Raw genomic sequence first — 57,671 nt, forward strand, 5'->3', positions numbered from 1 at the left:
ATTTAGAGGGTGACAACTATCCTGACATAGAGAGCAGAGAAACCGACTTAACATAGATCGCCCTCGTCTTCTGCTTCAAAGCGCAGGGTCGTCATGGCATAAGAAACCACGCTGATCTGATCACCTTACATCCGCTTGGTACGCTCGAAAGCAATCTGATCTACCAGTGGCTGATACTAATTTGCCAAGCGTTCAAGGAAATGATAAATCGCACTGATCTCAAGCTTAACACCTCGGTATTTCAATAAGTAATCAACGGTTTTAAATTTACTCAATGGGTAAACTAAGCGCGCAATCACCAAGTGCCGAAACAGCTCGTCCTGCACGAGATTAAACTCAATCGCATCGTAAATACGATCAAAGATAAGTTCCGGCCCAATCAGCTGTACTTAATTGTTCTGAAACGAAGAGACGATCACTAAGGATTTACTGTCTTCTTCATGAACCTCAAACTCAAAGCTCAGTTGGAGTTTCTAGCTGTCCATGAGTTGCCTTGCTTTGGCTTTTAAGTGCTCAATCTCTGGACGCTCGGTGGCGCAACCAATCGTTTTAATCAGTCGGTTTCAGCTATTTTCCTTGCTAAGTATTTGAATACTAACGGATCCTGGTTTGTTTTTTCTCTCAAAGGAACATACTAACACCTGCGGGTCACCCAAAAATGACCTTATTTTTACTAAGCTATTGATTTATAAGTAATGATTGGGTTACCCACGAAAATAAGTGACGAAGACAGGTGATTCTTCACTCCTTAAGGAAAATTAGCTTACTCTTAATCTTGAACTTTTCCTGGATTCAAGATGTTTTTCGGGTCCAAAGCTTGCTTCATTAATTTCAGGGCTTGTATCTCAGCTGAACTCCGACTATAAGATAACCATGGTTTTTTATGTAAACCAATACCGTGCTCAGCTGACACAGAACCATTATTCTCACGTACAACCTCATAGAAAGCCGCCTCAATCTCTAAAGCCACTGTATCATCTGGCACAGGTCCTACTACCACATGGATATTTCCATCGCCCACGTGACCAAAAAACATCGCACGGATACCCACAAAACGAGTATTCATTATTTCTTTCAATATTTCTGCACAATGCCCAATACTAGAGATTGGGAAAGAAATATCAAAATTAATCGTGGGAGCGTACCTTTGCAACAATTCTGCAATTGAATCTCTTAATTTCCAAAAAGATTCTGCATCAGAATGAGTCTGCGCTATTGCCGCATCAATAACCCATCCTTTTTCTAATGCATACTCTAACACAGCTTCAAACTGTCCGGATTGCATAGATGGATTGGCACTTTGTTGTTCCATCAATACATAAACTGGATAATCAGAAGACAACGGGGCACGTATACCCTCCTCGGTCACAGCCTCTTTATAAAAACTTTGCCACATAACTTCAAAAGCACTGATTTGACCTGAAAGCTGCTGTTGCGCATAAACCAACAACTGTTCCACACCAGTAAAATTATCTAACGCCACAAAGGCAGTATTGGCGCCGTTAACTTTTGGATGCAACTTAACTACGGCTTTAGTGATAATACCTAATGTTCCTTCGGAACCGATAAATAGTTGCTTTAAATCTGGACCGGCATTATTTTTAACCATTTTATTTAACATGGGTAGTATCGTCCCATCAGCTAAAACCACCTCCAACCCCAACACTAAATCACGGGTCATACCATAACGAATCACACGATTACCACCCGCATTAGTAGCAATATTACCCCCAATTTGACATGAACCCCGCGCTCCAAGATCTAGTGCAAAAAAGAAGCCAGCTTCCTCCGCTACCTCTTGCACTACTTGTAATGGTGTCCCTGCCCATACTGTCATCGTGCCAGAAACACCGTCAATTTCTATAATGCCTTTCATCCGCTCCATGGATATAACAACACAACCCTCGACCGGTGTTGCGCCCCCTGCAAGACCCGTCAAGCCACCTTGAGGAACGACTGGACATCCTAGCTCATTACAAGTTTTCAAAACTTTCGATATGGTTTCAGTATTACGTGGCATCACAACCGCACTGATCTCACCACCCTTTTCTCCACTCCAATCCTGATGATATTTTTCACTGATGTCGTCACCAACCAACAAATCTTCTGTAGGAAGAATGCTGCATAACACTTCAATAATCAATGTTTTATCGTTCACCTTTACGTCCTCTCTAATTTCTCATTTATTGAGAATAAAAATCAATAGTTGAAAATTATTGAAAAATTTTACCACTGACAATATAATTTCGTCATCAATAACAATTAAGCAACAATAATGACATGCAAATGACTTTGCAGTCATATATTGAACTTCTAACCCTTGCGACATCAGCAACACTCGGAGACTTTAAACATGAAAAACTTATTTCGTAAACACAAACTAGTTGTAAGCTTAGGCCTATGCGCATCACTTTTTGCTAGTTTAGCTCATGCTAATACTGTCCTTAAAGCAGGTCACGCTTCATCTAACACCAGTACTGGACATGCTGCTTTCGAATTTTTAGGCAAAGAATTAGCTGAAAAAACCAAAGGTCGCATCACTGTAGAAATCTTCCCAAATTCACAATTGGGCAGTGAGCGTGAACTAGTAGAAAGTATCCAGTTAGGAAACGTAGATTTGGCTTTTGCCTCTTCCGCCGTGCTAGGTAATTTCAACAAAGAATTCTTTGCGTTAGACATTCCATTCTTATTTAAAGACCGTGAAAGCGTTTATCGCATCCTGGATGGAGAAATAGGTCAACATCTGCTTAAAAGCCTAGAGTCAGTCGGAATTAAGGCTGTAGCCTTTTGGGAGAACGGCTTCCGACAATTAACAAACAATAAAAAAATCATTCATACACCAGATGACTTAAAAGGCATGAAAATGCGTACCATGGAAAATGAAGTACACATTGCAGCATGGAAAGAAGTTGGCGCCAATCCCTCGCCTCTAGCTTTTGGTGAGTTATTTACTGCCTTACAGCAAGGTACTTTTGATGCACAAGAAGGTCCTATCAATTTGTTCTACGATATGAAATTCTACGAAGTACAGAATCACATCACTAAAACTAATCATGTATATTCCCCCTGGCCTGTCATGATCAACCCTGATGTTTACAATCGTTTCAGCGACGAAGACCGTGCTATTTTTGATGAGGCTATTAAGAAAACTACAGAATTCCAACGCGCTCAGGCACAAGAAGCTGATGCTAAAGCCATCGCTAATATGCCTAATATGACAATCACTGAGTTAACACCTGAGCAACTTGCTGTCTTTGCCGAACGCATGGGCCCAGTACACGAATTAGTAAAGAAAAAAATCGGTGATGACATCGTTGATCGCATCGTTAAAGAAGCCAATCGTTAGCATTAAAGTTTCAGCCTAACAAACTAAATAAATTGTTTTCTCTAATGGGCAAGAAATACTTGCCCACCTGGCTGCAACCTTCCATAACAGCATATAGGGTTTCTTCATGTTTAAATTTCTAAACAAGCACTTAGAAGAAAGTATCTTGGTATTGTTACTTTCAATCATGACCATATTAATTGGCGCGCAAGTTTTTATGCGTTATGTACTCAATGACTCGCTCACTTGGTCTGAGGAACTTGCTCGTTACTGTTTTATCTGGGCTACTTACTTGGGTGTGTCCTATGGCGTACGTGAAAACGCACACATTTATGTTGAAATCGTAACTAACCGTCTACCGATATCTTATCAACGATACGCCGCCATTCTTTCACACTTTGTGTTTATCTTTTTTGCAATTATAGTAATGAAAGAAGGTTATTTGCTAAGTATGAAAGTTTTCAAGTTTGGGCAAACTTCATCGTCACTTAATATTCCTATGGGATATATCTACTTAGCTCCCACTGTAGGCTTTGGTTTGGTTATTTTGAGGCTACTGCAAAAAATAACACAAGAAATCCGAACAATACGTTTTGCGAGGCAATCATGATTTCATTTTTGCTATTTGGTTGCTTCATCCTGCTTTTAATACTTCGAGTACCTGTTGCAATTTCACTTGGTCTCTCTTCCGCTTTAGCTCTACTTTACAGTGGAAAAGTAAATAGTAGCTTTATCGCCCAAGGCCTCGTCACATCAATCGACTCCTTTCCTTTAATGGCCGTCCCTTTCTTTATTTTAGCGGGAGACCTGATGGGGCAAGGAGGGCTATCTCGACGACTACTGAACGTGGCAAGCATTTTCTTCGGTCGTTACACAGGTGGTCTTGCAATTATTGCTATAGTGACTAGCATGTTCTTTGCAGCTATCTCAGGATCTGGTCCTGCAACTGTTGCAGCTATTGGGGGACTGATGTTACCCGCCATGGCAAAGGCGGGATATGACAAAGGCTTTTCTATCGGCCTGATTGCCTCTGCTGGGAGCATAGGAATCATCATTCCTCCTAGTATTCCTATGATTATTTATGCGGTCTCTGCCAACGTTTCCATCACACAAATATTCCTAGCTGGTATTATTCCTGGCTTAATGATTGGAATAGCCTTAATTTTTACGGCTTATATCAATGCGCGTCGAGAAGGTTACAAAGGCTCTGATAAACGTTACTCATCAAAAGAGATCTTCCAAACAGTTTGGGATGCTAAATGGGCTTTATTAGTTCCTGTTATTATTCTTGGCGGGATTTACGGTGGGGCATTCACTCCAACTGAAGCTGCAGCCGTTGGTGTTATTTATGGCTTTATCGTCGGCGTTTTTATCTACAAAGAATTAAAATGGTCAGATTTATACCGTGTGATAGCGGGCTCTGCACTAACCTCAGCAACAGTAATTGTAATTGTAGGTACCGCCACCATCTTCGGACGCATGTTAGCCATCGAACGTATTCCATTCATGATTGCTGATTACATCGTGCACATCACCGATAGCCCTATCCTTATTTTATTGCTGATCAACGTATTTCTCCTTTTAGTAGGTATGCTCATGGAAACCTTGGCAGCCATCATTATCTTGGTTCCCATCTTGCTTCCTGTAGTCACAGCAGTGGGAGTCGATCCAATTCACTTTGGAATTGTGATGATCGTTAACTTAGCGATAGGCTTAGTAACACCACCTGTCGGCGTCAACCTTTTTGTTGGCTCCCGAGTTGGCGAAACCAGCTTAGAAAAAGCTATTAGTGGCTCAGTTCCGTTTTTCATAGCAATGCTATTGATGTTGTTACTATTCACATATATTCCGTGGTTTTCGCTTTTTCCCTTAAGCTTAATCGATTGAAAATAGCGATCGTTATTCACACTTTTTCTTTTGTTTCACTTTGGAGAGATACATGACTGAAAAAATTCGTGCCGCTATTATTGGACCTGGCAATATCGGTACAGACTTACTTGCCAAATTGATGCGTAGCCCTGTTTTAGAGCCAGTTTGGATGGTGGGAGTGGATCCACAATCGGACGGTCTGAAACGCGCTGCCAAACTAGGCTTAAAAACCACTTCTGAAGGTGTAGATAGTTTATTACCCCACGTAGAAACTGATAACATTCAAATCGTATTTGACGCAACCAGTGCTTACGTTCACAAAAACAACTCTGACAAACTAACACCGTATGGTGTCATGATGATTGACTTAACGCCAGCTGCAATAGGTCCTTTTTGCGTACCCCCTGTTAATCTAGAAGACTTAATGGAGGCTGGTACACAAAATGTAAATATGGTGACCTGCGGAGGCCAAGCAACAATACCTTTAGTTCATGCTGTATCACGAATACAGCCTGTTGAATATGCTGAGATCGTTGCTACTGTCTCGTCTCGGTCCGCTGGTCCTGGCACTCGTAAAAACATAGATGAATTCACGACTACGACAGCAGGTGCGGTAGAGCGAATTGGTGGCGCTCGCCGCGGTAAGGCCATCATCATTTTAAATCCTGCTGAGCCACCTTTAATTATGCGTGATACAGTTCATTGTTTGACGGACGGCGATCCAGATGAAGAACGCATCACCGAATCGGTGCATGCCATGATAACCGAAGTACAAAAATATGTTCCGGGTTATCGCTTAGTTAATGGACCTGTATTTGACGGAAATCGTGTTTCTATTTACCTAGAAGTAGAAGGACTTGGCGATTATTTACCTAAATACTCTGGTAATTTGGACATCATGACTGCGGCAGCAGCGCGTACAGCTGAAATGTTTGCTGAGCGCCTGCTTGCCAAACAATGACACCCTCTTTAAAAAGGATTGCGTAATGAGTAAACACAAAATTATTTTGCATGACATGTCGCTACGTGATGGAATGCACCCTAAACGTCATCAAATCACTTTAGAGCAAATGCGTAGCATTGCTCGAGGGCTTGACGAAGCTGGAGTCCCCTTAATCGAAGTCACACACGGCGATGGTTTAGGTGGTGCGTCAGTAAACTATGGCTTTTCTGCACACAGTGACGAGGAATACCTAAGCACAGTTATCCCTGAACTGAAACAAGCAAAAGTATCCGCTTTATTAATTCCAGGAATTGGAACTACTAGCCATCTTCACATGGCTCATGACTTGGGCGTTAGCACCATTCGGATAGCGACTCACTGCACCGAAGCCGACGTAGCAGAACAACACATTACTCTGGGTCGTAAACTTGGTATGGATACCGTTGGCTTCTTAATGATGAGCCATATGAACTGCCCAACAGGACTAGTAGAACAGGCCAAACTTATGGAAAACTACGGCGCAAACTGCATCTACATAACCGACTCTGCAGGGCACTTATTACCTAACACTGTCAAAGAACGATTATTGGCTGTTCGAGATGCACTAAACCCAGAAACAGAATTAGGTTTCCACGGACATCATAATTTAGCAATGGGTGTAGCAAACAGCGTCGCAGCTCTTGAGGCTGGCGCAAATCGAATTGACGCCGCTGCCGCCGGCTTAGGTGCTGGGGCAGGTAATACTCCGATGGAGGTATTAGTCGCAGTATTAGACCTAATGGGTATCGAAACTGGTGTTGATGTTTTCCGTATTCAGGATGTAGCTGAAGATTTGGTAGTTCCTATCATGGACTTCCCAATTAGAGTAGATCGCGATGCCTTAACCTTGGGTTATGCTGGTGTGTATGGTTCCTTTTTGTTATTTGCTAAACGCGCTGAACAAAAATTTGGTATCCCCGCCCGTGAAATTTTAGTAGAAATGGGTAGGCGAGGAATGGTTGGTGGTCAAGAAGACATGATCGAAGACACCGCTTTGTCTTTATTACGCAAACGAGAAATAAATTAAAAACCCTCTTGGTAAGACAGTTGCTTGGTACAAATCATGCAACTGTACTTAACCTAAGCAAAATAACTGGATCTATGATAAAAACCTCTAACAACTTCGCTATTTTTTAACCACTCACATACCAAGATACACTTGCTGTATTTGTGGATCGTCACGCAATTCAGACCCCGTCCCTTCAAGTGATACACGACCTGTCTCTATAGCATAACCCCTATCACATATTGCCAATGCATGATGTAAATGCTGTTCAACTAAAATAATCGTCGTTTCTTTCTTAATATCAACAATTTTTTGAAAAATCTCTTCAGTCAAAATAGGCGAAATTCCTAATGATGGCTCATCAAGTAGCATCAACTTGGGTTGAGAAACCAACCCTCGAGCAATTGCCAACATTTGTTGCTCTCCGCCCGACAAACTTCCTGCAAGATTATTTATCCGTTCCTTTAATCGTGGAAACACATCTAAAACATGACTAATCATTTCTTTACGAGTGACACGAGAACGTTTGTTATAACCACCAATAACCAAGTTTTCCAAAACAGTCATTTCAGGAAAAACTTCTCGACCCTCCGGAATATATGCAATACCTAACGCAGCCATATGATGCGCAGGAACAGTAGTAATATCTTGCCCTTCAAATTTAATACTACCTGCTTTCCTGACTAATCCAACAATTGATTGTAGAATTGTTGTTTTACCAGCACCATTAGTTCCAATAATCGCAACAATTTCTCCTTTATGTACTTCAAGTGAAACATCCCATACAGCCTGAACATTTCCATAAAAACTATTTAACTTAGTTACTTCCAACATGACCATCCCCAAGATAGGCTTTAATCACTTGAGGGTCTCGTACGACTTCATTCGGTTTACCCCTCGCGATAGTTTCTCCGTTTTGCAATACTACAATCGATTCCGCTACAGCCATAACGGCCTTCATGATATGCTCAATAATAACAACAGATACCCCTTGTTGATTAATTTCATGTATCAGTTCAATAGCACGCTCTACCTCCGGAGGAGTTAGTCCACCCATAGGTTCATCCATCAATAACAAAGAAGGTTCTGTTGCTAAGGCTCTTGCGACTTCAAGCCTCTTCAGATTACCAATTGATAATGCACCGGCCATAGTTTCTGAAATATCCGATAAACCAGTCTTAGCCATTACTAAACTAGCCTTGTCTCGTGCAACTCTAATGTTCTTGCTTTTTGATAAACATGCAACCATGACATTGTCAAATACACTCAACTTTGGTAGTGGTTTAACAACCTGAAATGTACGGGCCAGTCCCTGAGCATTCAAAACAAATGGTTTTTGACCGGTAACATCCTGCCCATTAAAAATCACCTTACCTGAGGAAGGAGACATAAAACCTGCAATCATATTAAAGCAAGTGGTTTTACCAGCACCGTTAGGTCCAATTAAAGCTAAAACCTCACCCTTCTTAACCTCGAATGACACGTTATTTACGGCTGTCAAACCACCAAAACGTTTTGTTAGATTTTCTACCTTAAGCGTAGGATTCGACATAAATCAAAACCTCCCCTTGACTATCGTTCGTATTCTTTGTAATCCTTCAACTAAACCTCCAGGTAGGTAAACAATAACGAACATTATTAATAAACCGTAGACTATTAAATAAAGTGAAGGGAAGGCCTGAAGCAACTCCAAACTCTTGAGATATTCTTGCATCGAAATCAACACTGTAGAACCTATAATTGGGCCAATGATAGTACCAATGCCTCCCAACACCGTTACGAATATCATCTCTACTGACATATGGACACTCATGGTCATATCTGGATCGATGAACTTATTATACAAACCGTAAAATCCACCCGCTAGACCAGCTATAAAAGCACTAATTAATAATGCCTTGCTCTTTATTACTACTGAATTCATTCCCATAGCCTCAGCAGCATCCTGATCTTCACGAACAGCAATAAAGCTATAACCAAGCTTTGTTCGCATCAAAAAGGAAATAAATAAAGTTATTAAAACAGCTAGCAACAAAGCTAAATAAAAATATTCTTCTTTAGTGAATATCTGGATCCCAAGAAATGTAGGTCGATTCATTAGCATAATACCCTCTCCACCATTAGTAATATGCTTCATATTCCGTCCAACAATATGTAGAATCTCTGCAAAAGCAAGTGTGCCTAATGCAAAATATGGTCCCTTTAATCGAAATATTAAAAAACCAACTATTAAAGACAAAACAGCACTTAGTAGACCACTCAGAAATAATGAAATAGCCATATCTAAATTACAAAAATTAACTAACAGCATTGATGTATAGGCACCAACACCGAGAAACATGGCGTGACCAAAAGAAACCTGACCTGCAAAACCTCCTAATAAATTCCATGAGTGGCCAAGCATTATCCAAATTAATACCGTAATAGCGATAGAAAAAATATGAATATCAGCAAAAAACGGTACAGCGATGGCAATAATTACCGCAATGGTTATAGCACTAACAAGAGTGGCTTTCATCAATTACACCTTCCTACCAAACAGACCCTGAGGTCGATATAACAAGACTATAAGGAATAGAACCAACCCAAATACATCACGGTAGGCGGTACCGCCAGGTATGTAAGTTGCACCAAAACTTTCTGTGATACCCAATATAAGTCCCCCGATCGCAGCCCCTGGAATGCTTCCCATTCCTCCTAATACAACAACGACAAAAGCCTTGACTAAAAATAACGAACCTATACTCGCATATATTGGATAAGTAGTAGAGAGAACACTGCCTGCTACACCAGCATAAACCGATCCTAAACCAAAAGTCACCCCTGAAATAAATGGCACATTAATGCCCACTATTCGTGCTGCCATTGGCTTCTGCGCTGCGGCACGCATTGCCAAACCCGTATCAGTTTTCTTAAGAAAAAGTGTTAATAAAAGGAACAATACAATTGTCAATAAAAAACCCACAGCAAGTGATGCATTAAAAGTTATACCACCTATTACTAAAATCTTATTTTCCCAATAAAGCGATTCACCTGTCAGGCGCGAATAGTTAGGACCCAGAAAGTAAGGTAAAGCCGCAATATTAACAAGTAAAATACTTGCTCCCGCAGTTAACATTAAAGTATTTTCCTCGCTCCCTTTTTGTGCTTTTGATACAAAAAAACTATAAAGAAAGTACCCGATAAAAAAACAGACTGGCGTAGTAAATATAATACTTACAAAAGGATCTATTCCAAATATTCTAAAAGTGAAGTAGCTTACGAACATCCCAATCATGACGAATTCACCATGGGCCATATTTATTACTCTCATAACACCAAATATAAGAGTAAGACCTAACGCAATACTAGCGTACACACCGCCAATCATTAACCCATCAAAAAGAGTTTGAATCATTCTCAGCTACTCCTACTAATCTAATTGACTAATCAGTCCCAACCTTTGAATTTCTCAATCTTGCGTTGCGCAACATCATTTGGATAGACTGTATACATTTTTCCATCAATCCATTGAGAAAGATCTGTTATAGCCCGATTCTGATTTGTATAACCATCAAAATTTTCAAATTTTATAGGACCAAAAATTGTGTTCAAATCTGTTTCTGCTAAAGCATTACGTACAGATTCGCGATCAAAGCTCGTTGCTCTTTCCAAAGCATCTGCTAATACGTACATTGCGGCATAACCTTCTACCTCATGTTCACCAGGTTCGTGACCATATTTCTCTGTGAAACCCTTATGAAACGCTTGGAATGCCTCTTGACTACGATCTCCATGCCATGGTCCTGCTGTTAAGATTGTTTCAGATAACAAACCAGCCTGTTCTGCAAACCCCTGTATCGAATGACCCGCACCAGTACCAACAAACATTTCCGGTGACAACCCCGCCTCCTTTGCCGCCTTAATCAGTTGTGTTGCATCATTATCATCGCCTGCAGTCATAATAACGACCTGGGGATTAGCATTATTTGCGCGTACCATAATTGGCTTAAGATCCAACTCGCCCGCCTTATATTTTATTGCTGTATAGTCAATACCTGTCTTTTTAATATAGTCTTTTAACCCGTACTCATACAGTGCCTCACCAAAAGCATTGTCTACATTAATGTGTACTACCTTTTGTGGTGGATTCTCATCAAAATAAGCCTTTAGAGTAGTCGGATACATTCCTGAAGTAGGATTCATGCGGAATACATATTGATAACCTGATCGCGTGGCAAGATCACTTGAACCGTGATCAATCAAGTATGGTATTTGATTCTCTTCAGCAACTTGCGCCTCAATCAAAGTAACCCCAGAGGATCGTCCACCTGTCAGAACAAGAACGCCCTTATCAGAAACTAACTTTTCTGTTGCTGTCTTTCCAATTTGAGGGCGTTCTTGTGAGTCTTCGATGACTAACTGTAGCTTTTTACCTTTAATTCCACCAGCAGCATTAATCTCATCAAGAGCCATTGTATAAGCCTGTTGGAATTTCTCACCAAACACCGCTGAATTGCCTGTCATCGGCAAAACTGCACCAATTTTAATCACTTCTTCAGCAGCGACCGTAGTTGTAGTGAGAGTCATAGCTAATAAAGCACTCGAAATGATATTCATTTTCTTACTCATACACACTTCTCCTATGTTGTTACTAGTATCACTGTAGTTATCAAACGCTTTTATCTGTCACCACAGCGGAATCTAACAGCCTTTTACGCATTGTTAGTAATTTCTTTATACAAAAATCTTTATCTTTACCAATAGCACCTACTGTAATGCAAAGCACTTTATATAAATGAATACATTTCAGTATATGTATTCTCAAAATTAAAGAAATCAGGAATAACCCAACTATATAATGAGTTACAAACACTCTCATTGCACACTTTATTTCAAATAAAAGTTGAGTGCTAAATACCTTATAGCTATAGAAAGGGCTGAAACATAAATGTATGCCGCCCTTACCTATAACTAGACAATTAAAAAATCATCACACAATCAATTTTATTCGTGACTATATGTCTTATATTCGTCGCCGACCAATATCGAATCATCTAAAGTTTTTAACCAAGCTTGCGTTTTCACACCTACAGGTGCCGTTAGAGGCTCACCAGGATAAATTATCATGTCATCTAAAATCATAAAGGGATACTCGTCCACTTTCTTTGTGGTTCCAAATAATTGTGCTTCATAAGCTTGTCCATCTGCTCTATTAATTGTTAATTCACGACCAAAACCTTTGAAACTGATGTCATGCATGGCTTCTGCAACTTGCTCAGGACTTGGCCAAGCTCCACTATTATTTTCAATGGCCTTTTCATATCCGGCTTTAAGACCTTGTAAGGCTTGAACCATGTGATAGACTGAATAAATGGGATAGGAGCCTGTTTTTTTACGGAACTTATCCACAAACGCAGCATGCGCTTCGTCATCTTTAGTTTCAGGATGGAGAAAATAATGATCACCGCGAGCCCCGATCATAACTCCCTCTGGCAAACTTGCTCCTAATCGTTCAAGAGAGCTTTCTGCCAATGGCAAAATAAATGTCGAGTTATTAAACAAGTTTCTTTGGGATGCTTGTCTTACAAAGTTATCTAAATCTCCACCCCAAGATGTAGATAAAATAACATCAGGCTTTAAAGCTGATAAACGGCTAATCTCTGTAGAAAAATCTGGGGCGCCAAACTTAGGGAACATTTCAGCAACAACCTTTACATCAGGCTTAAAGCGCTTCAATGTATTCAAGAAAATATCCCTAGAGTCTCTACCCCAAGCATAATCTTGATTAATCACAGCGATAGTCTTGAAGTCGGGTTTTTGTTGAAGTAAGTATAGGACTGCTGCCACCATTTCAGAAGTTGCATTTGCCTGTGTCCGTACGACATACTTATATTCCCTCTCTTCTAATACCTTCTCAGTCCCACAGTCCCATAAAATATTCAAAACCTTAAGATCTTCAGCAACTGGAGCAACAATATTACAATGACCACTCGAAATCGCTGACAACATAACCCTCGTCCCGCCTTCAGCTAATCGCCTATATTCTGAAAGCAGTTTTTCACTCCCACCACCCTCATCAATATAAGTCGGAACAATTTTCACTCCATCGATACCACCTGATGAATTAATATTCTCAATAATCATATCAGCTGCCTCTTTAGCAGGAATACCAAATACAGAAGCCGAACCTGATAAATAAGTTGAAATACCAACTTTTAATTCTGCAGGTTTGTCCTGAGCGAAAGCGTTTGTCATGGACATTAGCAACGCAGCAGTACCCAACACACTTAAAACTTTATTTTTAATCATTTTTGTCTCCAATTTTTAATCAAAAATTATTGCATCTCTTAAACTACTACCAGACGCAAGATGATCGAAAGCCTCATTAATAGAGTCCAAGCTAAATGTCTTGCCCATCATCAGATCGACTGGTAACCTACCATTTAGATATAAGTCAATATATCTTTCAATATCACGTGTTGGGACACCTGAACCTAAGTAACTACCCTGAATTGTTCTCTCCTCCCCGACCAATTGCACCAAAGATAAGGCAAAACTAGTTCTTGGATTTGGTAAACCTGAAGTAATAGTAGCCCCTCCTTTCTTTGTTAAATTATGCGCTGTCTCAAAAGCATTAACTGCTCCTGCCATATCTAATCCATAGTCCACACCACCACCAGCTGCATCTAATAGCTCAGCCGGACTATTAAAGTAAGTGGGATTTATCGCATGGGTAGCACCCATCTTCTTAGCTAAATCCAATTTTTCATCACTTAAATCAACTGCCACTATTCGACGAGCGCCTGAAGCAACTGCAGCCAATAAAGCACTAAAGCCCACTCCTCCCAAACCAACAATAGCTACGGTATCTCCAGCCTTAACCTTTGCACGATTAATGACGGCACCTGCGCCTGTCAGAACGGCACAACCAAACAAGGCCGCCTCTCTATGACTTAAATCTCTCTCTATTTTCACGCAGGAACGAGCTGAAACCACCGCATATTCTGCAAAACATGAAACACCTGTTTGATGATTCAATACCTCACCGCTCTGGGATCTAAGACGCCTATCACCTCCAAGCAACGTACCTTCGGAATTAGCTTTTTGACCCGGTACACAAAGGGCTGGTCGGCCCTCAGAACAAGGCAGACAACAACCACAACTTGGAACAAAAACTAAAACCACATGATCGCCAACAGACAACTCTTTCACTCCAGCACCTAACTCAACAACTTCAGCCGATGCTTCATGACCAAGAACGATAGGAAGCCCTCTAGGACGATCTCCATTTATTACCGAAAGGTCTGAGTGACACAAACCAGCCGCTCGTATCTTAACTAGTACCTCCCCTTGAGCAGGCGGATCTACTGAGACTTCCTCAATACTCACTGGTTTACTAGCACTATAAGGCAAGTCTGTAGACATTTCTCTAAGAACTGCAGCTCTAAACCTCATAGAAACTCCTCCTTAATAGTTTGATTTATTTTTATATTGTTCTACCGCCGTCCACGGGCAACTCAACGCCAGTGAAAAACTCTGCTTCATCACTAGCTAGAAACACAGCAGCAGCTGCAACATCTTTTGGTTCTGAAAACCTACCTAATGGAATAGTGCCAAGAAATTTTGCGTTGTTCTCAGGCGTGTTAGGTAGCCCAGTAAACAATTCAAACATACCAGTCATACCCATCACTGGACAAATTGCATTAACTCGAATATTATCTGGCCCAAGCTCCACAGCCATTGATTTAGAAAGCAAGTTTACCGCTCCTTTACTACCGTTGTACCAAGTTAATCCTGGACGAGGTCTAATACCTGCGACAGAACCGATATTTAAGATAACCCCTCTTTTCTGCTCCCGCATTACCGGCACTACTGCTTTAGACATTAAGTAAATTGACTTGACGTTGACTGCATAGAGCCTATCAAACTCATCTTCTTCTACTTCGAGCATGGGTTGATTTTTATGAGTAATAGCAGCATTATTTACGACAACATCTACAGATCCAAACATGTCTTTCGTAAATTTAACCAAAGCCTGAACCTGAGTACGGTCAGAAACATCAACTTCAAATGCCCTAACACTCTCCCCTAACTCTTGCGCCACTCGTTCAGCAGCATCTAAAATAATATCCGCCACAACAACTTTAGCCCCTCTTTCTACGTAAGCTTTAGCAATCCCCTCACCAAATCCGCTACCAGCGCCTGTAACTATTGCAACTTTTCCATCTAATCTAAACATAATATCTCCAACCTTTTTAACCATGGAAATGAATTATCGTTTTAGTTGTGCTTAATTCTTCTAAAGCAATAAACCCTTTTTCTCTACCGTGTCCGCTTCTCTTTACCCCACCGAAAGGCAACTCAACTCCACCTCCTGCTCCAAACCCATTGATATAAACTTGACCAGACTTCATTGCCTTTGCGACTCGCATTTGGCGCCCACCATTCTCGGTCCAAACAGCCCCCATCAAACCATAATCAGTGGCATTTGCAAGCTCGATTGCTTCTTCCTCTGTATCGAATGGAGCAGCCACCAGTACTGGACCAAAAATTTCGTCTTGAAAAAGCTGACTATCATGATTATGTGCTTTGAATAGCGTGGGTACAACATAGTATCCTTTAGTAGGCACATTCTCATCTATAGCACCCTCAGCGATAATCTCTAGACCCTCCTGCTTACCCTGCTCTACGTATTTATTAACTCGATTAAATTGAGCTTTGTTAACCACTGGTCCACAATTTAAATCCATAGCAGGTGAACCAACTCTCACCTTAGAAAACTCTTCAGCCAACAAAGCCATGAATTCATCGTAAACATCTCGTTGAACTAATAATCTACTTCCCGCAGTGCAAGTTTGACCTGTATTACCCACAATCCCTTTGACTATCGTTGGAACAGCTAATTTAAAATCAGCATCTTTAAACACCACATGAGCAGACTTACCACCAAGCTCCAAAACGCATTTAACAGCATTAAGTGCTGCCGCCTGTTGAACTAAAACACCTACCTCATTAGATCCAGTGAATGAGACAAAATTAATATCATGATGCTTTGCTAACGCAGCACCAGCCTCCTCACCTAATCCTGTCACTACATTTAATACCCCAGGAGGAAAACCGACTTCCAAAGCCATCTCTGCCACCTTAATAACAGATAGACATGCATCCTCTGCGGGCTTAACAACACATGCATTACCCATTGCTAACGCCGGGGCTACAGCACGACCTAGCATCTGAGCCGGATAATTCCAAGGAATGATATGAGCTGTTACTCCTAATGGTTCTCTGACAACTTGTACGTTATATCCATTCATAAATGGAATGACTTCACCATGGATCTTGTCAGCAGCACCGGCATAAAACTCAAAATAACGAGCTAACACATTGATATCGGTTCTAGCAGTAGTTATTGCTTTGCCTGTATCTTTCGCCTCAAGTTGAGCCAACTCCTCGAGATTTTCCAAAACCTTAGAACTAAGCTTCGTGAGCAAACGACCACGTTCTGCTGCGTTAAATTGTTTCCACTGGTTCTCCACAGCCTCTCTAGCTGCTTTTACAGCCAAATCAATATCCTTAGCGTCCCCCCTCGGAATAGTTGAGAACTTCTCACCATCAACTGGAGACAATACATCAAGAACCCGTCCTGATACAGAGTCAACCTTTTTGCCATTAATTATCATTTGTGTCATCTTATCTCCTTCACAATTTAGATATATTTCTCTTGTAACTTAGTGATGTTTCCACGCTCAATCTGCCAATACTGATCAGGAATACCACTAAGCAATTTAATATTTGATTCTGTAATAACTACCGTTAAATCAGCTCTTATTTGCTTTAGTCTTGATAACGCTTCTGTGTATTCAAAACCCAATTTGGGCGCAAGGCCTTGAAACGGCTCGTCTAAAAGTAATAACCTTTCACCAATCATTACTGCTCGACCTAACGCAACCATTTTTCCCTGACCTCCTGAAAGAGCTGAACCTGAGCGCTCAAGTAACGGTTTTAACTGTGGAATAACCTCTAACACCTCCTCTAACTTTGAATTGGTTTCGGCACGAGAGTAATCCTGAATCTCACAAGGTAAACGTAAGTTTTCCTCAACGCTTAATGTGGGAAAAATTACTCTGTTTTCTGGCGCATAACCTATCTTTAAAAACGCTCTTTGATGAGCCTCTTTCTCAGAAAGAAGATTGCCATCTAGACTAACATCACCATTTTTGATAGTCGTTAAACCCATAATTGTGCGTAATAGTGTTGTTTTTCCCGCACCATTATGACCAACTACCCCGATGGTGGATGCCTTTGGAAATTCGACATTAATATTTCTTAATACACTTGTGTCTGCAAGATCAACACTAAGATTATTAATCTTAAACATTTACTGTTCTCCCAAAACTTCTGAACGAATCATCGGGTTACTTAAAACATCTTCAGGTGTTCCATCTGCAACGATACGTCCAGAAATCCATGCTGCAACACGTGTAGAATACTTTTCTACAATTTCTTCATCGTGCTCAACAAACCAGCTTGTCACATTTCTTTCCGCCAATGCATCCATAATCATTGTCATCAATCCGTGTTTTTCTTCCGCAGCTACCCCACTCGTTGGCTCATCCATAATCAAAAGTTTAGGACGCAAAGCCAATGCCATTGCGATATCAAGCAATTTCCGTTTCCCTTCTGGCAAATCAGCAGACAACTTATTAGCGTCACCATTCAGCCCTACCAATCTCAAAGTTTCATTGATTTCTTCTTGATCGACAGCATTTAATAGTGATTTAAAATATGTCAAATTACCATTCCTACTTGCTGTGGATAATTCAATACACTCTCTAACTGTGTGCTCAGTAAAAAGTTGTGGTAGCTGGAAAGAACGCCCCAATCCAAGTCGAACGATCTTTCTTGGAGAGACACCAGTTATATCTTGATTATCAAAGTAAACTCTGCCTGAATCTGGTTTTAAAAAACCCGTACAGATATTAATAAATGTCGTTTTGCCTGCACCATTTTGACCAATCACAGCTAAACTCTCGCCTTCATATAATTCAAAATCTATATTATCGGCGCCCATCACACCACCAAATTTCAGCGATAACTGTTCAGTTTTTACCAAAGGTTTCATTAACCAACCCTCTTCTTGTCTTCTTGACGTTTAATAAACTCACCAACGACTCCTCGTGGCACCAAAAATATAACTAAAATGAGAGTAACACCTAAAATCGTTTGCCAGAACTCAGGGAAATAAGCAGACGAAAGTAGTTTGACACTTTCAAAAATTGCTGCGCCAATAAAGGCACCAGCAGCATGCACAGCTCCACCCAAAATAGTAATAAAGACATACTCACCAGAACGCAACCACATACCTATTTCTGGAGTAACAAGCCCTTGTATCAACGCAAGAAGTGCTCCTGAAAACCCCACAATAGCTGCGGATAAAATATAGCCTTTCAACATAACGGAATAAGCTGATACCCCTAAATATTCCAACCGTGTTTCATTTGTTTTAATTGCCGATAACGCCTCACCATTACCTGACTTAAAATAACGTTGCACTACAGCAGCTAAGACTAGAGAGCCCACAAGGGCAATAACCAACAAAACAAGTTCAAATTGAGTGCGTTCGAATTCAATACCAAATATCATTGGACGAGAAATCCTAAGACCGTCAGTACCACCAGTAATCTCGTACATTTTCCCTAAAAGGGCAAACAAAACCATACTTAAAGCCAGATTCAGCATGCCGAAGAAAATACTACGATACTTAACAACGAAAACACCAACTAACGCACTAAAAAGAGTACTTATAATCACACTAACCACTATCAATACCACTGTGTCTACACCAGGAAACTCTCTAGAAATGAACGCCAATGAATAAGCAGCGATACAAGCATACATGGCATGACCGAACGATATTTGCCCCGCTCTAGCCATAACTGACACACCTAAAGCTGCAATACCATATGTCAATCCGATAATTAAAGGGGTCACAACCCACGGATTTAAATAGGCGACGATAAACGCAATAATAGCCAACAATAAACTAACAACAGCAACTCTCATATTTTTCTTGTCTCCGCAACTGTAAACAACCCATTAGGACGAATAATTAAAACTAGTACCATGATGATGTATGGAACAGCCACCTCAATTTCTGGCATTGTATATATTGCAAAAGAACGTGCCACTCCAATTAACAGAGCCGCAATTAAAGCACCCGTGATTTGCCCTAATCCAGCCGTTGCAACAACCGCAAATGATAAAACAATCATCTCAGCACCGGCTCCCGGAACCAATGAAGTTGTAGGTGACGCTAAAGCCCCTCCTAAAACTCCTAAAATCGCACCAATCAAAAAAGTAACAAATGCTATTTTCTTGGCATTAATACCTAAAGTTGTTGCCACTTCACGGTCATGAGTAATAGCCACAACCTGCTTCCCAAGCCTAGTTTTTCGTAAAAAGAAAACCAATGTCAAATAAGCTAAAAAAGCTGTAGCGGGAACAATAATGAGTTGATAAACGGTATAAGTAATATTCCCTATTTCAATATTGCCAAAACTGCCTACTACTTGGCTTGCAGAGTATGGTTGCACACCCCAGATAGCTTTTTGCAGATCCTCTAAAATCAGAAACGCTCCAAATGTTAAGAGCAACTTCAATATCGGGTCGTATTTCAAAGATCTTTTAACAAGAGCCAACTCAAAAATAGCACCTAATAAAGAACCCACTACAATCGCCACTAAAAACAAAAGTAGCAAAAGCAGTACTGGCGATTGAGTCTTTGAATAAGCCAATCCAACAGCGGTTGCTGCCGCATAACCTCCATATGCATAAAAAGCTCCATGGGCGATATTTAAAATGCCCATCACACCAAAAATGAACGTTAATCCTAACGACACGAGGAAAAGTAAGCCTGCGTATGAAAACCCATCAACAAAGGCAATCATGATTAAATCAATACTCAAGTTATCTCCCTATTTGTAAATATTTTTTTAGATAAAATGCAAGTCAATCAAAGACTCATGGACTTGAACTAATCATGACAATAGCATGCAAAAAAATTGTGGCTGAACGGTAAAAACCCTATTTTCCATTGCAATTTAACAAACACTGTCTTTCTAATAGCTCAATACATTTGGTTTAAGCTTACACAAATTAATTTTTTCAAAAACACTTGTTGAAATTACCGAAGCCTTATGAGATTTTGTGTAAACCAAGGAAATGCTACTCAACTCTTAATCTGATAATGTTGAGAAAATATGACCATGAGTAATGAGATGAAGTCAGATAATCATTGTTAATCAATGAAGAGAAATGATTAAAGCCATTCAGCAGGGATTAAAAGAAGAAGGCTTTGAGGTATCGATTGCGAAGCTTTGTCGTTGCTTTAATGTTCCATGCCAGACGTTCTACTATCAGACCGTCAAGAAAGCAGCACCCAAAGTCCAAGCGCATTTGGTGGTGCCGATTAAGCAGTTGATTGAAGAGAATCCTTCCTATGGCTATCGCACCGTGACAGCACTACTTGGCTTTAATAAGAACACAGTGCAGCGCATTTTTCAATTTAAGGGATGGCAGGTTAGGAAACGTTGAATCGGTTTTAGACCGCGCGTTGAGAAGAGTCCTCGAACGCTGTGTCTCTGAAGGAACGGTGGCTACAGACCTTTGCTTCGTGTGGAATGGTCGTGATGGTTGGGCAAGCTTAGCGCTCGTGATTGACTGCCATCATCGAGAGTTAATCAGATGGCATTTATCTCGTAATGGTCGTGCGCACATGGCAGGCAGTGCCTTAGAGCAAGCGTTAATTAATCATTTTGGGACATTAGGACGGGTCACAAGACCACTCACCTTGCGCTCAGACAAGGGCTTAATCTTTACCTCACAGCACGATACGTCGTTGGTTAGAAGCTACGGGTTGCGCCAGGAATTTATCATGCCACATTGCCTTCAACAGAATGACATGATTGAACGGTTCATTCGTACGTTCAAAGAGCAATGTGTCCACCGTCAGCATTTTGAGAGCATACAGCATGCTAATTGAGTATTAGCGGATTGGATTAGATTTTACAACCATCATCGCCCACACCAGTCCTTAGGCATGAAATCGCCAATTGAAGTCAGAGAGGCTTTAGTGGCATAATGTGAGCAGAAAATGCTGGGGCAATACATTAAAAAATGGTGAGTTAAATCCGCATATTTGACTTGAACTAAAGAAGCATCAAACGCAAGTCAGAACACCACCCTCAAATCTTATAAATCCGTCGATGCTCTTTAATAGCATAGCGATCGGTCATGCCAGCAATATAGTCTGCTATCCCCCGCGCTTGCCGGTTAGCATCCTTAAAGCGATGGTCTGGCGGTAGCAAACGAGGTTCATCTAAAAAAGCCTCAAACAGCTCATGAATCACACGACGCGATTTCACTGCCATCCGCATCACTTTATAATGGCGATAGAGATTATCCAACAAAAACTTCTTAAGCTCATCCTGCCAGGCTCGCATTGCAGGTGAGAAAGCAACCAAGACTGGGGCATTGGCCACATCCTCAGGCGTTTTAACCCCATAGTGAGTAATTTGCGCTAGCGTATGATCAGTCACGTCCCGAATTAGGGTATTAATCATCCGGCGAATCGTTTCCGCAATAAGACGCTTACCACCCAAGCTCGGATAGCGCTGCTTCACATGCTGATAATGCTGAGCAAAAATTTCCACCCGACTCAGCTGTTCTAGCGTGATTAAACCGGAGCGCAAACCGTCATCAATATCATGGTTGTTATACGCGATTTCATCGGCTAAATTAGCCAGTTGCGCTTCTAAAGAGGGCTGTTTGCCCTCAAGAAAGCGCTGCCCTACCTCGCCAAGTTCACGCGCATTTTTTAAGGAGCAATGCTTTAAAATACCGCTCCGCGTTTCAAAGCTCAGATTTAAGCCATTAAAATCAGCGTAGCGCTCTTCTAGCTCGTCCACCATGCGCAAACTTTGTAAATTATGCTCAAAACCACCCACCTCCTCAGGTAAATGGCCACGCATATACTCATTTAAGGCATCCTGACCAGCGTGACCAAAGGGTGTATGCCCTAAATCATGCGCTAAACAAATGGCCTCAACCAAATCCTCATTAATCAATAAGTTTCTAGCCAAGGCACGCCCTATCTGGGCCACTTCTAAACTATGGGTTAGCCGGGTGCGGAATAAATCACCCTCATGATTAACAAAAACCTGGGTTTTATACTCAAGGCGCCTAAATGAACTGCAATGAATAATGCGATCCCGATCGCGCTGAAAAGGGCTGCGCTTAGGATCCGCTTCCTCGGCATAACGACGCCCGCGTGATGCCTCAGGGTGTACCGCATAGGAAGCCAGATTAGCAATGCAGATCATGCGCTCACTCATCAGTCGCTGGCCTGACACCGTCAATACCGTAGATACCACCGGTACGCCCCGTACCAGCACCTGCATCGCGGGCAATTTGCGCTTGACGCGCCACCTCTGCCGCCGCTTCCGAACTATCGACTACCGTACTAAGCGCTTCACTTGCTGCCACCGAGGGCGTCACTGCCTGGCGAGACTCGCTCGCCGTATCAGCAACTTCTGGCGAGCTCAGCGCTTTGCTAGCCTTAACCTCAGCCGAGGTCGTTTTGCTCAATACCAAACTAAGCAGCTCTTGCGGCGCACCTTGTACCTTCGCCTGACCAATTTTTTCTAAGAGCACAAACTTAATTTTGCCGCCACTTGCCTTTTTATCGAGCTTCATGGTGTCAAACCAAGTATCCTTGCCACCTAAGGCAGGCGCTACCGTAGGACAACCGATCTGTGCTACCAAACGGCGTACACGCTCTACATCCTCTTGGGGGAAATTGCATACTAGCGCCGACAGCTCTGCTGCCTGCACCATGCCACAACCGACCGCCTCACCGTGCAACCACTCACCATAACCTAAGCCATTTTCAATCACATGCGCAAAGGTATGGCCAAAATTCAGAATCATGCGACGATTCGACTCCTTTTCGTCCTCTTCGACCACTTGTGCCTTTAATTCACACGCACGGTGAATAGCATAATTAATCGCTTGTGGCTCCAACGCCTTCAGCTCCTCCACAAACTCCTCGCACCAATCAAAAAACTCACGATCCATGATCAGACCGTACTTAATGACCTCAGCAAGACCTGCGGCAATCTCACGCTGCGGCAAGCTTTTTAAGACATTAATATCAATATCAACAGCAATGGGCTGATAAAACGCGCCCAGCAAGTTTTTACCTAAGGGATGGTTAACTGCGGTTTTACCGCCTACGGATGAGTCCACCTGAGCCAATAAAGTAGTCGGCACCTGTACAAAACGAATACCGCGCATAAAAGTTGCTGCGGCAAAGCCACCCAAATCACCAACGACCCCGCCACCCAAAGCCACAAGCACCGATTTGCGATCCAGTTTATGCTCTAGCATAAAGGTAAAGACCTCATTTAAGGTATCGAGATTTTTATACTGCTCACCATCAGGGATATCAAAGCAATAAATCTCCTTACCGCTAGCCTTTAACGCCTTTAATGCCGTGTCTCCATAAAGCTGACGTACGGTCGGATTACTCAACAACAAGATGGCACTGGTATCCGGCGGTATGGAGGTAGCAAGCTGCTGCATCAGATTTGGCGCAATCTCAATCGGATAGGAGCCGCCAGGTACATTTACTCTCACAATACTCATTTAGAATCTCTTTCAGCTAATAAGTTAATCATTTGATCGACTACCGTATTGAGTGAATCCGCCGCCGAATCAATAATATGATCGGCCATTGACTCATAAATATCGGCACGTGCAGCCAATAACTCAGCTAAACGGGCTTTAGGATCAGGGGTGGCTAATAAAGGCCTATTTTTATCCTTGGCCACGCGACGATAAAGCTCATCCACATCCACCCGCAGATAAAAAACCTCACCGTAGCACTGCATTAATTGTCGATTAGCCTCAGCTAAGACCGCACCACCACCGGTGGCTAAGACAATTTCGTCCTCTAACAACACGTCCTGCAATACCTCTGACTCACGCTTACGGAACCCTTCCTCACCTTCGATGTCGAAGATAGTCGGGATGTCGACACCGCAACGCTCAACAATGGCATGATCCAAATCGACAAACTTGCGTCCGATTTTTTTGGCCAAGGCACGGCCGATTGTTGTTTTACCGGCACCCATCATCCCGATCAGGATGATGAGGCTTTTTGTGGGCAAATCCTTAGGTGCTACCGTGTCAGTCATCGTCTTGTAAAACGTTATCGTAATTTTTAATTAGTTAAAATGGTGGTTTAGCCAAATTTTACACATTTCCCGCTGTCTTTGTTGTGATTTTAAAGCTAAACTAGGGGCTACGTTTAAAATAGCCGTATTGTATCCGGGTTTATCCCTTCGCTTCTGAAAGCGTATTTTACCTATGAGTCAAAAAAAGCAATCACCTAAAGTTTCAGGTTTCGGTGCCTTTATTGGTCGCTTTATTATTAAAGTATTGTTCCTCGGCGCAGGCTTAGCAGTGTGCGGGCTAATTTTCGGCACCCTCGTCGTCAGCTCCGTGTGGCCCAACTTACCTAACCTGACTGCCATGACGGACTACCGTCCACGCATTCCCTTGCGTATTTATTCCGCAGACAAAATCCTGCTTGCCGAGTATGGTGAGGAGCGGCGTAATGTCCTGCGTATCGACGAGTTCCCTGAAAAGATGAAATTAGCCATTTTAGCGGCTGAGGATGATAACTTTTACGAGCATTCCGGTGTGGATTGGCGTGGCGTGATTCGTGCTGTGTTAGCCAACCTCTCCTCCGGCGGCCGCGCTCAAGGTGCCAGTACCATCACCATGCAGGTGGCGCGTAACTTCTACTTAAGCACTGAAAAGTCCTACTTGCGTAAGTTTTATGAATTGCTATTAACTTACAAAATTGAAGAAAATCTGACCAAGGATCAGATCCTTGAACTCTATATGAACCAGATTTATTTGGGCCATCGTTCCTACGGTTTCTCAGTGGCGGCGCGTACCTACTTTGCCAAGCCTTTATCCGAGGTCAGCTTAGCCGAAGCGGCAGTGTTAGCCGGTATTCCCAAGGCCCCATCAAACAACAACCCGCTCACCAATCTACAAGGTGCGCTTGATCGTCAGCACTATGTGTTAAATCGTATGTTGCGTTTAGGCTATATCACTCAAGCGGAGTTTGATGAGGCGCGCGCCGAGGCGGTGACCACACGCTCCATGGCGGAGGTAGAAAGCGAGGAGTCGGCCCGTATTACCCAAGCCCAACGCCAAGGTAGCTATGTGGCAGAACTGGCACGTCAACTGATGTACTTGACTTACAAGGACAATGTCTACGGTCGCGGCTTAAACGTGTATACCACCATTGACTCAAAGGATCAGGCGGTGGCTTATCGTGCCTTACGCAAAAACATTATGCAGTTCACCAATAACCGCCCTTACCCGGGACCAGAGGGTCAAATTGAGTTGGCTGAGGGGGTAGAGCATGATGATAAGGCCATGGAAAAAATCATTTATGAGGTGCGTAAATCGCATCCTAATGACGATGATTTATTAGTCGCGGTGGTGCTTTCTTCCGCTGCGGACAAGGTCACCTTAATACGCCGTGTGGGTGAAATTATTGAGCTCAGCGGCAAGGAATTAAATAACGCACGCCGCGCCTTACCTCCCAAGCCTAATAATGCTAAACCCATTTTGCGCGGTTCAATCGTCTATATTCAACGTTTTGGTGAAAATGGCTGGAGCATTGTCAATCAGCCACAAGTCGAGGGTGCTTTTGTGGCGCTCAATACCAAGACCGGTGCAATTCAATCCATGGTGGGTGGCTTTAACTTCTACCGCGGCGACTTTAATCGCGTGACCCAAGCTTGGCGTCAACCCGGTTCAACCTTTAAGCCCTTTATCTACGCTGCCGGCCTTGAGCGCGGTTTAACCCCTGAAACTCGCATTTCGGATCAGCCCTTTGTGCTGACTGCCCGTCAAACGGGCTCCAAACCATGGCAGCCTAAAAACTACGGCGGTCGCTACACGGAGAGTCAAACCATGCGTAACGGTCTCTACCAGTCACGCAACATGGTCTCAATTCGTATCCTAGAAGCTGTGGGTGCGGACTTTGCCCGTGACTACATCACCCGTTTCGGCTTTGATATCCGTCGTCAACCGCAAAAAGGCGCATACCTCACCATGGCGCTAGGCGCTGGTAACGTCACGCCTTTACAAATGGCAGGTGCGTATGCCGTCTTTGCTAATGGCGGTTATCGTGTGAATCCGTACATTATTGACTATGTACTCGATCCGGATGGTAATGAAATCATGCGTGCCCAACCGCAAAAAGCCGGCGATGAGGCCAATCGCGTATTAGATGCACGTACGGCCTATGTGATGAATGATCTACTCCATGGGGTAGCCACCTCGGGGACCGCCGCACGCACGACCGGCACCTTAGGCCGCAAGGATTTACACGGCAAAACCGGTACCACGAACCAAGCTTTTGATGCGTGGTATGCCGGTTACACCCGTGATTTAGTGGGTGTTGCTTGGTTAGGCTATGACCAACCACGCTCTTTGGGTAGTAATGCCACTGGCGGTCAATTAGCCATGCCGATTTGGATCGAATATATGCAGACCGCCCTCAAAGGCACACCCGTGACCGCCCCTGGCCCCCTACCTAAGGGTTTAGCCAAAAACGGCGGCAACTACTACTTTGAGGAGTTCCCTCAGGGCAAGGCTATCGCTAATCTCGGCACCCGTGGCGGAGCCACGACCGGTGGCGGTGGTGGTGAAGCGCAGCGCTTCCGCCCCATTCAGCCACGACGTGACCCGGTGCAACGCACTATCGAGTCCTTTAACCCAACCGGTGGTGCGCCCATACGATTCTAAGGGCAGCACAGACTTGGCAAAGCTTTTTATGACCGTTACGCGTTTTCGTAGCGGTCATTTTTTTGTCTTGGTAAGGACTTTCAAAGATGCTAAAACAACGTATGATTATAGTAGTATGTCAAAAGACAAGTCTTAGCGGATTTTTACTTAAACCAAAGAGTGATTAGGAGTAAGCAATGATTCATTCCGGACCGGCCATTACGGTGCAAATGTTAGATGACGGCATTGCCGAGTTCAAATTTGATTTACAAAATGAATCGGTTAATAAATTTAACCGTGTGACCTTAGATGATTTAGATGCGGCGGTGCAAGCGGTAAAAGCACATCCTGAGATTCGGGGGCTGTTAGTCACCTCTGGTAAAAACTTCTTTATCGTCGGTGCTGATATCACCGAATTCGGCGGCGTCTTCGCTCATGGTCGCGACTATATTCAAGACTGGACCATGGATATTCACCGCATTTTTAACGCCTTTGAAGACTTGGATATTCCAAAAGTCGTAGCGATTAACGGCTTTGCCTTAGGTGGCGGCTTTGAAATGTGCTTAGCCAATGACTATCGTGTGATGAGTGATAAGGCACAAGTCGGTCTACCAGAATTAACCCTTGGCTTAATCCCTGGTTTTGGCGGTATTATTCGTCTGGCGCGGGTGATTGGTATGGCTAAAGCCATTGAATGGATCAGCTCCACTCGCCCTCGCAAAGCCGCCGATGCCCTGGCTGACGGCGCGGTTGATGAGGTCGCTGAACATGATAAACTGCGCGATACCGCCTTAGCAGCACTTAAAAGAGCCATTGCCGGTGAGATTGATTGGCAAGCCAAACGTGCCCTTAAACTACAAGCCGTTGAGGTACCAGGTGGTGCTGCCGATAGCTATTTTGAAGGCGTACGTGCAGAGCTTGCCAAAACCACTAACCCTGAGCAATATCCAGCCAGCAAAGCGTTTTTAGATGTGATTGAAAAGTCAGCAGACATGGCACGCGATCAGGCGGTAGCGGTAGAAGCCGAGCATTTTGCTGGCGTGGCGGTAACCCCACAAGCCGATGCCTTAATCGGTTTATTCTTAGCCGATCAGGTCATTAAACGCGCTGCCAAGAAAAACGCTGCTGCCGCACGTGAGGTGAAAAAAGCGGCCGTACTCGGTGCCGGCATTATGGGTGGCGGTATTGCCTACCAAGCAGCCACCAAAGGCACAGCGGTGATTATGAAGGACATCGGTCAGGCACAGCTTGACTTAGGCATGAATGAGGCTGAAAAGCAATTAGCGCGCCAGTTACAGCGCGGTCGCATCAGCGAGGACAAAAAGAACGCTACCCTCAAACTGATTGAACCCAGCCTAAGCTACGACGGCTTTAATGCCGTGGATATTGTGATTGAAGCAGTCACTGAAAACATCAAGGTTAAGGACACCGTGCTCAAGGAGGCTGAAAATGCGCTTCGCGAAGACGCAATTTTAGCGTCTAACACCTCAACCATTTCCATCACGGAGCTCGCCAAGGGACTACAGCGTCCAGCGAATTTTGTTGGGATGCACTTCTTTAACCCAGTACCGGTTATGCCTTTGGTTGAGGTAATCCGTGGCGAGCAAAGCTCCGATGAAGCCATTGCTACCGCTGTTGCCTTAGCCCTCAGCATGGGTAAATCACCAATTGTGGTGCAAGACTGCCCCGGCTTTTTGGTTAATCGTGTGCTATTCCCCTACTTCGGTGCCTTTGACCGTTTAATTAAAGACGGCGCTTGCCTGATTAAAATCGATCAAGTGATGGAGGACTTCGGTTGGCCGATGGGTCCTGCTTACCTATCCGATGTGATTGGTTTAGACACTTGCGTCCATGCATCCAAAGTGCTAGCGGACGGTTTCCCTGATCGCATGAAAACTGATTATACCGGCGCCACTGAGGCATTATTTAAGGCCGATCGTTTAGGTCAGAAAAACGGCAAGGGTTTCTACAAATATGTTGCCGATGACAGTGGTCGTAAGCGCAAAACCGCTGATGATGAGGTAAAAGACATCCTCGCCCCTCATGTGGACGCCGCTGCGCCAGGTTCAGTGGACTTTACGGCGGAGGAAATTCGTGATCGCCTAATGCTCGCCATGTGCAACGAAGTTGCCCGCTGCATCGATGAGAAAATCGTCGCCAGCCCCGAAGAAGCGGATATGGCCCTCATCATGGGTCTTGGTTTCCCAAGATTCCGCGGCGGTGCTTTACGTTATATCGATCAAACGGGTCTTAAGGAATACGTCGCCCTGTGCGATCGCTACGCCCACCTCGGTAAGGTCTATGAAGCGCCGCAAATTCTGCGTGAGATGGCCGCCAAAGGTGAACGCTTTTTTAATTAATTAATGCGACAATAAAAAATGCCGATCGTCACCACTGTGGCGATCGGCATTTGACAATCGTGCGCTGCGCATCAAAGCAAAGCTAAGGGATTCTCACCTCAAGCTTTTGCCCAGCCAAACCCGTACAGAGCTCGCTCAGACGCTCGTCTAGATTAGGACCACCGCGGGTATCGACCCACTTACCGTCTTGGTAACCATAGTGCCAAGCGCCACTAGGGGCAGCTAACCACATCTCCTGTAAGGGTGACTGGCTATTTAAGACTAGATGATCGCTACGATTAAACACAATGGTCAACACCTGACCGTCCAAGTTCGTATCCAAGTCTAGATCCAACTCATCAAACCAGCCTTCCGCTTGATCTTCGACTTCGGCCAAAATGGCATCTGCTAAGGCAAGGAATTCAGATTCTGTCATAATATATTCTTCTAAAAACAATTAGTTAAAATAGGCTAAGCTTTTTAGATACTATAACAAAGCAAGCTTCTATTTACAGATGATTGGATTTCATGTTAATTAAATTATTTCATTCGGACAAGAACGACCTTGTGCCCAGTGGGGCTACCGCTAAAAAGCTCGTGCTCGTGATTGCAGGCGCCTTATTGCTGACGGCTTGCGGTCAAAAAACACCAGTTTACCTGCCATCAGGCGCTCAAAAGCAGGCGATGCAGGAGCGTGAAGCACGCATCAAGGCACGCAAAGCGGCGCTTAAGCATGAGACACCAGAGCAACGCGCTGCCCGTGAAGCTCGTATCGAATACGGCAAGCAGCGCGCCAAGGCCTACCGTCAGTCCCAAGAGACCTTATCTAACGAGGATACGCAGCCTTAGGACTAAAGCACATCAGCCATTCTTTTTATTTTTACGACTATGCAACATCACTTAGCTCATTCCACCACTCGCACACCAGTTGGTGCCCCCCATTTCCACTACCAAGATCATGCCTTATATGTTGAACAGCTTGCTATTAAAGCACTGGCTGAGCAGTATGGTACGCCCTTGTACATCTACTCTAAAGCAGCATTAAAGGCGGCGTGGGCGCGCTATCAGGAAGCAATTGATGGGCGTGATGTGTTAATTTGCTATGCCATGAAGGCGAACTCAAACTTAGCCATTTTAAATTTATTTGCCCAATGGGGGGCTGGCTTTGATATTGTCTCCGGCGGCGAATTGGCACGTGCTATCAAGGCCGGCGCCGATCCGCAGAAAATCATTTTTTCTGGTGTGGGCAAGCAGGCTTGGGAGATTAAAGCCGCATTAAACGCTGGCATTAAGTGCTTTAACGTAGAGTCCATCCCGGAGCTCGCGTTAATTCAAGAAGTTGCCGCAACCATGGATAAAAAAGCGCCGGTTTCCTTACGGATTAATCCAGATGTGGATGCAAAAACGCATCCCTATATTTCTACCGGTCTCAAAGATAATAAATTCGGTATTGCCATGGAGGATGCGCTGGCTACCTATGAGCATGCCATGTGCTTATCGCATGTGGACATTGTCGGCTTAGACTGTCATATCGGCTCACAAATCACCGAATTAGCACCCTATCAAGATGCATTAGCGCGTTTATTAAGCTTAATGGATCAATTAAAGAGCAAGGGCATTCAATTAAAGCATTTGGATATTGGCGGTGGCTTAGGCATAAGCTACCTGAACGAGGAGGTACCACATCCACGTGACTTAATTAACACCACCCTTGCAACACTGCAAGCCCGTGGTTATGCTGACGTACAGTTAGTGCTGGAGCCGGGTCGCTCTTTAGTAGGTAATAGCGGCATGTTAGTGACGGAAGTACTGTTTTTAAAGCAGGGTGAGAGCAAAAACTTTGCTATCGTGGATGCCGCCATGAACGACTTACTCCGCCCCACACTCTACGATGTTTATCATGGCGCCTTAGCGGTAGAGCTTAAGGCAGGTGAAACGCAACGTTATGATGTGGTCGGTCCCGTTTGTGAATCGGGTGACTGGTTAGCCAAGGATCGAGATTTTGTCATTGCCCCAGGGGCATTCATTGCCATTGAGTCAGCGGGCGCCTATGGCTTTGTGATGAGCAGTCAGTACAATAGCCGCCCGCGCGCTGCTGAGGTACTGGTCGATGGTGATAAAAGCTATGTGATTCGACGCCGTGAGACCATTGAGGAGCTATTTGAGCACGAGCATATTCCCAACGCTATCTAAACCATGCAACAGCTTAGGAGAGACCCACGATGACTAGACCCCTTAGCGGTATTCGTGTGATTGAAATGGCCGGTATTGGACCGGCGCCCTTTTGTGCCATGATGTTAGCCGACATGGGCGCAGAAGTCATCCGTATCGATCGCCATGGTGATACCTTTCTGGGCGGTGGCGGCACCGTGATTGAACGCGGTCGCCGCAATCTGATCCTAGACTTAAAACAGGATGAAGCCAAAGCCATTGTTAAACGACTGCTCGCTCAGGCTGATGTATTGATAGAACCCTACCGCCCTGGGGTGATGGAAAGACTAGGCTTAGGGCCCGAGGATTGTTGGGCAATTAATCCAAAATTAGTCTATGGTCGCATGACCGGTTGGGGACAAGATGGCCCCTTAGCCAAAACAGCAGGGCATGATATTAACTATATCGCTGTCTCTGGTGCTTTACACGCCATGGGTCAGGGCGATGAACCACCAAGCCCACCACTGCATCTGGTGGGGGATATGGGTGGCGGTGCGATGATGCTTGCCTATGGCATTGTGTGTGCACTCTTTGAAAGTCAGCGCTCTCAAAAGGGACAAGTGGTGGATGCTGCCATCACCTCAGGCGCTTCGCTGATCAGCACCATGTACTATGCCTTAGTGAAGCAAGGGCTATGGAATGTGGAGCGTGACGCAAACCTGCTCGACGGCGGAGCCCCCTTTTATAGTTGCTATCGCTGCGCCGATGGTAAATTTATTGCCATTGGTGCGATTGAACCCCAGTTCTATCAGCTCTTAGTCGAGCTTTGTGGGGTACAGGATCAGGCCATTTTCCAAGAGCAAATGAATAGGGCCTTATGGCCACAACAAAAACAGGCATGGGCTGAGCTCTTTGCTACTAAAACCCAAGCCCAATGGTGTGAGATCTTAGAAGGCACTGATGCCTGCTTTTCACCCGTGTTAGATTTTAATGAAGCGGTGCATTACGCACATCACCAAGCAAGAGATAGCTTTCAGCAGCTAGACGGTATCGCTTGCCCAGCCCCCGGACCTATACTAAGTCGCACCCCCGCCACGGCAGGTGAAGTGCATCCAGCCGGTGCGCATACCGCAGCCATCCTACAATCACTTGGCTATTCGGCAGAAGAAATTCAAGGCTTTAGAGAGCGTAAGGTGTGTAATTAACTAAGCAAGTTACTGCGGCTACTCGCACAGCAGAAAGACGCTGCACCACAAAAAAGCGCTGATGAAAAAGCAATCATCAGCGCTATTTTTATACTTTATAGCTCACCATAAGAGTGTAAGCCGGAGAGGAAGATATTTACCCCTAAGAAGGCAAAGCTTGTTACCACCAGCCCGACTAAGGCCCAATACGCCATCACTTGACCACGCATACCGCGCATCAAGCGCAAATGCAACCAAGCCGCATAGTTTAACCAAACGATAAAGGCCCACGTCTCCTTAGGGTCCCACTGCCAGTAAGTACCCCAGGCATCTGCCGCCCAGAACGCGCCAAGTACGGTAGCAACGGTAAAAAATGCAAAACCGATGGAGATAGCGCGGTACATAATATCGTCCAACACCTCAAAGCTCGGTAAATGCGCCGCAATGCGCTTACGTGCTAATAAAATCCCGGCGACAATCAGCACACTCACACCGAAGTAAATAACCCAAACACCGTAGTCACCACGAGAACTAAAGATCAAAGGCTCTGCTACCAAAGCACCGCCCACCAATAACAGCGGAATCATCGGTCGCCAAGAGGTAGTCTCACCATGCAATTTCACCAGATAAGCAAAGCCCACCATGGCAGCCAATGCAAAGGTACCGTAACCCACGAAGTTTGCCGGCACATGCAACTTCATCCACCAACTGTTTAAAGCATTATTAAGTGGTTGAATCGTGGCCGCATCACGTAAAAAGGTGTACCACAGTAAAAAAGTCACCGCCGACGCCACCACCAACATCACAAAACCACCTAAGGCGCGGGTATGATAGCGGCGCTCATAATACAAATAAAAAAGCACAGTAATTAAACAGAAGAGAACAAACACCTCGTATAAATTACTGACTGGGATATGACCCATATCGAAAGCAATCAGATGACTCTCACGCCAACGCACTAATAAACCGATAGAGCCCATCACCGTTCCGGCCCAAGCAAAAGCCGACCCCATCCAGCTCAAGCGCTCACTGATTAAACCTAACCAATAGGCCACGGTGGACATAAAGAATAAGGCACACATCCACAGCACAGCGGATTGTGATGAAAGAAAATACTTTAAGAAAAAGTTGCTTTCCGCCTTGGACAGATCGCCACCGTAGAGCAAGATTGCAAAGACGGATAGCGCAAAGGTCAGGATCAAATAACTGCGCAGTGGACGCCACAACCAGCCCACCCATACAATGGCAAAGGTAGAGCTAACAAGGATAACTTTTTCATAGATATCCATGGAGTCCGACCACTCGAGCAGAAAGTAAACCGCCGCCGCCATCAAGACGAGGAAAAACACAATATCGGTCCAATTAAAGCGACCGCGATGACGCTCAGTCGTAACCTCAGCGGACGCTTTTTCCCATTTGGCTGCCACCGAGGCAGCTTTTGATTGTGCAATTGTTTGACTCATTGTAATTACCCCTAACTCCTTGCGACATCCGAGAAATCATGCTTAAACTTAGCAAACTCCTTGCGGAAGTCTAATGTCCGCTTATGCGAAGTCATTGCCGCTTTAATCTCGCTACCACCGTCCGCACAGCGGTTAACCCAGAACCAAATGCGACGGTCACGCACATACAGCATCATAAAGACACCGATCATTAAGAACATGGTACCTAAATAAACAATCCATTTACCCGGCGAACGCGTGGCTTGCAATACGCTCGCCTGCACGTGCTCGAAGGTCTTGAGTTGTAAGGTCATCGGCACCGGATAATGGGTTAAATCAGATAAGGCACGAATGGCCAAATTAAGCCATTGCGCATTTTGCTCAACCAGCTCGAAACTCTCAAAATTCAATGCTGGATAGCCTAGATCCTGACGCACATACTCGCGCACCTTCATTGTACTAAAAACGATATAGTCACGCATTAAGCGCTGCATTGGCTCTCGTAGCTCAGCAGGCAGACGCTCGGCCTCCGGCACACCCTCACCGCTGATGTAGCGATCTAAACCGGGAAAACCGCCCTCAGCAAAAACATTTAAGGCCGTATCCGCCATACTAATAATAGCGGCTGCCGGCACCTCGGGACTTTCCATCATTTGTGAGTAATCCCTAGCAATACGCGTGCGCGTAGACTGCTGACTCAAGGCCGTGCGCATGGCTAAAAACTCATCTAAGGCACCCTTATCATCTGCCGGTACATAAATGTAGCGGAAGCCTTGGCCAGACTCATCCGCAATACCGAATAAATACACCAATCCCTCGTCCAAAGGCACTGGCAACATATAGTTTTTAAACTCAATGGATTGATTTGCCGCATTGGTCAAGGTGTAAGTGAAACTGGGGCCAACATTATGCACCTTTTCATTATTTTTGCGGGCGGCACTACCAGTCACTGCAACCACCTGCTCCTGTAAGCTGCGCTTAGTTTCACCGGGCTTGGAAAGATCCTCAACATTAATCGGTGTAAAGCCGGTAAAGCGGACTAGATACGGATCGCCCCCATCAACCAAGCTAAGCTGCATGGGGATCGCTGAGCCCACCTCACCCTGCACATCAAATGCCGCTTTGGCGCCTGACTGTAGCGGTAGCGCTGTCAGATAAAGCTTGGAACCGCCATCATCAAAGCTAGACTGGTATAAGGTTACGCCATTAATGGTATAGGGGTGATTGACCTCAATAATATGATTGTCGGTTTTGCCCGTTCGATAGTCCGTAATATCCACATCACTGGCAAAGCGCTTGGGCATACCATTAGACTGGTAATATTCGATAATAAATTTATTTAACTTGACCTGAAAGGGCAATTCCTGCATAAAAAAGCCACCGCCAATGCTTAATAAGGCATAGTCAGACGCCTGCCCTTCAGAGATCATCATATTGCCGCGAAAGCTCGGGTTATTCGTGGCATAGCGTGAATCCTCCTGCACCTGCGCCACAAAACGCACCTCTTCGGGAATCGCCCGCTTAAAACCAGTCCAAATTTGTAAGCGATTAGGTAATTCACTATCCAACAAACCGCCAACACAAATCACCACAATCGCCATATGGGCAAAAATAAAGCCTAAACGATTGCTACTACCCTTTTTAGCCGCTAATAAAACCGTATCACCATCGACCTTTTCCTTAAACTGATAGCCATGATGCCTTAGCCAAGAGCGACCTAAGGTGACGCTCTCCTCTTGTGACAAATCAGACGCAAGCTCAAGCTTATGCGGAAAAGCGCGTAAGCTTGTTTGACGTACGTACTCACGGAAAGTACGCATATCTTTGATCATTTTAGGGACGTTACGAATCAGACACACGGTCGTGGAAACGACCAAAAAAGCCATGATCAGCAAGAACCACCAGGTATTATAAATTTCTGCTACGTCAAACTTACTGAAAACGGAGTACCAATAAGTACCGAACATATCGATATACTCGATTTCAGTCATATTTTGCTGAAGCACGGTACCGATAATCGTCGCAATTGCGATAAAGGTTAAAAGACTGACTGCAAAGCGCATTGAGCCCAGCAGCTCATAAATATCTCTGCCTACACTTCGTGAGCGCTTTGCGCCCTGAATCTTATCGTTTTGCATAACAGGGTAACAGCAGGCTCCCGATGGAGCTCAACAAACAATGTAAAGATAAGTGGGTGATGAATTTTTGCGCATCTCGTAAATACTACAAAACGCAAAAAAATTTTACAGGGTATTTGAGTGCAATAAGGCTCTAGAGTTCCCTAGAGCCTTAAAATAATTCCTCTTCCCTAAACGTGGGGTACAGGTATAGAATCGAATCGATTAACGAATACCGGCAGCATAATCCGCCACTGCCTTAATATCCTGGCGACTCATGCGATTAGCAATCTCAGCCATGTGGTTTTCCGTACCGGCATTATCACGTTCACCGTCAGCAAAGGCAATCAGCTGCTCATACAGATACGATGGCACCTGACCACTCAAACGAGGATACTGTCCCGGAATACCGTGACCATCCGCACCGTGACAAGAAGCACAGGCAGGGACATTACGCTCGGGAATACCGCCACGCCAGATCTGACGACCACGTTGCACCATCACCTGATCCGCCGCTAACTCAGCCACCGAAGGCTTGGTCAACTCAAGACTACTCACGAATAATGCTAAATCAGCCATCTCCTGCTCCGTCATCTGCACCACGTTAGGCGCCATCAACATGGCGTTTTGGTTGCGACGATGACTTTGTGTCGCGCCCTCAGGCACCTTGAAGTTTTTGAGCTGATTCAAAATATACTCATAGGATTGACCGGCAATATGCGGGTAAAGAGATACCATGCTCATGCCATCAGCACCATGACAGGCAATACAGGTGGCAATACCACGTGCCGGGTCACCATTCATATAGAGTTGCTGACCGCGTTCAAAATCCGGCTTAACTGGACCAACTGCAGTTTGAGCAAGGGCAGCACCACTAGCCATACTTAAAGCTAAACCACCAGCCATGACAATTTTAGAAATAACGTGCTTCATGAATATCCTCTGAAACCATACCAATAAAAGGCAGGTGCCAATTTAACACTAATAGCGAGCTCGACCAGTTGATGATAAACTACCTAAAAACAAGCCGCTCAAATACAAATAAACGCTCTATATTTTAAAGCAATATGCGATAAATAGTTGCAATTCATATGCTTTGTAATAAATTTTAGCCGCTTTGTCGATTCATTTTAAGCAAAAACGATACAATATAGAGATTATTCACTATCAATTTGTCTCAGCGCAATGTCTCTTTTACACAGAGCCACCTTTTATCAGTCGGCTAGCATGGTTTCACAGCTACCTGCGCCCCGAGGTCCCGAGGTATGTTTTGTAGGACGCTCTAATGCAGGCAAATCCTCAGCCATCAACGTCCTTACCAACCAAAAGCGTCTAGCCTATTCGAGTAAGACGCCCGGTCGTACCCGCCTGATTAATATGTTCGGCATCCCCGATCCCTTGGATCCGGAGCACCCTTTAGGCTATCTGGTTGACCTACCCGGCTACGGCTATGCCTCGGTTGCGCTTGCAGCACAGCAAGAGTGGGGGCGTGAGCTAGGCAACTACCTCGTGCAGCGCCCTTCCCTAGCCGGTGTGGTCTTGCTCATTGATATTCGTCGTGGTATCACCAAGCAGGATTATGGTTTAGTTGAGTGGATTGCCCAAGCCAAGCGCCCGGTACTGATACTGCTGACCAAAGCGGATAAGCTCCCCTACGGTCAACGACAAAAAGCGATTGCCACCATTCGCAAGGAGGTAGCAACACAGCTAGGCGATGTTGAGACCATTGCATTTTCGGCGACCAATCGTATTGGTCTGGAAGAGGCAACGGAGAAAATCCTTAACTGGATCTCACCCCAAGTAGTGCCTTAATCAGCTAATCTATCAGCAAAAGCTACCGCCTACTGTCGTACAGCCTTTGACTGGGCAGCTAGCCTAGGCGTAGCACTGAGGCCACCACGGTAGCCATTGATGGCAGTTATTTTAGATGTAAAGTTTTTGGAGTTGTTATTATGTCATCTAGTTTTATTCTCGCTGACTTCCCCGCAGCCCGCCCTCGTCGTAATCGCAAGCATGAGTTTTCACGCCGTTTGATGCGTGAAAGCGTATTAACGACAGATGATTTTATTTATCCTGTATTTGTGCGTGAAGGGCAAGGCGTTGAGGAAGAGATTGGTAGCCTCCCTGGTCAAAAGCGCTACTCACCGGATACCATTCTCAAGGTCGCAGAGGAATGCGTCAAACTAGGCATTCCGGTTATCTCCTTATTCCCCAACATCGATCCCAGCCTCAAAACACCTGACGGTATTGCGGCGGCCGATGAAAATGGCTTAATCCCACGGGTGACACGCGCCATTAAAAAGGAATTTCCGGACTTGGGCGTACTGTGTGATGTGGCTTTGGACCCCTTTACAAGTCACGGCCAAGATGGGGTCATTGATGAAAATGGCTATGTGCTAAATGACCCCACGCTGGAGGTGTTAGTTAAGCAAGCCGTGGCCCAAGCAGCCGCTGGTGCAGACTGGATCGCGCCAAGCGATATGATGGACGGTCGTATCGGTGTGATTCGCAAGGCCTTGGACGAAGCGGGTTTGATTTACACTCAATTAATGGCCTACTCCGCCAAATATGCCAGTGCTTTTTACGGGCCTTTCCGTGATGCAGTCGGCTCCGCCTCCAATCTAGGCAAATCCGACAAAATGACCTATCAATTAGACCCGGCTAATCGACTAGAGGCCCTACGTGAGGTGGCGTATGACATCAAAGAAGGGGCCGACTCCGTGATGGTCAAACCGGGCATGCCGTACTTAGATATTTTGCGCGAGGTCAAAGATGAGTTTCGTATGCCAACCTATGTGTATCAGGTGAGTGGTGAGTACGCCATGCTCAAAGCAGCAGCGATTAACGGCTGGTTAGATCATGACAAAGTCATGATGGAATCGCTCCTTGCCTTTAAACGTGCGGGTGCCGATGGCATTCTGACTTACTTTGCGCTCGAAGCGGCGCGCTGGCTGAAAGCGCACAACTAAGACGTACCATGATTCAGGGCTTAGGCTGATGCGGCTAAGCCCTGTTATTTTTTAGGCTGATATGCGGTCAGCAAGGAGCAAGTATTTTGGGTATCAATAGCAAGCACACTGAGTCTGAAGCCGTCCTTATTTTAAGTACTAGCCCGAGCTTAGCACTCGCCAAATCCATTGCCGAGGCCTTGGTGCAAGAATCGCTAGCAGCCTGTGTGAACTTAAGTGCAGCTTCTTTGTCCATTTACTCATGGGAAGATAAGCTTCACTGCGATGAGGAGTTTAGCTTAACCATCAAAACCAGCGCCGGTCGCCAAGCCCAATGCATTGCTCGGATCCAAGAGCTGCATAGTTATGATGTACCGGAGATTATCGTGTTACCAATCATCGGTGGTTCAGCAGACTATCTACAATGGATCGCCCGTCAAACCTTATGAACACAGCTAAGTCATACTTCGCCTCTTTATTCTTTGCCATTGTCAGCTTATTTTTAAGTCCGGTGCCTGCACAGGCGCAAGAGGATTTTTTACCGCCTGATAAAGCCTTTGTCATCAGCAGTTCCACGCCCACACCCGATCATCTACACATTCGCTTTAACATCGCCCCCAACTACTATATGTACATGAACCACGTCAAGTTTAAGGTGGTGGGTGATGATGAGGCAGAGCGTTTTAAAAAAGCGCTTCTAGGTGAGCCGGTCTTTGGCGAAGCCATGATTAAATTTGATGAGACCTTCGGCCGGGAAATGCCGGTTTTTTATGATCCGATGGTGATTGATGTACCGCTTAAGCCCCTCAATCAAGCGGTACGTTTAATCGTGACTGCTCAGGGTTGCGCTGATGCCGGTCTGTGCTACCCGCCCGAGGATTATCCCATTGATTTAGAACCGGTGCCGGGTGGCTATCAAATCAGTCAGCAGGCAGGTTTATTTAAGCGCATGTTGGGCAGTGATACACGTGGCGCAGCACCCGCCTTAGACTTCAATGCCTTAGCGGCTACCAGCGCCAGTACTGCTAGCAGCCCCACTGAGGCGGCGGTAGCAGCTGATGCGGATGAGCGCAGCGCTCAAACTAGCGTCACCGCAATCACCGTCCCTGAGCAGCAAACGCAGGCTCGTACTGATGACTCCGCTTTCGCCAAGCTAAGTGATGCCGGCGACACACAAATTGCCGATTGGCTGAATGAGTCTAGCTTTTTTAAAACCATCCTGATTAGCTTTAGCCTGGGTCTACTGCTATCACTCACCCCTTGCGTGCTGCCGATGCTACCGATTTTATTGGCACTCGTGGTGGGGCAGCAGAATCAAACGGCAGTTGCTAGTCCGAACGCTGCGAGCACTGACAAGGACCACCCCACTCAGGGTACAAAGACGGCCAACACTCGTCGCCGTAGCCTTGCGCTCACCTTAGCCTATGTTTTGGGCACCTCCATTGTTTATACACTGTTAGGCATTGCGGCCGCCTCCATTGGTGCCGCCCTTGCGGTATGGATTCAAAACCCTTGGACCCTGAGTATTTTTGCGATTATTCTCGTCCTTTTAGCCTTTGCCATGTTTGGCAACTTTTCCCTACAAACCCCACTAGGTGTGCAAGCCAAGCTTAACCGCCTGATGGACAAGCTGCCTGGTGGTCGCTATGGTAGCGCCTTGCTGATGGGCATGCTCTCGGCGCTAATCGCTGGTCCTTGTGTGGCAGCACCATTGGCCGGTGTGCTGTTATTTATTTCACAAAGTGGGGATATCCTCACGGGTGCGCTAGCGCTCTTTGCGCTTGCTTGGGGTCAAGGCGCCTCACTCATCGTGATTGGCGCTACCTCGGGTGCCTTAATGCCTAAAGCCGGCGCATGGATGAAGGGCGTGACACAGTTCTGCGGTCTACTCCTACTGGCGGTCGCACTGTGGATGGTACAAGCCCTGCTACCTACGTGGTTGAGCGTGCTATTGTGGGCCTTACTCGCCTTCAGTTTAAGTGTGGTTTTAGGTGCTTTTAAGGCCATCGATGCGCAAAATAGCACGATCTTCGCTATTTTTAGCAAAGCCATTGCCTATTTGGTCCTCGTTTGGGGTATCTTGCTTTTAATCGGTCTCGCCAGCGGTCGCCCTGCTTTATTAACCCCACTGCAAGGCTTCACTAGCGCTTCAACCCTGGCGCTCACTGCGACGCCCGCAAGCACTTCGGTCGGCGCCAACAGCACCATTTCTCAAGTTGATTTTCAACGTATCGACTCGCTATCCGAACTGGAGCAAGTCATTGCACAAAGTGCCGGTCGACCTGTCATGCTCGATTTTTATGCTGACTGGTGTGTGGCCTGCCATCAAATGGAGGCGCTGACCTTTAGTGTGCCTGCCGTTGCCCAAAAAATGGCGCAAATGACCTTAGTGCAGGTCGATGTCACACCAAACACCGCAGCCCATCGTGAGCTTTTAAAGCGCTTCCGACTGTTCGGGCCACCCGGTATTATTTTCTTTGATGCCATGGGTAATGAACGAGAGGATATCCGCGTCGTGGGCTTTCAAAATGCCGAGCGCTTTAGTGAAAGCCTAGATCGCATCTTAGCCCAATGAGGTCAAGCCAAACATAAATCGGGTAATACCCAATGTTAAGTGCATCATCGATTCCCTAAAATCTAAGGCTTGATTGGATAGTTGATTCGCAGGATATTGATGAGCACACAGGATGTATCCCCTCAGGACAAGCGCTGGCAGTTCTGGATTGACCGCGGCGGCACCTTTACCGATATTGTGGCTAAAAAGCCGGACGGCAGCCTCTGCACCCACAAATTACTCTCGGAAAATCCGGAGCAATATGCCGATGCTGCCTTAGCCGGCATTCGTCGGCTGATGGGATTAGCGCCGCATGAGACCATTCCTGGGGCACAAATTGAAGCCATCAAAATGGGTACTACCGTGGCGACCAATGCCTTACTTGAGCGCAAGGGTGAGCCCACCGTCTTATTGATTACCGAGGGCTTTGAAGATGCGCTTAGCATCGCCTATCAGGCACGGCCCCAACTGTTTAATCGTCATATTGTTAAGCCCGAATTGCTTTATACCCGGGTTGAGGGCGTAGCAGAGCGCATCCTAGCTGACGGCACCATTGCTAAGCCATTAGATAGGGCTCGCACCGAGGCGCAACTGCAGGCAGCCTATGATGCGGGTTTTCGTTCGGTGGCGATTGTGTTAATGCATGCCTATCGTTTTAGCCAGCATGAGGAGCTGATTGCAGCCCTTGCAAAAAGCATCGGCTTTACTCAAATCTCTGTTTCTCATCAGATCAGCGCCCTCATGAAACTCGTCGGTCGAGGTGATACCACCGTGGTGGATGCCTATTTATCACCTGTATTAAGAAACTATGTAGACCGCATTGATGCTGAGGTAGATGAGACCCGCCTGATGTTTATGCAGTCTAATGGCGGCTTAACGGCAGCGGATAATTTTCAGGGTAAGGATGCCATTCTCTCTGGCCCCGCTGGCGGTATTGTGGGGATGGCACGCATTGCTGCCGCTGCCGGCACGGCGCAGGTGATCGGCTTTGATATGGGTGGAACCTCAACCGATGTGTCGCACTATAACGGTGAATTTGAGCGCCTCTTTGATACAGCGGTAGCCGGTGTGCGGATTCGTGCGCCGATGATGAATATACACACAGTCGCTGCGGGTGGCGGCTCCATTGTGCATTTTGACGGTCAACGCATGCGTGTTGGCCCACATTCGGCTGGTGCCTATCCCGGACCGGTGGCTTATCGTAATGGCGGCCCACTCACGGTCACCGATTGCAATGTGATGCTAGGCAAGCTACAGCCTGACTACTTCCCTGCGATTTTTGGCCCCACCGCCGACTTGCCACTAGACTATGAACTGGTTAAGGAAAAATTTAATCAGCTGGCCGAGACCATTTATGAGCAAACCGGCGTACGTAGCACAGCCGCAGAAACCGCTGAGGGCTTTCTGCAAATTGCGGTAGCCAATATGGCAAATGCGGTTAAAAAGATTTCCATTGAGCGCGGCTACGATGTCAGTAAATACACCTTGGTCAGCTTTGGCGGTGCGGGCGGTCAGCATGCCTGCCCGGTAGCGGATGCTTTAGGCATGCAAAAAGTGCTGATTCACCCCTTTGCTGGCGTTCTCTCCGCCTACGGCATGGGTCTAGCCGATATCACCGCCATGCGTGAAAGCGCTGTGGAACTACCTTTGGAGCAAGCCTCCATGACAGCCGCCGAAGCCTCGCTTAATGGCTTAATTGAAGAATGTAGCAAGGAGCTCCTAACGCAAGGCATCAGCCAAGCACAAATGCAAATCATTCGACGGGCACATATACGCTATCAAGGCACGGACTCGGCCATTATGGTGGACTTTGCAACGCCTGAGCGTATGCGCGAAGACTTTTATGCGGCCTACTTACAGCGCTACAGCTTTTTAATGCACGATCGCCCATTAATGATTGAGGCAGTATCGGTAGAGCTTATCGGCAAAAGCGGTGAGGAACTGGCCGCCTCCTATACCACGGAAGCTACGCACAGCACGCCTACCGCACTGGCGGACATTGAGCTTTTTAGCCACGGGCAAAAGCACCGGGCGCCGATTTTCAATCGTGCCACCCTAAGTCCCGGCATGCGTATCGAGGGCCCCGCCATTGTCTTTGACAGCAATGGCACCACCGTGATTGAGCCTGAGTGGCGCATGGATATTCTCAGTGCAGGTGAGCAGTTACTGAGTCGGGTGAAGCCCAAGCAAATGACCATGGCTATTGGCACCGACGTCGATCCGGTGATGCTCGAGATTTTTAATAATCTCTTTATGTCCATTGCCGAACAAATGGGGGCAACGCTTGCTAATACAGCCTTTTCCGTCAATATTAAAGAGCGACTAGACTTTTCTTGCGCACTGTTTGACCATGAGGGTAATTTAATTGCCAATGCACCCCATATGCCGGTGCATTTAGGCTCCATGGGCGAAAGTATTAAGACGGTAATTCGCAAAAACCAAGGGCGCATCAAGCCGGGGGATACTTTTGCCCTCAACGACCCCTACAATGGCGGCACGCATTTACCGGATATCACGGTGGTCACCCCGATTTTTGACGAGCAACAAGCGCAAATCCTATTTTTTGTTGCTTCACGCGGTCACCATGCCGATGTGGGTGGCATTACCCCGGGTTCCATGCCACCGGACAGTAAAAACATCATCGAAGAAGGTGTATTAATTGATAACTTTCTCTTAGTAGAAAATGGCAGTATGCGCGAAAAGGCGTTGCGCGAGCTCTTTTTAGGTGCGCCTTACCCGGCACGTAATTTTGATCAGAATGTCGCCGATTTGCGCGCCCAAGTCGCCGCCAATGAAAAAGGCGCCCAGGAATTACGCCGCATGGTCAATCAGTTCGGTCTGGAGGTCGTACAAGCCTATATGCAACACGTACAAAACAATGCCGAGGAATCGGTGCGTTGCGCTATTGAGGCCCTGCAAGACGGTGAATTCTGCTACGACATGGATAATGGCGCCAAGATTCAGGTGAGTGTCCGTGTAGACAAGGCCTCACGCAGTGCCACCGTTGACTTCAGCGGCACTTCCGCGCAGTTAGCCAGTAATTTTAACGCCCCCAAAGCCGTCTGTATGGCTGCGGTACTCTATGTTTTCCGCACCTTAGTCAATGATGAAATCCCCATGAACCAAGGCTGCTTAAAGCCGATTGAGGTGATTATCCCTGAGGGTTGCATGCTGAATCCACACTATCCAGCGGCAACGGTAGCGGGCAATGTGGAAACCTCGCAATGCATTACCGATGCGCTCTATGGCGCACTAGGCGTAAACGCAGCTGCCCAAGGTACGATGAATAATTTTACCTTCGGTGATGAGCAGTACCAATACTATGAGACCATTGCCGGTGGTAGCGGTGCGGGTAAAATCACGCACCCTGACGGTCGGGTGGAGCTGTTTGCGGGTACCGATGTGGTGCAAACCCATATGACCAATTCTCGCCTAACCGACCCCGAGGTGTTAGAGTTCAGATATCCGGTGGTATTGGAGGAATTCTCCATCCGCCAAGGCAGTGGTGGCATCGGCAAGGTCAATGGCGGTAACGGCGGCACCCGTCGCATCCGTTTCTTACAAGCCATGACCGCCTCCATCCTCTCCAACCGTCGTCGCATTGCCCCCTTCGGTCTAGCTGGTGGAGGGGCTGCCGAGGTAGGAGCTAACTACATAGAACGCGCTGATGGTCGTATTGAGACACTGGATTCTAGCGCCTCAGCAGCGATGCAGCGAGGAGATGTGTTTGTGATCAAAACCCCAGGTGGTGGGGCCTACGGTGAGGCAGACTAAGCACCGCAACGACATTCGGCGCGATTTTAGTCAGCAAGCATGAACCTAAGCCTTAACCACCTCAATAACAACCCAAGGAGACAAGCAATGAAATTAACGCGATTATCATTAGCCATTGCGGCCAGTAGTGCAATTTTTACAGTGAGCACCGCCTATGCAGAAAACTGGCGCATGGCCACCCCCTATCCTGAACAAAACTTCCACACCCAAAACATCAAGCAATTTGCTGCCGATATTAAAGAAGCGACTCAGGGCAAATTAAATATTACCGTGCACCCCGGTGGCTCCTTAATTAAGCCCATGGAAATTAAAAATGCGACTCGCTCACGTCAGATCGAAATGGGTGAATTTATTCTTTCTGGTATGGCCAATGAGCATCCGCTGTTTGCGCTCGACTCTGTACCTTTTCTAGCGACTTCACATGACGCTTCTTGGAAGCTTTACCAACTATCCAAACCGGCCTTAGAAGAGCTACTGGACAAGCAAAATCTGAAGCTCTTGTATTCAGTTGCCTGGCCACCTCAGGGCATGTATACCACCACCCCAGTGAGTAAGCTGGAGGATTTAAGCGGTATGCGTATGCGTGCCTATAGCCCACAGACCGAGCGCCTCGCTCAATTATCCGGGGCCGTACCGACTCAAATTGAAGCCACCGATGTGGCGCAAGCCTTTAGTACCGGTCGCGTCAATGCCATGATCACCTCTTCCTCTACCGGCGTTAACTCTGCTGCATGGGACTTTTTAAAGTACTACTATGATGTGCAAGCTTTTTTACCTAAAAATGCCGTGGTAGTGAACAAACGCAGTTGGTCGTCTTTGGATGAGGACACGCAAAAAGCGGTACTCGCAGCGGCTGCCAAGGCCGAGGAACGCGGTTGGGAGCTCTCCAAAGAGGATATGGTGAAACAAAACCAAACGCTCATTGATAATGGTATTGAGCTCAGTCCAGGCAGCGAAGAGCTACGCCAAGCCCTACTGAAAATCGGCACACAAATGGCTGCCGAGTGGAGTAAGGAAGCAGGCGCTGAAGGCGAAGCTATTTTGAATGAGTTTAATCAATAATCCCAAGGTGTAGGATGCGCAAAAGTCTCGATTTACTTTATAAACTCAGTGGGGCCGGCGCTGCATTATCTTTAATCGTGATTGTGCTGATTTTATTTGGCCAAGTCACTTTCAATATCATTGATTATGTAGCCCATGCCTTGTTCAACCAACGTTTTGGGCTACTAATTCCCTCTTATGCACAGTTTTCCGGCTATGCCTTAGGTCTGGCGACCTTTTTATCCCTGGCAATTGCCCTCAGGCACCATGCCCATATTCGTGTGACCTTGTTAGAGCTGCGCTTTAGCAGCAGCGTACGGCGTTGGAGCCACACCCTCGTGGCCTTACTGGGTGTGCTGGTAGCCATTCTAATCAGTTATAGTCTGATTGAGCTCACTATTGATTCTTGGCGCTGGAACAACACAGCAACCGGTCTGGTGCGTACACCGTTATGGATGCCACAGGCAGGCTTAGCCCTAGGTTCAGTAATTTTCAGTATTGCGTGTATTGATACCTTTATTGAGATGTTACGCTATGGTCGTTCAGTGGCCTTAGTCACGCCGGACCCTACCGAAACAGGTGAGGTGCCTGAATGAGCGAGGTCATTTTTTCATTTATTTTAGTCTTTAGCTTAATCGGCGCGCTGGCGTTAGGGGTTTGGGTTTCAGTTGCGCTTTTTTTAACCGGCATCGTCGGTATCCCACTGTTTTCAAACGCCCCCTTAAGTAATGTCCTCGCCACCAATGTCTGGAGTTCTTCTTCCGAGTGGTCGCTGGCGGCTTTACCCCTATTTATCTGGATGGGCGAGATACTGTTTCGTTCACGTATTGCCGGGGATCTCTTTAATGGATTGGCGCCCTGGATGCGCAGATTGCCCGGTGGCTTAAGCCATGTGGGCATTGTCGCCTCCGGTATTTTTGCTGCCGTCAGTGGCTCCTCTGCTGCCACCTGCGCCACCGTTGCTAAAGTGACCCTACCCGAATTAAAACGTCGCGGTTACGATGAAAAACTCACCATTGGCACGATCGCTGGTTCGGGCACCTTGGGGCTCTTAATTCCACCCTCAATCATTATGATCGTTTACGGCGTGGCCGCCGATGTGTCCATCACCCGTTTATTTGTAGCGGGCATCATCCCCGGTCTATTGATGATCGCCCTGTTTATGAGTTTTGTCGCGATTTGGTCCATCCTAAATCCAAGCAAAGTCCCTCAAAAGGATCCGGCCATTTCGTTTATCCAAAAAATCAAAGCCAGTGGCAGTCTGATTCCTGTCACCTTACTGATTATCGGCATCATGGGCTCCATTTACCTGGGCATTGCCAGCCCTACCGACTCCGCGGCCGTTGGGGTTGTGCTGTCATTAATTTTGGTTTGGCTCTATGGTGATTTAAATTGGCAAAGCTTTAAAGCCGGGCTCTTTTCGGCCATGCTGACCTCCTCCATGATTGCCTTTATTCTTGCGGGTGCGGCTTTTCTAACCGTGGCCATGGGCTACTCGAATATCCCCATGTTGTTGGCGCAATGGATTACTGAGCTGGGACTCAATCACTACGCTCTAATCGCCGTACTGGCGCTATTCTTTGTGATCATGGGCTGCTTTCTCGACGGTATTTCTATTGTCGTATTGACCACCTCGATCCTGCTACCCAGCATTCAGGCCGCCGGTATTGACCCCCTTTGGTTTGGTTTATTTCTGGTGTTAGTCGTTGAAATGGCGCAGATTACACCGCCAGTCGGCTTGAATCTTTTTGTGCTACAAGGCATGACCGGCAAACATATTTGGTATTTGTCCCTTGCCACCCTACCTTTTTTCCTGATGCTATTGTTGGGTGTGATTCTAATCACCGTCTTTCCAGAGATTGTGATGTTCTTACCAAAAATGATGTACAGCTAAATTGAGTCACTAAGGCTGACATCGCACCACGATAAGACCTTTGCACAAAAAGACTTGAGTAGCCTGTTGGCGATTTACGTTTTTGCTAAAGGTCTTAATCTATTCTTTCTCAGGCATGACCTATCGTGAAAGCGAAGCTATCTAAGCATCTATTGCTACAATGCCAACATACCTTAAAACAAGCCATAGCAAATGAACTCAACACGCAACGAAGCAAAGCCGTTTTTAAAATGGGCGGGTGGTAAAACACAATTAATTCCTGAAATTGCAAAGCTGATGCCACACTCACTCACAGAGAAGCCTTTTACCTTTATCGAGCCCTTTGTGGGTAGCGGGGCTGTGTTATTTTGGGTCATCAATCATTTTCCCAATCTCAAAAAAGCGATTATCAATGATATTAATACAGACCTAATTAATGTCTATCAAGTGATTAAACAGTCGCCACTACCGCTGATTGAGCGTCTACAAAAGCACCAAGACACATTTATCCCACTCGCTGATACAGCGTCTAAAAAGGCATATTATTATGCGCAGCGGGAGCGTTTTAACTTACGCCAAGCCGATGCGATAGAACACGCTGCGCTATTTATTTTTCTTAATAAAACCTGCTTTAATGGGCTTTATCGTGTGAATCGTAATAATGAATTTAATGTGCCTATGGGCGACTATCGTAAACCTAATATCTGCGATTGCGATAATCTCCTAGCGGTACACCAGGCGCTGCAAAAGGTAGATATTCTCAATCGCAGTTATAGCGACACCCTGTCAGCTATTGAGGAGGAACATAATTTATTCTATTTCGATCCACCCTATAAGCCCTTGAGCACTACCTCCAGTTTTAATGCCTATGCAAAAAATGAGTTTGATGATGATGCGCAAATTGCCTTAGCGAATTTTTGCCATCAATTAGATGCCTTAGGGCACATATGGATTTTAAGCAATTCGGATCCTAAGAACTCAGATAGTAACAATCACTTTTTTGATGAACTGTATAGCAAATATCATATCCGGCGAGTTCAAGCCACTCGAGCGATTAATTCCAAGGCATCAAAACGGGGAAAACTGAATGAATTGCTGATTACTAATCAGAGGGTGGGGAAAGACAAAGTCTGAACTTCAGACTTTTTAGGGGCTAAGGAACACCCCCACTCGCGTGGGGAAGACCCACCCACTGCCTTACTCACAGCAAACAATTACTCCTCTGCCGCCCCAGAAGCTTTCATCCGCAGCCGCTGTAGGTGCTGCGCCCGTGTTTTTAAACGACTGAATACCACCATCGCCACCAATAAAAAGCCAATAGCAATACACACACCGCTAATCGGTCGTTCAATAAAGGTCAGCATATCACCACGGGATAGTAGCAGCGCACGTCTGAAGTTTTCCTCCATCATCGGCCCCAAGACAAAGCCTAACAGCAAAGGCGCTGGTTCAAACTTTAGCCTAAGTGCAATCGCCCCGAAAATCCCAATACATAGCACGATCGCCACATCAAAAAGATTGTTATTAGTGCTATACACACCCAAACAAATAAAGAGCAGAATGGCGGGGAAAAACAGACGATATGGCACCGATAAAATCTTCACCCACATGCTGATGAGGGGTACATTCAAAATCATCAGAAAGAAGTTACCAATCCAGAAACTAACCATTAAGCCCCAAAACACATCTGGATGCTCAACCATCATTTGTGGTCCGGGCAGCACATTATGAATCATCATGGCACCCAACATTAAGGCCATCACAGCATCACCCGGAATACCTAGGCTTAAGGTAGGAATAAAAGCGGTAATTGCTGCGGAACTATTAGCCGCTTCCGGACCGGCAATACCTTCAATCGCACCATGACCAAATTTCTTCGAGTTTTTATTGACCTTTTTCTCAATCGCATAGGAGATAAAAGAAGCTATCGTGCCACCAGCCCCTGGTAGCACCCCAAAGAAAGAACCAATACCGGCACCACGACCGATAGCTGAAGCAGAGCTTTTTAATTCATTTTTTTCAACTCGCATCGCACGCCAACCAATTTTGCTACTTGTGGTTTCTTGTCCTTGAACAATTCGATTGGTATTGCGCAACACATCAGAAATGCCAAATAAGCCCATCGCCACCGCCACCAAAGCCAGCCCGTCTTGTAGCTCCAGTAGATTAAAAGTAAAGCGTGCTATACCGGTATTTACATCGGTACCGACAATACCAAAAATCAAACCGATCACCACCATGGCAATGCCTTTAAGTGGGGAGCCGCTACTTAAGGTTGATGCCGCTAATAAACCCAACAACATTAAAGAAAAATACTCTGCCGGGCCGAATTTAAAAGCAATCTTCACAAACAGTGGACCGGCCACATTAATTAAGATCACCCCGATGGTAGCACCAATAAAAGAAGCGATCATGGCCATCATCAAAGCCACGCCGGCTCTACCCTGACGCGCCAAAGGATGACCATCAATACTGACCACCGCATGCGTCGGCGTACCCGGTAAATTCAACAAAATCGTTGTCACCGCCCCACCGTAGCTGGAACCATAATAAAGACCAGCTAACATCATTAATGCGGCGGCCGGTTCTAAACTATAGGTCAGCGGCAACAGCATTGAAATAGCCGTTAAAGCACCGACCCCCGGCAGCACGCCTATGAGGTTACCAATAAAAACGCCGATTAAGGCAAAGAATAAATTATGCAGATGAAAAGCGGTTTGTACGCCTAATACAATGTTATCCCACATACGCTATCCCATTAACCCCATGTAAAGAGTGGAAATTGAATCTGTAAGCCATAGCGAAATAGGCCCACTGCCACCACTGTCAACACCACACCAATCATGAGATTAGTAAGCCGGGAATTTCTTCTATCCGCAAACGCGGCTAGCGTGCACATCACAAAGGTCGCTGGAATTAGCCCACCGTATTTGCCAAGGAGGATAAATGCGAGCACGGATGCGATGATGGTAAGCCACGTGATGACTTGCTCCTTAAGACTCAAACTATGCTCCTCGACCCCCTCATTGATACTCGTTTCAACAGGCTCGGGACTAAATAACAAAAGCAGCGCCAAAAAAGCTAAGACACAGCCAAGAATCAACGGGAAATACCCTGGTCCCATGCGTGCCAAGCTTCCCAACTGATAATTTAAACTTCCGACTATCGTAGGCACCGCCAATATCAGCATCAGCAACACTGACCACAGTTCCTTACGATTCACCTTAAAGCGCATACAGTACATCCCTAAAATAAATTCAACGATACGACAATGACTTTTTTAACGTCATGCGATATTGTAAATGCTTAGATAGCTTTCAGTCTGCCAATACAGCTGAGAATACTATTCCTCCGCTACAGCCCATGCTAATACCTGCTGCTGTATATAATCTCTATCTAAGCGCTCTTGCTCTAGACGCCCTTGCTGATAAACACCACGACGTAGATTTTGAAATAAATGTTGCTCCGCCTCAAGCAAGCACTCCGGTGCTTTAAAGACCGAGTGAGGCTCCTCCGCCATCCGCTCCGCAAAGCGCTCAACGGTAGCGGCATCCATCATCAACGCCTTCAGCTGGGGCACCTTAGTGCGCGCCTGACTGAGCATGGCAAAGCCTTCGGAGTCAATGTCACCCCAATAAGCCACTCGTTTATCGGCCAACCACTCCGCCCCTAACCAACTTAGGTTTTTACCGCCACCTGCAACGGCGATGGTCTCCGGAATATGGCTCAAAGCCAAACAGGACTGCTCATTTTCAATAATTAAAATATTGTGTGCTGGCAAAGGCATGTGCCATAGCGTCTCCGTCGAGAGGCGTAAAATCGACATCCCCGCCAACGCCGCCAAGGGCTTAGGGCATAGAGGTCGCACCAATAGCCAATCACGCGGCTTTTCCAGGCAAGCTAACCAAGATGATAAGCCACCGGCAGCGCTGATCGCCCCCTCATGCAACACATCTAAAATAGCTTCGAGCAAATAACCATGCTGCTCAATAAATTTGGTATCAACACCCACGACCGGCAGGGCTCTTAAGTATTCACCTCGCCCCATCTGCGCTTGTAACTGTGGCAAGACTCCTAACAATAAGCGCAGCTTGTCCTCGCTCATGGCTTCTAAGGTGGCTAAATGCTTAATCAAGGTCGTGCGTAGACTCACTGAGTCTGTCGCGCCAATCCCCGTTACCACAGTATGCAATAAGCGCTCTGAGCTCTGCCATTGCTGATAAGCCGAGGCGCCAATAAAACGCATTAATCCGGCCGCATCGTGCACCACCAAACGCACCGGCAACCTCTGTCCGGCCACCGACTGAAAGCGCTTAAGCTCCCACACCACCTCACAGGCAGTATTCGCCAAACTGCGCTCCAAGGCTTGCCATTGCTGATAAAAAGCTTGAAAGTGCGCCGTATGCGCAAGAATGTCCTTAGCGCTTTTGGGTGGTTTTAATGGTAGCGTCAGCGGAAACGCAATCTCGCCGGCTAATACACTACGGTAGTTTTTAGCATTATCCAAAAAACGACTACGCCAACGCTCGCGCGCTGTCGCCACTAACACACCCCAGTCCGGTGCCTTACTGCTCATACACTTGAACCCCTTGGCTCTGTGCATATTGCTTTAAGTCCCGCTGACGCTTAGCCTGCTGCTCGTCAATCAGCTCCCAACTAATTTCTCGCAACCGACTTTCATGAGTTTCAGCCTTACGCTCCGTCAAGATCAAACTGCGTGCCGCTTCACGCGCCACATTCAGATTTTTATAAGGCGTAATTAAGTTCACATGTAACTTTAATGCCTTAAACACCTTAATCACTCGTGCTGCCACACCTTCGGCGGCATTCGAAAAAGCCTCATCTAAAAACACCGTCGCATACACCGGATACTCCTCATCCTTCGGCGTCAATACATAGGCTAAGCTAGCTGCTACAATCGTACCGGCAAAAGCCTCCTTTTCACCACCTGATTTACCGCTAGAGGAATCTAATACATCCAACACTTGCTCTGTGCCTAACTGAATTTCTTCAGCATAAAAGGACATTTGTTTACGCGGATCCAATAAGCGCTCATCATCCACACGACTAGACTCCAAGGCATTCTTTAAAATACTGACCACGTCATTCACCAAGCTAAAGCGCTTATCCTGATCGGCATCATTCATACTACTTAAGGCCAAATTCATTTTTTGCGTAAAATCTTGAATCGCAGGATAGCGCTCACGGCGTGGATTCAGTTTTAAATAACTATTGGGTCTGAATTCTGTTTTACTCAGCACCCGATTAATACGGCTGATACGATCGCGAATATCAGCGAACTCCGCTTCAATATTGGTATACAGTAAAGCAATCGATTGCGTCATATTTTTATTTAAGCGCTCCTGATATTGCTCAACTAAGACGGGCAAGCCTTCTTTTTCCAAATACTCAAGATAGGTTAAGGCATCATACAGCGCTTCAAAACCACTCACCCAATCCACGGTATACGGCTGCCATTTTTCCCGTCCTCTAAAGCCACCTAATAAACTCGCTACCGCTTCCTTATCCTTGATTTGGCGATTCTGTGCTTGAGCATACTCTCGCTCCAGGGCTTTACTAAGCGCATAATAAGCTGCTCTATCGCTCTCATCATATGCGTCCAACCGCAGTGCCAGACGAGCTTGCACCACCTCATCCAAAGCCTCTTGTGCCAAGGGTAATTTATCTGCATGTTGAGTTTCGGCTGATTTTAATGCGTTTTCCAGAGCGCCGATTTTTTTGTTTTGCGCCTCTTTTTGCTTTTGAATCGTGACAACTGCTTTTTTGGCCTCCTCCCAACGGATTTTGGCCTGTTGTAAATCGCCTTGATCATCTTCCAAAGCTGCTAAGCGTTTACTTAACTCCTCACGCTCTTTTTCATAACGTGGCACATCAATACTATCCCAGTCAAAGGTCAATAATTGCTGACACCATTGACTTTGCTCACGATAGTCATCCCGCTGCTGTTGGCTTTTCTCTGCCTGCGCTTTGGCCGTGACTAACGAGGCTTGCAATGCTTGCTGCTGCGCCAATAACAAATTCAGTTTAGCTTTAGCGTCAAAACCTAATTGCCATTGACGTCGATCATCAACTTTGTGACGATCTTTTTTCTCAAAAGAACCCTGTTTCAGGTGGATTAAACCCTCTACCGTCATGGAGTAAGGCGTACGATTCAATTCCTCCACCGTGTCTACGCACCACAGATCAAAACGGCTTAAATGATTTTTAAGCCAATTTTGATATGCGTGCTCACGCCAAATCAATTTTTCTAAAAAGCCGCCCGCCTCAAAAGAGCTCACCGTTTGCGTCACTGCACCCACTAGCTCCACGCTTAGGTTTAAACCTAAATGACGTTGATTCAACCAGCGCGTAACACGCTTAGCATCCGCTTCCGGTACCAATAAATTCAATTTACGCTGACCCAAGGCACGCTCAATTGCCCCTTTCCAGGGCAACTCGAGTTCTGCCACATCAATCAATTCGCCAATAAAGACCAACTTTTCATCGGCAATCCCCAGCTCTTCCACCATACGATCGCGCAGCTGTTGATATTTAATATCAATATTGGAGTTAGGACGCTGTTGCATCTCATGAATCAGCGAACTTAATTCCCGGTACTCAGCATCAAGCTCAATTAGCTTTTGTTTGTTGGCAAAAAAGGCTTCTTCAAGGCGCGGCAATTCAAACTCCGCTTGCCGCAGCTGTTCATTGGCCACACGCTGATTATCGCGAAACACGCTGCCTACTAAGTCATGCCCTAACTGTAAATCACGACATAGCTTCTGATAGCGCTGACTGTCACGCACCATACGTCCCAGGCGCTCCTGCAAGGCACTCAGCTGTTGACGCAAAGGCTCAATTTGACTGCCGCCCAACTGCAGATAAGCGGCGTAGCATTGATCCGTATAAGCGTCTGCCCTTTGCTCTTCTGCACTTAATCGCTCCATCGCCTCTTTAAGTGCAGCCATTTCTTCCTCTAAGCGATGAATGCGCTCAGCTAAAGCGATAACTTGTTGCTTTGCTTCAAAAATGGGTAAACCGACCTTATCTTGCTCCAACTGCGCTAGCAGCTTTTCAACCTCCTGCAATGCTTGATGGAGGGGCAGTAATCGCTGCAAATGCTTAACTCGCTCGCGCGTATCCACCAAACGCTCATGCGTGGCTAAAAGATCGGCAAACTCATGCACAATATCACGTGCTAATTCCCGGATATTACCGGGTTCCAATACCAATTCCCGAATCAGTTTGGTTAAGTCATCAATTTTTTTTAAACCCAAGGCACGAGCCAACAAGGCGGGGGCATTTTCATTCCCCATGGTGAGTTTTTGTCGATAAACCGTCTGATATTCGCTGAAACGATCGTCAAAACAACGTAAATTGACCTGTTGCTCAACCCAACGCTTAAACTCGCGCATGGTTGACTTAGAAAAAGCGTCCAACAGCGTTTTAAGACTAATATCCTCATCGGCAATAAAATACAGTTTATTAACATCACTGTAGCTGTTACTGGCATCTTTGATAAAAAATATCGCCATCAAGCTCACGACACTGCCACCGTCGAACTGATACTGCGCCCGCAAACCAGTCACCACCGCCTTAGGACGTTTATTTAAGACACGGGTACCGGCACCGTCATGCGAGGTGCCGTAGCTACCCCGCATATAAGACACTAGATTTCTATCACGCTTATCGCCCTGGGCCGCGGCAATATTAAAACTGGCACGACCAGGCGCTTGTAATAAGGCCATTAAGCCGTCGATTAAGGTGGATTTACCCGAGCCATTGTCCCCGGTGATGAGCGTGCCCTCTCTATCGATGGGTGCCGTATGTATGCGCTCAGAAAAAGAACCCCAATTGTAGACCGAGATTTCCGATAAACGTACCTGCCCTTTTCTGCCGCCGGTTTCGATACCAGCCGCGGCATAGTCACCATACAAATCCAATTGTGAATTACTCATCTGCTACTCCAGCATCAACCTGTGCCAATTGACGGTACTCCGCTAACATCGTCTCCAAAAACTGTGCGTTCACAACGTAGCGAATAATCGGGGTAATTTCATAACGTTCACCACTACTTACGCTCAATAAGAGTTTACGCTCCACAAAGTTTTTAAGACTACTGACAAGGCGCCGTCGATCCTTACTCGCATGCTGAACCAATGCAGTAAAGGGCGTCAATTGCGCCTCAATACGCTCAATATCAATCATCACTTTCTGCTCACCCGCCGTCTGTCGCTCCTGATAATGCTTACGTAGAATCAACAACAATAAGGTATCCAGCACGCTTAATGAACGTGGGGCAATCAGCGAAGGCACATCATTTTCTTCTTCACTGATTAGATCCTGCTCCGTCGGCTCTCTAGCGATAAACGCCACACCCTCAATCTCATCCAGCACCAAATAAATATAGATTTGCCGCAAATAATCACGAATCTGCTGCTGATAATGACATAAGCTACTAAACAACTGCGGATTATCGGCATGCAACACAATGCTGTTTTTTAACAAATAGACTAATGCACGACGCAGCTCAGCCGGCAGATTTTGCACGGGCTCAGTGCCTTGTGTTTGTTCTGTATCTTGAATCTCTTCGCTCATGTTCTACCCTGCGCTAAATCACTAGACTATCCAAAGACGGCGGAAAACTCTCTGCACTTAGTAAAAGCTTAGGCACCGACACTCGAAGCGGCTGCTTTCTATCGTAAATCACAAAGCTTTCACGCCCCGTCAATTCCACGGCATCTATGGCCTTAGCCAAGCGCACATAGACCATTAACTCCTCCAAACCCAAATGAATCACTCGGCGCTCTGCTAATTCCCGGATGGTTCTCACCCCATCTTGTTGCAGAATTTGATGGAGCTCACTGACCACCGCCATCGTATTCACAGTTTCCAATTCGGCCAACACATGGGCATCCAAATGCTGCAAATTCTCCTCTTCATCGGTATTAATTTCTAGGCGTTCTGCCGGTGCTCGCAGGCGCCATGCATCCAAGGAGAAAAAAGAAATGGGTTCAATGGCTAGACTAAGTGCGGTTTTTTGACGCAACATGGCGGGGTCGATATCCAACGCAATCGCTGCCTTTTCCAACTCAATCATCAGGCGATTAACCTGATGATTTTCCGTGGCCTGACCACTCTCAATATATTGTCGTAGCTCCTGCTCGGTACGACGACGCATACGAATCACTTGATCGCTTTCCTTAGAAAGC

Annotated in this window: 48 protein-coding genes and 1 pseudogene (1 of these 49 running past the window's edge); 22 read left to right on the plus strand and 27 right to left on the minus strand. The window is 45.9% G+C overall.

What is annotated here, in order from left to right:
- Nucleotides 1-769 precede the first annotated feature (769 nt).
- Nucleotides 770-2,158, minus strand: coding sequence for an FAD-binding oxidoreductase (locus tag HMPREF3144_RS05100; protein ID WP_070476751.1), 1,389 nt, complete (start codon nucleotides 2,156-2,158; stop codon nucleotides 770-772).
- A 195-nt stretch (nucleotides 2,159-2,353) separates the two neighbouring features.
- On the opposite strand from HMPREF3144_RS05100, the gene HMPREF3144_RS05105 reads away from it, so the two are divergent.
- From HMPREF3144_RS05105 to dmpG, 5 genes are all read left to right on the plus strand, one after another.
- Nucleotides 2,354-3,346, plus strand: coding sequence for a TRAP transporter substrate-binding protein (locus HMPREF3144_RS05105; protein ID WP_070476752.1), 993 nt, complete (start codon nucleotides 2,354-2,356; stop codon nucleotides 3,344-3,346).
- A gap of 106 nt (nucleotides 3,347-3,452) precedes the next feature.
- Entirely contained in the window at nucleotides 3,453-3,935 is a 483-nt protein-coding gene (locus HMPREF3144_RS05110; protein ID WP_070476754.1) for a TRAP transporter small permease, read from the plus strand.
- Nucleotides 3,932-5,212, plus strand: a complete 1,281-nt coding sequence (locus tag HMPREF3144_RS05115; RefSeq protein ID WP_070476756.1) for a TRAP transporter large permease — start codon at nucleotides 3,932-3,934, stop codon at nucleotides 5,210-5,212. The genes HMPREF3144_RS05110 and HMPREF3144_RS05115 overlap by 4 nt, the downstream gene beginning before the upstream one ends.
- Nucleotides 5,213-5,264: 52 nt before the next feature.
- On the plus strand, nucleotides 5,265-6,155 hold the full coding sequence (locus HMPREF3144_RS05120; protein WP_070476758.1) for an acetaldehyde dehydrogenase (acetylating): 891 nt from the start codon (nucleotides 5,265-5,267) through the stop codon (nucleotides 6,153-6,155).
- 25 nt (nucleotides 6,156-6,180) lie between these two features.
- Entirely contained in the window at nucleotides 6,181-7,203 is a 1,023-nt protein-coding gene (gene dmpG, locus HMPREF3144_RS05125; protein WP_070476760.1) for a 4-hydroxy-2-oxovalerate aldolase, read from the plus strand.
- 114 nt (nucleotides 7,204-7,317) lie between these two features.
- Here the strand turns inward: dmpG and HMPREF3144_RS05130 are convergent, their stop codons facing one another.
- The 13 genes from HMPREF3144_RS05130 to HMPREF3144_RS05190 form a co-directional block, all read right to left on the minus strand.
- Complete coding sequence (locus tag HMPREF3144_RS05130) at nucleotides 7,318-8,016, minus strand: ABC transporter ATP-binding protein (protein ID WP_210394297.1); 699 nt, start codon at nucleotides 8,014-8,016, stop codon at nucleotides 7,318-7,320.
- Nucleotides 8,000-8,734: an ABC transporter ATP-binding protein gene (locus tag HMPREF3144_RS05135; protein ID WP_070476764.1), complete on the minus strand. Its 735-nt coding sequence runs from the start codon at nucleotides 8,732-8,734 to the stop codon at nucleotides 8,000-8,002. Before HMPREF3144_RS05135 ends, HMPREF3144_RS05130 begins: the two co-directional genes overlap by 17 nt.
- Nucleotides 8,735-8,737: 3 nt before the next feature.
- Complete coding sequence (locus HMPREF3144_RS05140; RefSeq protein ID WP_070476766.1) at nucleotides 8,738-9,700, minus strand: branched-chain amino acid ABC transporter permease; 963 nt, start codon at nucleotides 9,698-9,700, stop codon at nucleotides 8,738-8,740.
- 3 nt (nucleotides 9,701-9,703) lie between these two features.
- On the minus strand, nucleotides 9,704-10,579 hold the full coding sequence (locus tag HMPREF3144_RS05145; RefSeq protein ID WP_070476768.1) for a branched-chain amino acid ABC transporter permease: 876 nt from the start codon (nucleotides 10,577-10,579) through the stop codon (nucleotides 9,704-9,706).
- 32 nt (nucleotides 10,580-10,611) lie between these two features.
- Entirely contained in the window at nucleotides 10,612-11,793 is a 1,182-nt protein-coding gene (locus tag HMPREF3144_RS05150) for an ABC transporter substrate-binding protein (RefSeq protein WP_070476770.1), read from the minus strand.
- Nucleotides 11,794-12,168: 375 nt separating this feature from the next.
- The gene (locus HMPREF3144_RS05155) at nucleotides 12,169-13,473 is read right to left on the minus strand and encodes an ABC transporter substrate-binding protein (RefSeq protein WP_083290392.1); all 1,305 of its coding nucleotides are present in this window, start codon (nucleotides 13,471-13,473) and stop codon (nucleotides 12,169-12,171) included.
- 15 nt (nucleotides 13,474-13,488) lie between these two features.
- On the minus strand, nucleotides 13,489-14,619 hold the full coding sequence (locus HMPREF3144_RS05160) for a zinc-dependent alcohol dehydrogenase family protein (protein WP_070476773.1): 1,131 nt from the start codon (nucleotides 14,617-14,619) through the stop codon (nucleotides 13,489-13,491).
- A gap of 31 nt (nucleotides 14,620-14,650) precedes the next feature.
- A complete protein-coding gene (locus HMPREF3144_RS05165; RefSeq protein WP_070476823.1) occupies nucleotides 14,651-15,403 on the minus strand; it encodes an SDR family oxidoreductase in 753 nt (250 codons plus the stop codon).
- Nucleotides 15,404-15,419: 16 nt separating this feature from the next.
- Nucleotides 15,420-16,853 carry an aldehyde dehydrogenase family protein gene (locus HMPREF3144_RS05170; RefSeq protein WP_070476776.1) on the minus strand — a complete coding sequence of 478 codons (1,434 nt, stop codon included), beginning with the start codon at nucleotides 16,851-16,853 and terminating at the stop codon, nucleotides 15,420-15,422.
- 17 nt (nucleotides 16,854-16,870) lie between these two features.
- Nucleotides 16,871-17,542, minus strand: coding sequence for an ABC transporter ATP-binding protein (locus HMPREF3144_RS05175; protein ID WP_070476778.1), 672 nt, complete (start codon nucleotides 17,540-17,542; stop codon nucleotides 16,871-16,873).
- Complete coding sequence (locus HMPREF3144_RS05180) at nucleotides 17,543-18,286, minus strand: ABC transporter ATP-binding protein (RefSeq protein ID WP_070476780.1); 744 nt, start codon at nucleotides 18,284-18,286, stop codon at nucleotides 17,543-17,545. It lies immediately after the preceding gene.
- Nucleotides 18,286-19,227 carry a branched-chain amino acid ABC transporter permease gene (locus HMPREF3144_RS05185; protein ID WP_070476782.1) on the minus strand — a complete coding sequence of 314 codons (942 nt, stop codon included), beginning with the start codon at nucleotides 19,225-19,227 and terminating at the stop codon, nucleotides 18,286-18,288. Before HMPREF3144_RS05185 ends, HMPREF3144_RS05180 begins: the two co-directional genes overlap by 1 nt.
- Nucleotides 19,224-20,129 carry a branched-chain amino acid ABC transporter permease gene (locus HMPREF3144_RS05190; RefSeq protein ID WP_070476784.1) on the minus strand — a complete coding sequence of 302 codons (906 nt, stop codon included), beginning with the start codon at nucleotides 20,127-20,129 and terminating at the stop codon, nucleotides 19,224-19,226. Before HMPREF3144_RS05190 ends, HMPREF3144_RS05185 begins: the two co-directional genes overlap by 4 nt.
- Before the next feature lie 349 nt (nucleotides 20,130-20,478).
- Between HMPREF3144_RS05190 and HMPREF3144_RS11845 the strand changes: the two genes are divergently transcribed.
- Genes HMPREF3144_RS11845 through HMPREF3144_RS12005 form a run of 3 tightly spaced genes read left to right on the plus strand, consistent with a single transcriptional unit; the run spans nucleotide 20,479 to nucleotide 21,304 of the window.
- Nucleotides 20,479-20,757 carry a hypothetical protein gene (locus HMPREF3144_RS11845; RefSeq protein ID WP_246823901.1) on the plus strand — a complete coding sequence of 93 codons (279 nt, stop codon included), beginning with the start codon at nucleotides 20,479-20,481 and terminating at the stop codon, nucleotides 20,755-20,757.
- A 58-nt stretch (nucleotides 20,758-20,815) separates the two neighbouring features.
- Nucleotides 20,816-21,205 carry a DDE-type integrase/transposase/recombinase gene (locus HMPREF3144_RS11850; protein ID WP_371441266.1) on the plus strand — a complete coding sequence of 130 codons (390 nt, stop codon included), beginning with the start codon at nucleotides 20,816-20,818 and terminating at the stop codon, nucleotides 21,203-21,205.
- A 15-nt stretch (nucleotides 21,206-21,220) separates the two neighbouring features.
- Nucleotides 21,221-21,304 (plus strand): transposase, encoded by an 84-nt coding sequence (locus HMPREF3144_RS12005; protein ID WP_141742730.1) that lies wholly within the window; start codon nucleotides 21,221-21,223, stop codon nucleotides 21,302-21,304.
- Nucleotides 21,305-21,407: 103 nt separating this feature from the next.
- Here the strand turns inward: HMPREF3144_RS12005 and HMPREF3144_RS05200 are convergent, their stop codons facing one another.
- The 3 genes and pseudogenes from HMPREF3144_RS05200 to HMPREF3144_RS11980 form a co-directional block, all read right to left on the minus strand.
- A complete protein-coding gene (locus HMPREF3144_RS05200; protein WP_115020215.1) occupies nucleotides 21,408-22,556 on the minus strand; it encodes a deoxyguanosinetriphosphate triphosphohydrolase in 1,149 nt (382 codons plus the stop codon).
- 238 nt (nucleotides 22,557-22,794) lie between these two features.
- Nucleotides 22,795-23,868: pseudogene (aroB, locus tag HMPREF3144_RS05205) on the minus strand (3-dehydroquinate synthase); the annotation flags it as partial.
- Entirely contained in the window at nucleotides 23,865-24,419 is a 555-nt protein-coding gene (locus HMPREF3144_RS11980; protein WP_070476786.1) for a shikimate kinase, read from the minus strand. The gene HMPREF3144_RS11980 and the pseudogene aroB, both read right to left, overlap by 4 nt.
- 172 nt (nucleotides 24,420-24,591) lie before the next feature.
- Here HMPREF3144_RS11980 and HMPREF3144_RS05215 point away from each other — a divergent pair, with 172 nt between their 5' ends.
- Together HMPREF3144_RS05215 and fadB are read left to right on the plus strand one after the other, a co-directional pair.
- A complete protein-coding gene (locus HMPREF3144_RS05215) occupies nucleotides 24,592-27,057 on the plus strand; it encodes a penicillin-binding protein 1A (protein WP_070476788.1) in 2,466 nt (821 codons plus the stop codon).
- A 176-nt stretch (nucleotides 27,058-27,233) separates the two neighbouring features.
- Complete coding sequence (fadB, locus tag HMPREF3144_RS05220) at nucleotides 27,234-29,396, plus strand: fatty acid oxidation complex subunit alpha FadB (RefSeq protein ID WP_070476790.1); 2,163 nt, start codon at nucleotides 27,234-27,236, stop codon at nucleotides 29,394-29,396.
- An 82-nt stretch (nucleotides 29,397-29,478) separates the two neighbouring features.
- Here the strand turns inward: fadB and cyaY are convergent, their stop codons facing one another.
- Nucleotides 29,479-29,811, minus strand: a complete 333-nt coding sequence (cyaY, locus tag HMPREF3144_RS05225) for an iron donor protein CyaY (RefSeq protein ID WP_018025448.1) — start codon at nucleotides 29,809-29,811, stop codon at nucleotides 29,479-29,481.
- Nucleotides 29,812-29,903: 92 nt separating this feature from the next.
- On the opposite strand from cyaY, the gene HMPREF3144_RS05230 reads away from it, so the two are divergent.
- From HMPREF3144_RS05230 to HMPREF3144_RS05240, 3 genes are read left to right on the plus strand one after another with little or no spacing between them, the layout of a single operon-like run.
- Nucleotides 29,904-30,224 (plus strand): LPS translocon maturation chaperone LptM, encoded by a 321-nt coding sequence (locus tag HMPREF3144_RS05230; RefSeq protein WP_070476792.1) that lies wholly within the window; start codon nucleotides 29,904-29,906, stop codon nucleotides 30,222-30,224.
- A gap of 39 nt (nucleotides 30,225-30,263) precedes the next feature.
- Nucleotides 30,264-31,568: a diaminopimelate decarboxylase gene (gene lysA / locus HMPREF3144_RS05235; protein WP_070476794.1), complete on the plus strand. Its 1,305-nt coding sequence runs from the start codon at nucleotides 30,264-30,266 to the stop codon at nucleotides 31,566-31,568.
- Between the two features lie 29 nt (nucleotides 31,569-31,597).
- Nucleotides 31,598-32,731 (plus strand): CaiB/BaiF CoA transferase family protein, encoded by a 1,134-nt coding sequence (locus HMPREF3144_RS05240; RefSeq protein ID WP_070476796.1) that lies wholly within the window; start codon nucleotides 31,598-31,600, stop codon nucleotides 32,729-32,731.
- Nucleotides 32,732-32,826: 95 nt separating this feature from the next.
- Here HMPREF3144_RS05240 and ccsB read toward each other — a convergent pair whose 3' ends face one another.
- The 3 genes from ccsB to HMPREF3144_RS05255 form a co-directional block, all read right to left on the minus strand.
- Entirely contained in the window at nucleotides 32,827-34,173 is a 1,347-nt protein-coding gene (gene ccsB / locus HMPREF3144_RS05245; protein ID WP_018025444.1) for a c-type cytochrome biogenesis protein CcsB, read from the minus strand.
- A gap of 11 nt (nucleotides 34,174-34,184) precedes the next feature.
- On the minus strand, nucleotides 34,185-36,290 hold the full coding sequence (locus HMPREF3144_RS05250) for a cytochrome c biogenesis protein ResB (RefSeq protein ID WP_052043526.1): 2,106 nt from the start codon (nucleotides 36,288-36,290) through the stop codon (nucleotides 34,185-34,187).
- A gap of 204 nt (nucleotides 36,291-36,494) precedes the next feature.
- Nucleotides 36,495-37,202 (minus strand): c-type cytochrome, encoded by a 708-nt coding sequence (locus HMPREF3144_RS05255; protein ID WP_018025442.1) that lies wholly within the window; start codon nucleotides 37,200-37,202, stop codon nucleotides 36,495-36,497.
- Between the two features lie 252 nt (nucleotides 37,203-37,454).
- On the opposite strand from HMPREF3144_RS05255, the gene yihA reads away from it, so the two are divergent.
- The 9 genes from yihA to HMPREF3144_RS05300 all read left to right on the plus strand — a co-directional run bounded on the left by yihA (nucleotide 37,455) and on the right by HMPREF3144_RS05300 (nucleotide 49,593).
- A complete protein-coding gene (gene yihA / locus HMPREF3144_RS05260) occupies nucleotides 37,455-38,081 on the plus strand; it encodes a ribosome biogenesis GTP-binding protein YihA/YsxC (RefSeq protein WP_070476798.1) in 627 nt (208 codons plus the stop codon).
- 140 nt (nucleotides 38,082-38,221) lie between these two features.
- Complete coding sequence (gene hemB / locus HMPREF3144_RS05265; protein WP_070476800.1) at nucleotides 38,222-39,238, plus strand: porphobilinogen synthase; 1,017 nt, start codon at nucleotides 38,222-38,224, stop codon at nucleotides 39,236-39,238.
- An 86-nt stretch (nucleotides 39,239-39,324) separates the two neighbouring features.
- On the plus strand, nucleotides 39,325-39,666 hold the full coding sequence (gene cutA / locus HMPREF3144_RS05270) for a divalent-cation tolerance protein CutA (protein WP_048767363.1): 342 nt from the start codon (nucleotides 39,325-39,327) through the stop codon (nucleotides 39,664-39,666).
- A complete protein-coding gene (gene dsbD, locus HMPREF3144_RS05275; RefSeq protein ID WP_070476802.1) occupies nucleotides 39,663-41,792 on the plus strand; it encodes a protein-disulfide reductase DsbD in 2,130 nt (709 codons plus the stop codon). Before cutA ends, dsbD begins: the two co-directional genes overlap by 4 nt.
- A 99-nt stretch (nucleotides 41,793-41,891) precedes the next feature.
- A complete protein-coding gene (locus HMPREF3144_RS05280) occupies nucleotides 41,892-45,545 on the plus strand; it encodes a hydantoinase B/oxoprolinase family protein (protein ID WP_070476804.1) in 3,654 nt (1,217 codons plus the stop codon).
- A gap of 87 nt (nucleotides 45,546-45,632) precedes the next feature.
- Entirely contained in the window at nucleotides 45,633-46,607 is a 975-nt protein-coding gene (locus HMPREF3144_RS05285) for a TRAP transporter substrate-binding protein (protein ID WP_070471164.1), read from the plus strand.
- A gap of 14 nt (nucleotides 46,608-46,621) precedes the next feature.
- Nucleotides 46,622-47,182 (plus strand): TRAP transporter small permease, encoded by a 561-nt coding sequence (locus HMPREF3144_RS05290; protein ID WP_018025435.1) that lies wholly within the window; start codon nucleotides 46,622-46,624, stop codon nucleotides 47,180-47,182.
- On the plus strand, nucleotides 47,179-48,480 hold the full coding sequence (locus HMPREF3144_RS05295) for a TRAP transporter large permease (protein ID WP_070476806.1): 1,302 nt from the start codon (nucleotides 47,179-47,181) through the stop codon (nucleotides 48,478-48,480). The genes HMPREF3144_RS05290 and HMPREF3144_RS05295 overlap by 4 nt, the downstream gene beginning before the upstream one ends.
- Before the next feature lie 192 nt (nucleotides 48,481-48,672).
- Nucleotides 48,673-49,593 (plus strand): DNA adenine methylase, encoded by a 921-nt coding sequence (locus HMPREF3144_RS05300; protein WP_070476807.1) that lies wholly within the window; start codon nucleotides 48,673-48,675, stop codon nucleotides 49,591-49,593.
- An 80-nt stretch (nucleotides 49,594-49,673) separates the two neighbouring features.
- On the opposite strand, the gene HMPREF3144_RS05305 is transcribed toward HMPREF3144_RS05300, so the two are convergent.
- The 6 genes from HMPREF3144_RS05305 to HMPREF3144_RS05330 all read right to left on the minus strand — a co-directional run.
- Entirely contained in the window at nucleotides 49,674-51,206 is a 1,533-nt protein-coding gene (locus HMPREF3144_RS05305) for a tripartite tricarboxylate transporter permease (protein ID WP_070476810.1), read from the minus strand.
- A gap of 11 nt (nucleotides 51,207-51,217) precedes the next feature.
- The gene (locus HMPREF3144_RS05310; RefSeq protein WP_070476812.1) at nucleotides 51,218-51,694 is read right to left on the minus strand and encodes a tripartite tricarboxylate transporter TctB family protein; all 477 of its coding nucleotides are present in this window, start codon (nucleotides 51,692-51,694) and stop codon (nucleotides 51,218-51,220) included.
- Between the two features lie 108 nt (nucleotides 51,695-51,802).
- Entirely contained in the window at nucleotides 51,803-53,035 is a 1,233-nt protein-coding gene (locus tag HMPREF3144_RS05315; RefSeq protein ID WP_070476814.1) for a Wadjet anti-phage system protein JetD domain-containing protein, read from the minus strand.
- Nucleotides 53,025-56,417 carry an ATP-binding protein gene (locus HMPREF3144_RS05320; RefSeq protein WP_070476816.1) on the minus strand — a complete coding sequence of 1,131 codons (3,393 nt, stop codon included), beginning with the start codon at nucleotides 56,415-56,417 and terminating at the stop codon, nucleotides 53,025-53,027. Before HMPREF3144_RS05320 ends, HMPREF3144_RS05315 begins: the two co-directional genes overlap by 11 nt.
- Nucleotides 56,410-57,057, minus strand: a complete 648-nt coding sequence (locus HMPREF3144_RS05325) for a DUF4194 domain-containing protein (RefSeq protein ID WP_070476818.1) — start codon at nucleotides 57,055-57,057, stop codon at nucleotides 56,410-56,412. The genes HMPREF3144_RS05320 and HMPREF3144_RS05325 overlap by 8 nt, the downstream gene beginning before the upstream one ends.
- 13 nt (nucleotides 57,058-57,070) lie before the next feature.
- Nucleotides 57,071-57,671, minus strand: the 3' end of a protein-coding gene (locus tag HMPREF3144_RS05330) for a DUF3375 domain-containing protein (protein ID WP_070476820.1). Its footprint extends 854 nt past the window's final position; the window shows 601 of its 1,455 coding nt (coding positions 855-1,455); its start codon lies beyond the right edge, outside the window; it ends in the stop codon at nucleotides 57,071-57,073.

Source organism: Oligella sp. HMSC05A10, from assembly GCF_001808335.1.
Lineage (GTDB): Bacteria > Pseudomonadota > Gammaproteobacteria > Burkholderiales > Burkholderiaceae_B > Oligella > Oligella urethralis.

Coding starts and splice junctions, on each gene's coding strand:
- lysA (WP_070476794.1), top strand. CDS start 30,264: ATGCAACATCACTTAGCTCATTCCACCACTCGCACACCAGTTGGTGCC.
- hemB (WP_070476800.1), top strand. CDS start 38,222: ATGTCATCTAGTTTTATTCTCGCTGACTTCCCCGCAGCCCGCCCTCGT.
- HMPREF3144_RS05150 (WP_070476770.1), bottom strand. CDS start 11,793: ATGAGTAAGAAAATGAATATCATTTCGAGTGCTTTATTAGCTATGACT.
- HMPREF3144_RS05215 (WP_070476788.1), top strand. CDS start 24,592: ATGAGTCAAAAAAAGCAATCACCTAAAGTTTCAGGTTTCGGTGCCTTT.
- HMPREF3144_RS05230 (WP_070476792.1), top strand. CDS start 29,904: ATGTTAATTAAATTATTTCATTCGGACAAGAACGACCTTGTGCCCAGT.
- HMPREF3144_RS05290 (WP_018025435.1), top strand. CDS start 46,622: ATGCGCAAAAGTCTCGATTTACTTTATAAACTCAGTGGGGCCGGCGCT.
- yihA (WP_070476798.1), top strand. CDS start 37,455: ATGTCTCTTTTACACAGAGCCACCTTTTATCAGTCGGCTAGCATGGTT.
- ccsB (WP_018025444.1), bottom strand. CDS start 34,173: ATGAGTCAAACAATTGCACAATCAAAAGCTGCCTCGGTGGCAGCCAAA.
- HMPREF3144_RS05155 (WP_083290392.1), bottom strand. CDS start 13,473: ATGATTAAAAATAAAGTTTTAAGTGTGTTGGGTACTGCTGCGTTGCTA.
- HMPREF3144_RS05310 (WP_070476812.1), bottom strand. CDS start 51,694: ATGCGCTTTAAGGTGAATCGTAAGGAACTGTGGTCAGTGTTGCTGATG.
- HMPREF3144_RS05285 (WP_070471164.1), top strand. CDS start 45,633: ATGAAATTAACGCGATTATCATTAGCCATTGCGGCCAGTAGTGCAATT.
- HMPREF3144_RS05185 (WP_070476782.1), bottom strand. CDS start 19,227: ATGAGAGTTGCTGTTGTTAGTTTATTGTTGGCTATTATTGCGTTTATC.
- HMPREF3144_RS05160 (WP_070476773.1), bottom strand. CDS start 14,619: ATGAGGTTTAGAGCTGCAGTTCTTAGAGAAATGTCTACAGACTTGCCT.
- HMPREF3144_RS05180 (WP_070476780.1), bottom strand. CDS start 18,286: ATGAAACCTTTGGTAAAAACTGAACAGTTATCGCTGAAATTTGGTGGT.
- HMPREF3144_RS05325 (WP_070476818.1), bottom strand. CDS start 57,057: ATGAGCGAAGAGATTCAAGATACAGAACAAACACAAGGCACTGAGCCC.
- fadB (WP_070476790.1), top strand. CDS start 27,234: ATGATTCATTCCGGACCGGCCATTACGGTGCAAATGTTAGATGACGGC.
- dsbD (WP_070476802.1), top strand. CDS start 39,663: ATGAACACAGCTAAGTCATACTTCGCCTCTTTATTCTTTGCCATTGTC.
- HMPREF3144_RS05280 (WP_070476804.1), top strand. CDS start 41,892: ATGAGCACACAGGATGTATCCCCTCAGGACAAGCGCTGGCAGTTCTGG.
- HMPREF3144_RS05175 (WP_070476778.1), bottom strand. CDS start 17,542: ATGTTTAAGATTAATAATCTTAGTGTTGATCTTGCAGACACAAGTGTA.
- HMPREF3144_RS05140 (WP_070476766.1), bottom strand. CDS start 9,700: ATGAAAGCCACTCTTGTTAGTGCTATAACCATTGCGGTAATTATTGCC.
- HMPREF3144_RS05115 (WP_070476756.1), top strand. CDS start 3,932: ATGATTTCATTTTTGCTATTTGGTTGCTTCATCCTGCTTTTAATACTT.
- cyaY (WP_018025448.1), bottom strand. CDS start 29,811: ATGACAGAATCTGAATTCCTTGCCTTAGCAGATGCCATTTTGGCCGAA.
- HMPREF3144_RS05170 (WP_070476776.1), bottom strand. CDS start 16,853: ATGACACAAATGATAATTAATGGCAAAAAGGTTGACTCTGTATCAGGA.
- HMPREF3144_RS05315 (WP_070476814.1), bottom strand. CDS start 53,035: ATGAGCAGTAAGGCACCGGACTGGGGTGTGTTAGTGGCGACAGCGCGC.
- dmpG (WP_070476760.1), top strand. CDS start 6,181: ATGAGTAAACACAAAATTATTTTGCATGACATGTCGCTACGTGATGGA.
- HMPREF3144_RS05110 (WP_070476754.1), top strand. CDS start 3,453: ATGTTTAAATTTCTAAACAAGCACTTAGAAGAAAGTATCTTGGTATTG.
- HMPREF3144_RS05250 (WP_052043526.1), bottom strand. CDS start 36,290: ATGCAAAACGATAAGATTCAGGGCGCAAAGCGCTCACGAAGTGTAGGC.
- HMPREF3144_RS05300 (WP_070476807.1), top strand. CDS start 48,673: ATGAACTCAACACGCAACGAAGCAAAGCCGTTTTTAAAATGGGCGGGT.
- HMPREF3144_RS05240 (WP_070476796.1), top strand. CDS start 31,598: ATGACTAGACCCCTTAGCGGTATTCGTGTGATTGAAATGGCCGGTATT.
- HMPREF3144_RS11980 (WP_070476786.1), bottom strand. CDS start 24,419: ATGACTGACACGGTAGCACCTAAGGATTTGCCCACAAAAAGCCTCATC.
- HMPREF3144_RS05165 (WP_070476823.1), bottom strand. CDS start 15,403: ATGTTTAGATTAGATGGAAAAGTTGCAATAGTTACAGGCGCTGGTAGC.
- HMPREF3144_RS05320 (WP_070476816.1), bottom strand. CDS start 56,417: ATGAGTAATTCACAATTGGATTTGTATGGTGACTATGCCGCGGCTGGT.
- HMPREF3144_RS05120 (WP_070476758.1), top strand. CDS start 5,265: ATGACTGAAAAAATTCGTGCCGCTATTATTGGACCTGGCAATATCGGT.
- HMPREF3144_RS05295 (WP_070476806.1), top strand. CDS start 47,179: ATGAGCGAGGTCATTTTTTCATTTATTTTAGTCTTTAGCTTAATCGGC.
- HMPREF3144_RS05200 (WP_115020215.1), bottom strand. CDS start 22,556: ATGAGTGAGCGCATGATCTGCATTGCTAATCTGGCTTCCTATGCGGTA.
- HMPREF3144_RS05135 (WP_070476764.1), bottom strand. CDS start 8,734: ATGTCGAATCCTACGCTTAAGGTAGAAAATCTAACAAAACGTTTTGGT.
- HMPREF3144_RS11845 (WP_246823901.1), top strand. CDS start 20,479: ATGATTAAAGCCATTCAGCAGGGATTAAAAGAAGAAGGCTTTGAGGTA.
- HMPREF3144_RS05305 (WP_070476810.1), bottom strand. CDS start 51,206: ATGTGGGATAACATTGTATTAGGCGTACAAACCGCTTTTCATCTGCAT.
- HMPREF3144_RS05105 (WP_070476752.1), top strand. CDS start 2,354: ATGAAAAACTTATTTCGTAAACACAAACTAGTTGTAAGCTTAGGCCTA.
- HMPREF3144_RS05255 (WP_018025442.1), bottom strand. CDS start 37,202: ATGAAGCACGTTATTTCTAAAATTGTCATGGCTGGTGGTTTAGCTTTA.
- HMPREF3144_RS05145 (WP_070476768.1), bottom strand. CDS start 10,579: ATGATTCAAACTCTTTTTGATGGGTTAATGATTGGCGGTGTGTACGCT.
- HMPREF3144_RS05130 (WP_210394297.1), bottom strand. CDS start 8,016: ATGTTGGAAGTAACTAAGTTAAATAGTTTTTATGGAAATGTTCAGGCT.